Genomic DNA, 57,671 nt, shown 5'->3' on the forward strand with positions numbered 1-57,671 from the left:
ATTCAAGGCTATCGTTGAGGGATTCGCCCTCAAAAATACCACCCCAAATCAACAAGTTATGGGGTTACCATAGGTTGCTCACAACCCGATATGCTTAGGTGCCTAATGCTCGTATTCGGTCGAAATTTCGTCTTGTTTTTTATCGCTTTCAAAATCGTAGCGATAAATGGGCGAAATTTCGGCCCCAGGCAGAATCTCCACCGTTGGGTTGATAAGCCCCGTATGTAGGTCAAATACCCATCCATGGAGTTGGGGATAGTTCCTTTGGTGCCAAGAGCGCTGCACAATGGTCGTTTTGGCTAAATTATTGACCTGCTCAATTACATTCAGTTCTACCAATCGGTCAAAGCGTTTTTGTTCCTCTGCAATGCCAATGAGTTCGGTTTCGTGCTTTTCATACACTTCTTTGATGTTGCGCAACCACTTGTTAATCAGTCCGTAATCTTTGTTAGTCATTGAAGCTTTTACCCCACCACAGCCGTAGTGGCCCACCACCAAAATATGTTTTACCTTGAGTACTTCGACGGCATACTGCAACACACTGAGCATGTTGATGTCGGTATGAAGGACCAAATTGGCCACGTTTCGGTGAACAAACAATTCGCCAGGGGCAGTACCTGTCACTTCGTTGGCGGGCACGCGGCTGTCGGCACAGCCAATCCACAAAAACTCAGGCTTTTGATCAGCGGCCAGCTCCTCAAAATAGTGTTCGTCGAGCATGAGTTTTTCAGCCGCCCACGCTTTATTTGCTAATAAGAGTTTTTTGTATGCTTGCATCGAGTTTCCGTTTTGTTATTTTCCGACGTGTAATTCCTTTAAAGTCCACCTGAATGCCGCGCAGTGGCGCATCTTTTTTGAATTCTTTGAGGGTAGTATAAATGTCATGGTCAATAAAATGTGCCCTTGCTCCGTCAATAAAGACCGTGTCTCCTGCTTGCAGTGCCGCCAATTCTTCTTTTAACCTGGCTTTATTGAGAAACGAAATGTCTTTTCTAAACCAAATCAGCACGGTTTCTTTGTCGCGGACCACACTCATGGCCGATTGATTGTTGGTATAGATTACATACGCGATTCCGACAATCCATCCTAAGGCTATTCCTACCAACAAATCGGTCAAAATAATCCCCAGTATAGTCACAATAAATGGGACAAATTGGTCTTGCCCTTCGAGGTACATTTTGCGAAAGATGTCAATTCTCGCCAGTTTATAACCGACCAATATGAGCAGTGCTGCCAGACTAGCCAAGGGAATATGGTTGAGGATTTCGGGAAAAATCACCATCGCTAACAGCAACAAAATACCCTGGATAAAGGCAGAAAGGCGCGTTTGGCTATCGCTATATACGTTCAATGAGGTACGAACTACGACCACTGTCATCGGTAGGCCGCCAAGCAATCCTGAAAGAAGATTGCCAATCCCTTGGGCTTTGAGCTCTTGGTTGGGCGACGAAATCCGCCGTTGTTTGTCCAACTTGTCGGCGGCTTCTAGTCCAAACAACGACTCGACGCTCGCAATGATCGCCAAAGTAAAAGCGGTTAAATATACCGCAGGCTTGGTTAGTGCGTCGAGGGATGGAAAATGAAGGGCCGATTTGAGGTCGGACAAGGTATGAAAACTGGGCATTCGCACCATGTGATCGTTAGATTCGCCTAGGTAAAAGGCGGGTGCCAACCATCTAAATGCTTGATTAATAACAACTCCCACCACAACCACGACCAAGGCCGTCGGAACGGTTTTGAAGAATTTGATACCTTGCTCGGCTTTTTTATCCCACCAAAGTATCAGAAGCAAACACACCGCGCTGATGATGCCTGCGCCCCAAGTTGGATGTAACACCGCTTGGACAATTTCACTAAAGGTGTTTCGCTGGTCGTTTTGGAAAAATTCAAATTCGCCTTCGTAGTCGGCGTCCCAGCCAAGGGCGTGGGGGATTTGCTTGAGAACGATGACAATTCCGATGGCAACGAGCATTCCGCTGATGACACTCGATGGCACAAAACCACTTAGACGCCCCGCCTTGAACCAGCCCAGCAACCATTGGAGGAGACCCGCCAAGACGACCGCCGTCAGAAAATGGGAGTAGTCACCTAAGCCGTGGATGGCATCAAACACAATGACAACCAACCCAGCGGCGGGGCCACTAATGGCGATTTCAGACCCTGAAAGCAAGGCTACCACCAACCCACCGATTACGCCCGAAACTAAGCCAGAAAAAAGCGGCGCTCCCGATGCCAAGGCAATGCCTAAACACAGCGGGAGCGCCACTAAAAATACCGAAAAACCTGCTGAAAAATCTTTGTTGAGGTACTTAAAGGTCATTACGGTTCGATTTTATGAGTTGTACAAAAATAGCGAAACGCTTTTACACCTTTCACCCAACGGGGGATTTTCACTAAGCCAAGGTCAAATCACGCAGGTTTGCTACCGTAAAATCGGGGTTTTGGGTATCACGGATGTACATCACATCGTCATAAAACTCTACTTCACCCGTTTCGATATTGTACATAGCACCTACCACACCAATTTCTCCGTTTTCTACCATTTGTTCTAAAATGAAGCTTCGCTCAATGATATTTTTTACATTCCGCTTTACGTTGATTTGAGCTACGTTTTCGACAAATTCTTTATTCTTGGACGTGCGGTCTGATTTTGTCTCTTTTTCTTGGTAAACCGAGGGCTGAAGCTTTGCCAAAAGCTCCGTTAAGTTGCCCATTTCTACGTGGTCGCAAGCTCCTTTGACGGCGCCGCATTTGGTATGTCCAAGTACAACAATGAGCTTGGAACCCGCAATTTTACAGGCAAACTCCATGCTTCCCAAAATGTCAGTATTGACGATGTTCCCTGCAATACGAATGGAGAAAATATCACCTAAACCTTGGTCAAAAATCAATTCGGATGACGTACGGCTATCAATACAGCTCAAAATCGTGGCAAATGGCCATTGTCCTTCGCGCGTATCGTTTACCTGTTCCAACAAATCACGTTGCACTTTCAGGTTTTTGATAAAGCGCAAATTTCCTTCTTGCAGTATTTCTAGCGCCTTTCTTGGCGTTAAGTTAGCTTGGGTTTCTTTTGTGTGTGCTTTCATTTGCTTGGGTTAAAATATTGGATTGAGATGATGCCTTAAACTAATGTCCTGCTACTCCTTGGAACTCAGGGATTCCTTTTAGTTCAAGCTGAATGCCCTTCAAAAGGGCGGTTTCTTTAAAATTGTGGATAATCTCAAGAACATCAATGTCGATAAAACGTGATTTGCTGCCGTCGATGACCACTTTGGCATCATTGGGCAATTTATCGAGGGTAAGTGTAATCGCTCCTTTGTTGATAAAAGTCACATCTTCTACCAACTGAATCGTAATCTGCCGTTTGTCGGGCGTTCCTGCTTCGTTGAAATGATACGCTTGTTTGTAGTTGTTGCGCAAAATAAAAAAGATAGAAACGGCCATCCCGATGCCGATACCTTTGAGCAAATCGGTCAATAAAATGGCAATAACTGTAACGACGAAAGGCAAAAATTGGCTCCAACCAAGCTTGTACATGGATTTAAATAACGAAATTTTGGCTAGTTTGTATCCTACGACCAACAACACCGCCGCCAAACACGCCAACGGGATTTTGTTTAACAAGCCCGCAAAAGCAACCACACTTATCAATAAAAACAGGCCATGTATGAAAGCCGAAAGTTTGGTTCTTCCACCCGCATTGACATTGGCGGAGCTTCGCACAATCACGGCCGTCAATGGCAATCCACCCAATAAACCTGCGACCACATTTCCTGCTCCTTGGGCAATAAGTTCTTGATTCGTAGGTGTGTTACGCTTAAAAGGGTCGAGCTTGTCGGTGGCTTCAACACTTAGTAGCGACTCCAAACTTGCCACTATCCCAATCGTGAAAGCGGTAATAATCACCTGTGGATTTGAAATGGCTTGAAAGTTGGGGAAGGTAAAATGCCCAATAAACGCTTCCACTGAACCCGATACAGGCAGGCTCACCAAGTGGTCGTTTTTTAGGGCGAGCAAGGGAGAAAATACCTCAAAATAGCTGTTGATAAGTACCCCCGCAATAACGGCCACAAGTGCCGCAGGAACTAACCGAACAATCGCGTATTTTTTTAGAAAAGGCTTGTCCCAAAAAATGATAATCAGCAGCGATATGGTTGAGATAATCACTGCGCCTGGATGTAAAAAGTTAATGGCGTTTAGAAGCTCCGAGAATGTATTCTCACCATCGACTTGGACAAATGAGAAATCTCCTTCGCTGTCTTTGTCATACCCAAATGCGTGCGGAATTTGTTTGAAAACCAAAATCAAACCAATCGCTGCGAGCATTCCTTTAATGACACTTGATGGGAAATAATGGCCGATGATGCCCGCTTTCATTACCCCCAATACAATTTGAATTACTCCAGCAAGCACAACTGCCAGTAAGAAGGCTTCAAATGAGCCAATTTGCTGGATAGCGTTGAGGACGATGACGGTTAAACCCGCGGCTGGCCCGCTCACGCTTAGTGCCGAACCACTGAGCAGCGACACGACCAAGCCTCCTACAATCCCCGTAATAATTCCTGAAAAAAGTGGCGCTCCCGACGCAAGTGCAATCCCAAGGCACAGCGGTAATGCGACCAAAAATACCACCAAACCCGCAGGTAGGTCGTACTTTATATCTTTAAATAAACCCTTCATTTTCTTTTACTTACATTTAACCTGATTAACCCACAGCTCATGTAGTATTTTTTCTCGCCCCATGAGCGAAAGCAAGAAATAAAAAAATTAAACAGAAGGGAAAAACTCGGGAGGGGGGAGGCTAATGGCAGCTACGTGTTCGGAGAAATGAACCAAATATAAAAAACTGCTGGATGCTTTTGAAGGTAATGAAATGGAAAAGCCTACGACGGAAGGAGTCCAAAATTCGTCGTTCCATTCGGCATTTTCTTCAATATTTTCTTTGGCTGTTTCTTTACAGCCTTCTTCGTCAGATGATTCAGGGCAAGAGGTTTCTTGCTGTTCTTGTTGCTCAGTAAGGTTGTTTTTTTTGGGAGAATTAACCAAAGGTTTGACCACTGCCATGAAACAAATCATGACACTAAAAAAGGCCAACACAAGGGTTCTATAGTAATTCACAGCGCCTTTGAATGGTTGAATACTCCCGAAATTTATACTAATTTAATTATAAATAAAATGATATTCACAAATTATGCTCTTCACAAAGCAGTATCTGGTGGACAATTTAGCCGTTTTTTAATTCGTTCTCAATACTTGATTTGGCCAATTCAACAATCTCATCTATTGTTTTTCCTTTGGGTTCGATGGGCTCAAGCACCGTCCACGAGAGACTTTCAAAGCTACTAAGCGGAAAAATGCCTTTTGGGTTCAATTTTCCCGTGTTTTTTATGGCGATGGGTACAACGAGTGCGTTGGGTGCTTTCTTTACCAGAATAGCTACGCCTCCTGTGGCAAAGGCTTTTAGCACGCCAGTTCTTGAGCGAGTACCCTCTGGAAAAATAGCCGCCGAAAATTTCGTTTCTTCAATCAACTTGGCCAATCGCGCTATTTCCATAATGGCTTGCTTACCATCTTGACGGTCGATGAGGGCTGCGCCGCTTTTCTGAAGGTTATACGAAATACTAGGGATGCCTTTTGCCAACTCCTTTTTTGACACAAACAGGGGGAAGTTCTGGCGTAAATACCAAATCATTCCGACGATGTCGAACATACTTTGGTGATTGGCAATAAAAATAACGGGGCGGTCGGTGGGTAACGTAGCTTTTGCCTTAAACCCCAAACGCGTTCCTAAAATATAAAGCCCATGCAACAAAAAACCATTCAGTACGTGTACCGATTTTTGGTGAGCACGTCGCCCAAACAAATGAAAACATACCATCTGAATGGGGTGGAAAATCACTAGAACTAACCCAAAATACAACAGGTAAAGGCTACCTAAAACGTAATCGATTATTTTTTTCATGCCACGCTAACGGGGATTTTGAGCGCCAAAATTACGCAAACATTTGCCCGTTTTAGCAACCCAAGGCCAACATCTCACCAACTTTCCTAAAATTCTTGCTACCTTCGGGAAATTTTCTCAGACACTTATTTCATAATCTTAGTTTTATGCAACTTCCCTCCACTCGGATAGAGGTAATGAAGTTTATCGGTCAAAAGATTGATTCCATCTACGACGAATTTCTGAAGCCTGTCGAGACTTTGTGGCAGCCTGCGGATTTTTTGCCTGATTCGACCAAAGAGAGCTTTTTTACCGAAGTAAAGCTTCTTCAAGAGGCTGCTCGCGAATTATCGTACGATTATATTGCTGTATTGGTAGGTGATACCATCACCGAAGAGGCATTGCCCACGTATGAGTCGTGGTTGATGACCGTTGAAGGAATTAACCAGCAAGAGCCTGAACAAAGCTGGACAAAATGGGTACGGGCTTGGACCGCCGAAGAAAATCGCCACGGGGATCTTCTCAACAAATATTTGTACTTGTCGGGGCGAGTCAATATGCGCGCCATGGAGGTTTCTACGCAGTATTTGATTTCGGATGGCTTCGATATTGAAACAGGAACGGATCCTTACCGTAACTTCATTTATACTTCGTTTCAAGAACTAGCGACCAACATATCGCACCGACGCACGGCTACGTTGGCCAAACAATGCGGTAATCATTTGCTTTCTAAAATGTGTGGCGTAATTGCCGCCGATGAGATGCGACATGCCAAGGCATACAAGTCGTTTGTAAACCGCATTTTTGAAGTCGATTCTTCAGAAATGATGTTGGCGTTTGAAGACATGATGCGCAAAAAAATTGTGATGCCTGCGCACTTCTTGCGTGAAACGGGGGTCAAACTTAGCGAGACATTTAGCCATTATTCGGACGCCGCCCAGCGGTTGGGTGTTTATACAACCCACGATTACATCGAAATTATGGAATCGCTTTTGGATGAATGGAAAATCGACAAAGTGCCTGATCTTAATGATGCTGGCGAACGCGCACGCGACTACCTTATGGCACTTCCTGCGCGGCTTCGACGCGTGGCTGACCGCACAAAAGTACCTGAGTTAGCGTATAATTTTAGCTGGATTTCGGCCTAAACATGGTTAATTGTTAACCGTTAGCTGTTAATTGTGCTAAATCTCAGTAACTTAGAGCTAACTACACGGTTGACAAATAACAGATAACAAATAACGGTGCGCAAGCACTCGTAAACCAATGAAAAAGGGAGGTAAAACCTCCCTTTTTCACGCTAAAATATACTAACTTAACTAAACTTATTGTTTATTAAACATTAAGCCATTTCTACAAGCGTTTTGCGCAAATGCTTGGGCAAACGACGCGCTGCCAATGGATGCTCCGATAAACTTTCGTGCAAATCCAATCCTTTGAGCGACAACACTCCTCCTGCGGCCTCAAACTCTCTTCTAAAATTATTCAGGTTGTCGGCTACTGTGTGGTCAACGTACGCTGCCTTTGAGAAGTCAATAATCAATGAACTTCCTTGCGGTACTTTCGCTAATTGTGCTTTGAGTTTGAGATAATTGGCAAACACCGCTGCATTTTTGACGCTAAGGTGATACACGCCTAACTCTTGCTCTGTTAATTCAAAACGAGACTTAATTATATCTTTAATCTGTACTCCAAAAGCCAACTGAATAATAAATTTGGTCAAAATACCCGCCGCAATACCCACTAACAAGTCGGTAGCGATGGTGGCGATGATGGTAATCAAGAAAATGGTTAATTGCTCTTTACCAATGTGATAGACGTGTGCAAATTCTTTGGGAGAAGCCAAACGGAAGCCTACAAAAATCAACATTGCGGCCAAAGAAGCAACGGGTACCATTTTGATTACGGGAACGAGCATTACTACAAACAACAACAAGAAAATGCCGTGGAAGAAGTTGGCCCAGCGACTTTTGGCGCCGTTGTTGATATTGGCCGAACTACGGGCTACTTCCGAAATCATAGGCAAACCACCCAAAAGACCTGATATTGTGTTACCGATACCTACCGCTGTAAGGTCTCTGCTTAAATCTGATTTCCGTTTTTCAGGGTCAATCAAGTCAATGGCACGGCCCGTCAAAAGTGATTCTAATGAACCAATCAATACAAACATCAAAAGGTATTTCAAAAAGATAGGAAGTAGCTCGCTGTTGGTAAGTACCGAAAAGTCGGCGTTGAGGTTAATCGAGAAATCACCAGGGTTTACCAACGGTTTTAGGTTTTTGTAAGAAGGTTCTGTCAAGTGAAAATATTGACCTAACAATACCCCTACAATCAGTACTACCAATGCTGGTGGGACTTTTTTGAGGGCCTTGATTTGAAGATAAGGCCAACCAAACAAAATCAACAAGCTGATACCGCCAATGATGGCGATGTGGTATTCCATGTGCATGAGGCTATGAGGGACCATTTCGAGCAACTCAAGCGGCTCTTTACCTTTCATTTCTGAAGGGGCAATGCCTACGGCCAAGTGCAACTGCTTCGACATGATAATGATACCAATAGCGGCGAGCATTCCGTGGACGGCCGAAAGAGGGAAAAAATCGGCGAGCTTGGCTACTTTCAATAACCCCAACACGATTTGGATTAACCCTGCTACAACCACTACACCCAGTGCTAGTTTCCAGCCTACTTCGTTGTCTCCTTTTCCTAGTTCCTCAACAGCACCTGCAACAATGACAATCAGACCTGCGGCGGGGCCTTTGATGGTCAATTCTGAACCCGCAAAAAACGCCACCACAATCCCTCCAACAACGGCGGTCATTACGCCCATGATTGGTGGGAAATTACTGGCACCTGCGATACCCAAACACAATGGAAGGGCAATCAAAGACACCAAAAAACCTGACAATAAATCTTTTGCCCAATGCGCTTGAAGACTGTCAAAAATGTTATTCTTCGATTTCATAAGTCTTGTTTATTAACTTGAGAAATAATAGTGAAAAGGAGACGATTAACTGTTGGCAAAAGTCTTACAGTCGAATTAAAGGGGAGTTAAGGCGGTATTAAAAACGCGTTAAAACCGTTTTTTAGGAAGAACGATAGGCTGTTTCGTGGTAATGTTTGGTGTGTGGGCCAAGGAAGACACGCCCGTAAATGCGTACAATCGCAATCCCTTCAAAGACGAAACCAATGGAACATAAAAATGCAAGCACAATCTGGTCTTCGTGGATGTGACTAAACACCAAGTCTTCGCCAATAAACGTGGGCGTAATAGGAAAACCCATGAGCCCCATCGCGGCCAGCAAAAACACCAAAGTCAGCTTGGGATGCTCATATACGTGCCCCGCAAATTGGTTTAAATCCACCTTGGGTTCGAGCAGCTTGAGCCGCCGCAAGCAAGCATAACCGACCGCGCCCGCAATCACGACACCACTGAGGTAGAAAAGTACTTCTTCAAGCGTAAAGTGCTCATTGAATGAAATGGCTAAGGCTACCCAAAAGTGGTTCATAATCAGCAATAACCAGCTCATTTGTGGGCTTTTGCGCTCCGAATAAGATTTTAATACCATCAACAACCCAATGGAGGCAAACAAAATCGGGAAGTACACGTGGCTTTGGGCCGAAAGTTTGTCTTGAAAATTATAGGCAATAAGTGCCAATAAAAAGGTAGGCACAAACAGCATAAGCAAACGATTGTGGGTCAAAAAGTCTAGTTTACGACCTACGCGGCGGAGTGGTTTCCACACAATGTGGTTCATAAACGAGTCGAGATTCCATTCTTTGAGGCTTAACAAATACACGGTATATTCCAACTTTTTAGGAAGAGAGTCTTCAAACGTATGTTGGCGTGGCACGTAATTGTAAAACTGTTCGCGAATCAAATAACTTACTACCGAAGGGGAGACCAACAGCTGATAGGTGCGTAAAAAGGCGTTTCCAGCAAAGTGAATGAGGGCAATTACTTCAAGCCCCGCCGCAATTTCAACGAAAATCAGCCCAATTTGGGCAATAGAGGCGTAAGCTATTTGGCTCTTGACCGACGATTGTACCCGAGCAATGGGCGTAGCAATGGCACTGGTGATGATTCCCAAAAGTGCAATCAAAATCCGAACGGAAGTTTGTTCTTCCCAAAAGGGGAAAGTGCGTAACAACAAAAATGCGCCAAAATGAACCGACAACGAACCGTAAAAAATAGCACTAGAGGGGGTGGGGCCTTCCATGGCACGGGGCAACCAAGCAGAAAAGGGCAATTGGGCAGATTTGGCCGCTGCTGCCAACAAGATCATCAACGAAATAAAAATGCCTACCCAACTGTGGTTTTGGAGGTGTTCGTGTACCAATTCGTGGTTGCTTAATTTGAGAAATGTAATGTTCTCGTGCCACAAATGGTGACTTGCCCACATCGCTAAAATAAGCCCTAAATCGCCAATACGATAGACAGAAAACACTTTAATGGCGTTTTTAACGGGCAGATAACGGTCGCGATAGAAGGCAATTAATAGAAAGGAAGAAATCCCTAAAATTTCCCAGCCGACAAACAGCGTCTCGAAGTTGCCCGAGAAAATGACGACGTTGTACCCTAAATAAAAAAAGAGGATGGTATTGAAAAAGCGTTTGTAACCTGCTTCGCGGTGGAGATACGCACGGCTATAAATGGTCACTAAAAATGATAAAAATGCACCTACCAACAGATAAACGGCGGTGATACCGTCAAAATAAAAGGTAATAAAAAACTCATAGCCTGGCGAACTAAAGAGCGAAAAGTCTTTGACTTCAATCGTTGGGGTGTGTTGAAAGAGCCAGTAGGCACAAAAAACAACGGCGGTTAGCAGCTGAAGCCCCACCGTGAAGATAGCCGAACGCGAAATGACGACTTCGTTTTTGGGAGGCAGTAACAAACTAACTAGAAAACCTAAAAGCGGAATTAGTATGAAAAAATGAAGGATGGATGTCATGAAAATAATGGTTTATCGACTACTGAAGAAGGTAAATGGGGAGGTTTTCCTCGTGGGCTTCGACCAAGGATGGGACATTTTGTACCACTTCTATGGCTTGTTTGATAGGGTGATATTCGACAAATTCGCCGTTCTTGAAAAGATAGAAGGCTTGAGTTGTAGGTTCTACCACTATTAAATGAATCCACTGGTTCATGAACCATTCATAGGTAGCGGCCGATTTCTGGATAGAGCGCAGTACTACCGATGGAAAATGCTCCACAATCACCATGAGCCGAACTGGATCATGGACTTCAATCATTTGGCTCGGAAGTCCTGGGCGTAAGTCACCGTCGATACCGTTGGCGACCCCAAACAGCCCCATTACGTTGTGGGCAAGTTTGGTTCCTGCACCTAGTTTTTGGTTGTCAACCCGTGAAAAATAATACTCCAAATTGATACCTCCTGCTACGGGAGCCACCGCGTTGAGAATGGTCGTTAGGTAATTACCTTCTGGGTCAACGCGGTAGTCGAACGAATTCATGAACGAACGACGGTCGAGAAACAAGTGCTTAGAAATATCACGACGCCCAACAATACAAAGGGCATTGGTGGCGTGGTTGAGCTCGGGACGTGGTTCAAACAAAGAAACCGAGCGACGGCGGATTTTTTCGTGTACTTTTTCAACGGGCAAGTGAGAATCAATCGACTCAAAACGACGCGAGCGTTCTTTGGCGTTGAAATCCAAGGCTTTGTTAAAATTCGCTTCGTTTTGTTGGTGCAAAGCTGCATTGGTTGCCGAAAGCGACGTGGTATCGTAAAAAGCAATTTCGTCGCGGGTGGTATCGTGCAGTGCTCCTAAAAACTGAGTCGTTTCGGGAATATCAATGCCCCTTTCTCGCAGCAACAAACGCACTTTAGGGTGGTTGGCCATGTAGCTAATAACGCGTGCATTGACCGACCCTGGCCGTCCCGAACACGCGCCGCAGTCGTATCCTGCATAGTGCGTATTGTTGACGCTCGTGGAGCCGTGTCCTACGGCATACACCAGCGGAGCAAACTGCTCGACCAAGCCAATGCTACGTAGCAGGTTTTCGACCCGAGTGGCCATTTCCTCAATCGTAAACCCAATTTGCAACCCATTTTCTTTTTCGTCAGGGTTGGTATTTTCAATGGTTAACTCCGAAAATTCGTCCATGTGTTTGAACGAAGAACTGGTAGCGGGGCTCAAAGAAGGTTTAAAAATCGTAAGCGCCAAACGTAGTGCCGACCAAAAGCCCAACGTTTGTGAAATCAGCCAACCTCGCAAAAGCGTATGTGAATGTTTGGTAAAATGGAGGTCGCGTTCGCGCTTTTCCTTTTCGTTGGTTAGCTCTTTTATCAAATAAGTGGGCGTAACTGGCGCGGGGCACTGTTTGGTAATCGAATTGGCGTGTTTGGGTTTGTAATAAAACTCAACGCCAAAAAAGCCAGGGGTGCCAAACGTCTGACAATGAGGGTCGTGTTGCTCTACATAACGGCGAATAGAGCACTCCCGGTCATCCATACAAAACATTGCCTGAAACGTTTTAGACGCAGGAACGCTGGTGGGCGAAGTGCCCTGCTTCATTCCTGCCAGCACTTGGTCGTAAAAACTCCACTCAAACGCCTCTTGCCAAATCTCAATCACTTCGTGAAATTCAGTGTAGGGAACTTTGGCAAAAATCGGGGTTGGGGGAGTTTCTAAGCGAGATGCTAAGGGTGCCCAGTTGCCCTGATACTTGTCGTCGAGTGCGTCTATTTCTAGTAGTAACTCAAAGATAATCAATTCCCTAAGGCTGATTTTTTTGCGGTCAAGCAACAGTTGGGGCTGATCTTCCAAGACCGACACGATTCCCGACCATCCTTGGTGGGCAAACTGTAGGTCGTAGAGGTATTGTTTGTACAATGATTCATCACCGATAAGCAACTTCAACAAATCGCTGATTTGGCAGTTTTCGTTGAAGAGCAATTTTTTCGCCCGTTCTGCTTTAAAAAAACTGGCGAACGTATTCCGTTCCATTTCGCGTATCGACGAAAGGAACCCTTTGTGTGCCACTGGAAACCCCCAGATCGAAATACCTTGGTCTAAATAACTACAAACCACCCGAAAGAAAAGCGGGTGTACCAGCAAGTCTAAGTCGATTCGGTACTGTTTTTTCCAGTTGTCGCGGAGTAACCCAATTCTTCCCGAAATGGTGGGGTCGTAGTTGCCTGTGAGGGCTTTGCGTTTCCAAACACCTACTTCTTCTTTTCCTTTTCGTTCTGCAATAACCCGTTCAAGGACTTCCTCGCTAATGCGATTTTGCATGTACCGTTCACGGTATTCGTCCAGCGTCAGCGTTACTTTATATCCAAAAAATGCCGACGCATTTCTCAATGCTTGATAAAAATTCTGGTGCTGAAATGCGTGAAGTGTATTGTGGTGGATAAAATCTTTGAGCGGAGCTTGGGCTGGCAAAAAGTGTTTTAGTTCGTGAAGGACTTCATGCTCATCGAAGAGGGGATGATGCGTTTTGGCTTTCATACAAAGGGAGGTAGCGTTTATGTCTCACAAAGCTCCCTTTATTCGATTAAAAGCAGGTTAATTGCCTATTAAAACAAGATTAAAAAGGCAGTGTAACAATAAAATGAGTGCCGACACCCAGTTGCGAACGCACCCGAATATCGCCTTTGTGTAGTTTGATGATGCGTTCAGTCAAGGCAAGACCCACGCCGTGCCCTTTGATGGATTGGGTAGCTTCGGCGCGGTAAAAGGGCTCAAAAATATGGGGGAGGTCTTTTTCTGCTATTCCCACTCCGCGATCAACAAAGACAATCCGTATCGCTTTTTCTTGAATATAAAGCGTTACGTTTACCCGATTATCTTGGGAATATTTACAACCATTTCCCATCAAATTCATAAACGCAGTTTGCAGTAAAGACGCATCTCCTTCAATTTCTAAGGCTTCTTCGTCTTCGGGAAACTGGTCAAACTCAATGTGAACGTTGTAGTTGGGCATGTGGGTCAGTAATATTTCGCGCGCTTGCCAAAGGAGCTCATCCACCCGCAGGGGATGCACAAAAAACTGAGAAGAGTCGTCGTTGAGGCGGGCGAGTTCTAACAAACCGTTGACCAAATCCCGCATTTTTTTTACTTCTTCAATCGTTTCTTTGATGGTCTCGCGGTAGGCTTCTGCCGTTCGTTCCTGCATGAGCGACACGCCCAATTGGCCCATCATAATTGCCAAAGGGGTTCGTAATTCGTGGGAAGCGTGCGAGACAAAACTACGCTGGGAAGTGAAAGCAATTTCTAAGCGGCTTAGGAGTTCGTTGAAAGTAATGGCCAATTGTGCCAACTCATCTTTTTCTCGACCAATCGTAAGCCGCTCATGGATGTTGCGGGCCGAGATATTTTTTACTTGTTCTATAATTTCGGAAACGGGCCGAAGGGCATCGCCTGCAAACAACCATCCAGAAAATAGTACCACAAACAAACTAATGGCCCAACCCGTTACGAGGATACTTCGGAGTCGTTCTAGTTTGCTAAATCCGTATAAGTCAACGGCATAGGCGATAACGACGAGTACCTCTTTGCGTCGGTCAATGTAGCGTATTCCAATGATTTCTTTTTCGCCATCTTGCTCCCTAAACGACTTGCCATCTCGGATGCTTTGCAGTACTGCGGGGCTTACTGGAAAGGGCTCTTTGCCGCTGTCATAAATAATTCTATTCTGGACGTCGTAAATAGTCACCTCTTCTTTGTGCATGGCCGTAAGGTTATTACGGTCGATGGCATGGAGCAAAGGTTCGGTGATTCCACTGACATCTTCCAACAGGCGAACTGTTGTTTTTGCTTTTTCTTGGAGTCGTTTGTTAAATTCTTGTTCTCGAAATTGGTCGTACAAATAATACACCGACAACGAAAACACAAGCATAATGGAGGCTACCAATATGGCAAAAAGAAGGGTCAGCCTCAGACGGATGTTCATGATTCTTTTGGTTCTTTCATGATATAACCCATTCCTACCACGGTATGAATAAGTTTTGCAGGGAAATTTTTATCTACTTTTTTGCGGAGGAAATTCACATACACGTCTATTGTATTGGTGCCCGTATCGAAATGAATATCCCAAACTTTCTCCGCAATGTCCACTCGCGAAACCACCCTTCCTCGGTTACGCATCAAGTATTCCAACAGGCCAAATTCCTTGGCCGTCAATTCAATGCGGCTTCCTGCTCGGCGGGCTATTCGCTCATTGAGGTCTAATTCCAAATCAGCAATTCGCAGCACGTTTTGCGTTTGCTTATGGTCGCTGGTACGTTTCTGAAGTGCCCTCAGCCGAATAATAAGTTCTTGAAATTCAAATGGTTTTACCAAATAATCATCAGCTCCTGAATCAAACCCACTTATTTTGTCTTTGAGCGTGCCAAGTGCCGTGAGCATCAAAATGGGGGTCGTTACGTTTTCTTTGCGCAACAAAGACGCGAGCTCAAACCCGTTTATTTTGGGTAAGTTGACGTCGAGCACAATCACATCATAATGATTTGACAAGGCAAAACTGCTGCCTACTTGTCCATCATACGCTACTTCTACTTCCCAAGACTGTTCCTCAAGACCTTTCTTGATAAACCCTGCGAGCTTAGGCTCATCTTCAACGACTAAAACTTTCATAGACAATGTATTGCGTGGAATTACTCACTTGATTGATGCTCAATGTTAAAGATAAGTATTTTGTTATTGAAATATCCTCAATGATTTTAACTAGGATTTAATTCGTATTCTTCGGTAATAAAACGCCACTCGTCGGCAACTTAGTGTTTTTTATCTATTGTACCCCGTTGATACAAAGAATGAAAAGTACATTTGATGGTATAAGTTCAACTTTCTATAAAAATAATTACAAGACTAGCCTTTTTCAATGAAGCAACTTTCCTACCTATCCCGTCTCTCTGCTGTGGGGTTGATTGCGAGTGCCGTTGTCATCACTGCACAAGCCCAACAGCCTACTCCTCCCGACGAAAATCGTTTCACCAAAAGCGTACTGACCGAAAAGCTCGACGAGCCAATGGAAATAACGTTTCTGCCCGACAAGCGGATTTTGTTTGTGGAGCGAAAAGGGAATTTAAAAGCGTATGACCCTAAAACAAAGGAAGTGAGTGTCTTGGCTACGATTCCTGTCAATACCAAATATACCAATCGACAAGGACAAGTACGTGAGGCAGAAGAAGGGTTAATGGGGCTGGTTGCCGACCCAAATTATGCCAAAAACAACTGGATTTACATGTATTATGCTGATCCTAGTGAGAAAAAACACGTGTTGGCGCGCTGGGAATTGAAAGGTAATGAACTGGTGGAGGCTTCTAAAAAGATAGTGTTGGAAGTACCTACGCAGCGCGAAGAATGCTGCCATACGGGTGGGGGAATGGTGTTTGACAAAGCTGGGAATTTATACTTAACGACAGGAAATAACACAAGCAATAGCAATTCTGATGGCTATGCGCCCATTGATGAACGCCCCAACCAAAGTACTTGGGATGACCAACGAGGCGCGGCTAGTACCAACGACCTTCGCGGAAAAATCCTAAGAATTAAACCGCAAGCCGACGGAAAATATACGATTCCAGAAGGTAATTTGTTTCCCAAAGGTACACCTCAGGCCCGTCCCGAGATTTATACAATGGGACACCGCAACCCTTGGCGTCCAACGCTCGATAGTAAAACGGGCTTTTTGTATTGGGGAGAAGTAGGCCCCGATGCCTCCAAAGACTCGGAACGTGGGCCGCGTGGTTACGATGAACTCAACCAAGCCAAAGGGCCAGGATTCTTCGGCTGGCCTTATTTTATTGGAGATAACAAAGTATATGGTGATTGGGATTTTGAAACTAATAAACTGAAAGCCGATTCAAAATTTGATCCAGCCAAACCCATCAACGACTCGCCCAACAACACGGGTTTGCGTGAGTTGCCACCCGCCCAAAAAGCATTTATTTGGTATCCTTATGCCAACTCGCCCGAATTTCCGCTGGTAGGTAGCTCGGGACGAAGCGCCACGGGTGGGCCTGTATTTCGCAAGGCTGATTTCAAAAATGCGCCCCGTCCTTTCCCCGATTATTACGAAGGAAAATGGCTCGCGGTTGACTTCATGCGCGGCTGGATTATGGCGATTACGATGGACGAAAAAGGCGACTATAAATCAATGGAGCGTTTTATGCCTAGCGAAAACTTCAGCAGCGCCATCGACATGGACTTTAGCCCCGACGGAGATTTGTACGTACTCGAATACGGAAGTGCTTGGTTTAGAGGAAATGACAACGCACGGCTAGTAAAAGTACAGTACAACGCAGGAAACCGTACGCCCGTTGTTCAGGCAACTGCCGACCGCAAAGCAGGCGCGGTACCATTCAAAGTAGCGTTCTCATCTGAAGGCACCAAAGATGCCGACAATGATAAACTCAACTACGAATGGAAAATTACTTCAAAAGCGGGCGTATTGAAAACCCTAACTGAAGCCAATCCTACTGTTACGTTTGATAAACCAGGTACGTACAAAGCGACCTTGACGGTGACGGATGCAAAAGGAGCAAAAAATACCCGTTCGATTGAAATCAAAGCTGGAAACGAAGCCCCAGAAGTGGTGTTTGAAGTAACAAAAGGCAATAAGTCGTTTTTCTTTCCCAACGAACCCATCGAATACCAAGTAAAGGTTAATGATAAAGAGGATGGTAGCTTGGAAAACGGAAAGATTTCCCCCAATCAAGTAGCGGTGAATCTGGATTATATGCCAGACACTTTTGACCCCGTGGAAATAGCAGCCAACTACCATACCACCGACGCGTCGGTTCGATTTAACACAGGTTACAAACTGATGAACGCCAGCGATTGTAAGTCGTGCCATATTGTGGATAAAAAATCGGTGGGGCCGAGCTACCGTGACATTGCCCAAAAATACAAAGGCGATGCGGCTGCCGTAGAGAAGTTGGCCCAGAAAGTTATATCGGGTGGGGGAGGCGTATGGGGAGATCACGCCATGAGTGCGCACCCACAAATTTCGCCCAATGATGCCACAACGATGGTGAATTATATCATGAGTTTAGGCGAAAAACCGCTACAAGCCCCATCGTTTACGACCAAAGGAGCGCACACGCCAGCCGTTCCCAAAGGAGAAAATGGCCGTGGAAGCTATGTATTACGGGCTGCTTACACCGATAGGGGCACAAAGCTGCTTTCACCGTTGATGTCAGAAGACATTGTTCATTTACGCAATTCGTCGCTCGACCCTGCCAAGGCAGACAAAACCAAAGGTTCTGAACTTTTAATTACGCCCAATAAGTCGTTTAACCTCATTGGGACGGATTCGTACATTGCCTACAACCACCTCGACCTGACGGGTATCAAGCAAATCGAAGTTTTGGCCCAAGCAACGACTCGCGTTGGGGCAGTAGGCGGAACGATAGAAGTGCGTTTGGGCTCACCTACGGGGAAGCTGATTGGAAAATCTACGCCAGTTGTGGTAAAAGACCCAGTGACGGGGCCACCACCTGCCGCCACCAACAATGCCACGACTGCGGCGGGCGGAGCCAATGCCCAACGCCGCCAAGCACAAGGAGCAGGCGGTTTTGATATGAGTGCCATGATTCGTCGAGGTGCTCAACAGGCTGTGGCCAAAATTGAGCCCACTGAAGGGTTTCAAGATGTGTATTTTGTCTTCAAAAATCCTGACGCGATGCCCCATCAAATGCTGATGTCGGTCATTATGATTCAATTTCAAAACGCAATACCTAACCAATAACCCCTCATCGTTAAGCATTTCTCACGCTACCTATGAATTTTGTTTGTCAAGCGCTTCGGCATTGAATCGGTACACAAAAGGAGGTTTATGGGCTTTGCCTGTAAACTTCTTTTTGACCCGTTCCAAAATTCCCAAGTTCAGCATCTTACGCTGAAAATTTGCCCGCAACAACTTCTTATCAAGCACGGTTTCGTACAACGACTGTAACTCGTTCATGGTAAATGTCTCCGAAAGCAAGTTGAATCCCACCAACTTATGGTCGATGGTGAGTCGTAACGTTTCGAGGGCTTTGGCAACAATACGATTATGGTCTAAAATCAAGGGGGGAGTATCGTGTACATCGTACCAGTCGCCCACGTCCGAAAAAATATCGGGGGTGGGTTTTACTTTAGAAAAGTCCACCAAGGCATAATAGCCAATCGTAATAAACCGCTGCAATAACCAGTGCTCTTTCGTTAAATCAAATCCGTGGGAGGCCATGGTCGCTTTGTGGACATCCCAGTTGCCGCGCTTGGGCTCACCAAACGTGTAAAATTGCTCCAAATAAATATCTTTTACCCCTGTACGTTCCCACAAAATTCGTTTGGCGGCCTCGGCGGTGCTTTCATTTTTAAACACAAACCCGCCAGGTAAGGCATGGGCTTTGGTTTTTTTAAATTCGAGTAAAAGCACTTTTAGCTGTTGTTCGTGAAACCCAAAAATGACGCAGTCAACCGACACACTTGGGAGGTATTCGGGACCTTGGTCTAAAAAATCTTTTATGTTTTCGCTAGGAAGCATACGCGTAAATTTTGCACAAAAAAAAGAAAAAATTTGGAATATCGACGTCAACCCAATAAGTTTGTATCATAATGATATATACCTGTAAGCTGAATTCTTTACAATAACGTTTCAAAACTCTAAATCAAACAACGACGCTCATTTTTCTTTCTTAGAATAATCCATTTTAGAAACAAAAAATACGTTCCTCTGGGTATCAATCACTAAAATTAAGAAAAATAAAGGCACTAATTATCAATAGGATACTTAGTACAAATGTGTGTGATTTAGCCAAAAACAAAGATTTTTATTTTTTTGTAAGTATATAGCCATTTATAAACTCTTTTTAGTTGGATTAGCAGAATTGTTCGTTTGTTAGTACCTATTAGTTGGCCGTAAGGCTTTTCTCCACACAATCGTTATCTATTTACTGAGTACGTTTCTAGAAGCAACCCAAAAGGTAGCTTTTGGGTGTTGCACAATTTCCCACGCATTATTGTCAATTTTTGAAACATAAACTGTGTACGTATGTAGCGTATTTTTATGTTTTTTTGTGCCTAGAAAATTTGTATTTTTTTTATATTTTTTGTTCACTTTTTAACCTATCAGTTTTTTCTTATGAGAACAAAGTTCTACTCACTGTTGACGTGTGTGGTGGCATGGATGTTCCTACTCCTCCTTGCACCCGACCCAGCACACGCCCAAGAACGTAAAGTATCGGGGAAAGTAATGGCTTCTGATGGCCCTATTCCAGGCGCCACGGTGTTGTTGAAAGGTAGTAACGTGGGAACGTCAGCAGATGCCGACGGCGCTTTTACTATCAGTGTCAAAGGTGCCAATCCTGTATTAGTTATTTCGGCGATTGGTTACAAATCGCAGGAAGTTCCAGTTGGAAACCAAACAATGATTAATGCCAAGCTTGAGGATGAAGCGAATGCTTTGACTGAAGTGGTTGTCACTGGTTATACTGTAGATAAGCGCCGTGAGTCAACGGGGGCTATTTCTACCGTAAAAACTAAAGACCTTACAACGGTGCCATCTTCAAGTGTTGAGCAACAATTACAAGGTCGGGTAGCAGGTTTGACGGTTGTAACTACCAGCCAACCAGGATCAGGAAGCCAGATTCGGGTTCGCGGTTTTGGTGCATTTGGTGGTAACGAACCGCTTATCATTGTTGACGGATATCCAGTAGGTAACGTAAACTTCTTGAACCCAGAAGACATTGAATCAACGACAGTATTGAAAGATGCGTCGGCAGCGTCAATCTATGGAGCAAGAGCGGCCAATGGTGTGATTGTATATACGACTAAGAGAGGTAAAAAATCAGCTAAAAAACTGAGCGTTACTTACGATGGTGTGTATGGTCTTACTGACCCAGGTAAAGGACAAAAAATGATGAACCCACAAGACCAAGCAGATTGGACTTGGACGGCGCTTAAAAACTCTGGTTCGCCTCTTTCTCACCCTCAGTATGGTTCAGGCCCAACGCCAGTATTGCCCGATTATCTTAAAGTAGGTAATAGAAGTGGGGTAATTGGAACGGTTGATTTGGCCGCAGAAAAGTTAAAATATAACATTACTGGACCAACTATCGGTGATTTTTACCAAGTTATCAAAGCGAATAAGGCAGGAACAGACTGGTATAAAGCATTGACCCAAACAGGAACAATCAGCAGACATAGCTTAGGTTTTGAAGGTGGAGGAGATGCTTCGCGTTTCTATGTAGGTCTGTCAATGCAAGACCAACAAGGTATTTTGCCAAGCCAGCGTGCAAAGCGTTATGCGATGCGTGTGAATACAGAGTTTGATATTTTCAAAAATGTACGAATTGGTGAAAATATCCAACTTACTTTCCTTCAAATCTTAGGCCGTCAGGGAGATAATGAAGGATTGCAGTCGTCACAAGCAGAAAACGATATCTTAGGAGCGTTCAGATCGCCTACAATTATCCCTGTTTATGACGAATTTGGCGGATATGCGGGTACAACTGCCCTAGGTTTCGGACAAGGTTCAAACCCTGTTGCTAACCAAGAGGCTAATAAGCTCAACAAAAACTACAATGCTTTGGCATCTGGTAACTTCTACATCGAAGTTGATCCTATCAAAGATTTGACGTTGCGTTCATCAATCGGTGGAAACTTTGTTAATTTCTACGGCTGGGGATATGGTCGTCCAATTTATGAAACCCTTGAAAACAAAGGTGTGAACTGGTCGTACAACGAAAGTGGTGGATTTAGATTAGGTTGGACTTTCACGAACACAATTTCTTACAAGAAGAAATTCGGTATCCATAATTTGGATTTATTGGTTGGACAAGAAGCACTTAACACGGGCTTTGGAAAAGATTTACGCGCTGATGGTCGTAACCCATTCTCTGGTGATGTAAACTACATTACAATCTCTACGTTGGATATTAGAAACCCAGCAACCAGTGTTAAAGACAATGGGATTACATTTAACTCCTATTTTGGTAGAGCGATTTACAACTTGAAAGATAAATACATCATTACAGGGGTACTTCGCCGTGACGGTTCTTCTCGATTTGGTGCGAACACCCGATATGGGGTATTCCCAGCGGTATCTGCCGCATGGAGACTTTCGGATGAGCCATTCATGAAACAATTCTCTTGGGTTACTGATTTGAAAATTCGTGGGGGATATGGTTTGATGGGTAACTCAAATAACGTTGCTCCTACTAACCAATATGATTTGTATGCACAAAGTGTAGCGAACTCATCGTACGACATCAACGGTACAAACGGTGGCGTAGTAGGAGGTTTCAGACAATCACGCATCGGAAACCCTGATGCAAGATGGGAAACAAGTATTACCAAAAACGTGGGTATTGATGGCTCATTCCTTAACGGGAAATTGGATGTAATCTTTGATTTGTGGCAAAAAGATACCAAAGATTTGTTGTATCAATTGCCAATTACGCAGACAGTGGGTGGTGCTACACCTCCTTCGGTTAACGTAGGTACAATGGTGAATAAGGGTATTGATATTCAGTTGATTACTCGCGGTAAATTTGGAGGTAAAGTAGGCTACGAATTTGATGTTACTGGTAGCTTCCTTGATAACAAAATTACTGAAATCGGTGGCGGTCTTACTTATTTGCAAGACGTAAACCCTGGTTTTAGAGGTGTAAACCCTATTCGTAACCAATTGGGCTACTCGCTTTCTTCTTTCTACGGATATAAAGTACAGGGATTATTCCAAAGCCAAGAAGAAATCAAAAATGCTCCAACGCAAGACGGATCTGGCGTAGGTCGTTTCAGATATGTTGATGTAAACGGAGACGGAAAAATAAGCGCAGACGACCGTACGTATTTGGGTAGCCCAGTGCCTAAGTTTACGGGTGGGGTGAACTTCCGTCTTACCTACAAAAACTTTGAAGTATTGTCGTACTTCTACACATCAATCGGAAACAAAATCTTTAATATCTCAAAAAGATTTACCGATTTCTATCCGTTGTTCGCAGGTTCTGCCATCTCAGAGCGCGTAAAACAATCTTGGACTCCACAGAATACTGGTGCTACCATTCCAATCTTTGAAGCAAACGATGGTTTCAGTACAGGTTCTCAATCTAGTGACTTTTACGTAGAAGACGGTTCTTATTTAAGATTCCAGAACCTTTCGTTTGCCTATAACTTCCCAATGGAATTGGCAAATAAACTAAGATTGAGCAGACTTCGTGTTCATGCCGCTGTCAACAACCTATTTACAATTACCAAATATGGCGGATTAGATCCTCAAGTAGCTGGTGCTGCGGATACTAACTTTGGGGTGGATTTAGGAAACTTCCCAATGACTCGTCAATTCACTTTCGGTATAAATGTTGGATTTTAACATATGAACAAAATGAAAAAAATAATCTTTTCACTTACAAGCATTATTCTTTTGTTAGCTGGATATGCCTGTAAAGATAGCTTTCTAGAAGTACCTCCAACGGGCTCACTTGCTAAAGCCCAGCTTACCAGCAAAGCTGGTTTGGACGGAAGTTTAATTTCTGCGTACGCTCAATTGAGTGCTTTGGGGCAAACTCACTCAGGGCCTTCAAACTGGCTGATTGGAAGTATTAGAGGGGGAGATGCCAACAAAGGTACTGACCCAGGGGATGGTTCTGAAATGAACCCTATCCAAACATTCCAATACAACTCGACGGATCCTGTAGCCGCCAACGTGTATCAAAGTTATTTTGAAGGTGTTTCGAGAGCTAATGCCGTTTTGGCTTTGTTGAAAGAAGCACAGCCAAGTGTAAAAGCGGAAGATATCAAATTGATCACTGCGGAAGCACGTTTCTTGAGAGGCCACTTCTATTTCCAATTGAAAAGAAACTTCAACTTAGTACCTTATGTTGATGAAACTAAAAATCTTTCAAACGGAATCGACAAAGTGAAAAACGATGTTGAGCTATGGCCAAAAATTGAGGATGATTTCAAAACGGCTTACAACGATTTGCCAGAAACATCATCTGCTGTTGGACGTGCCAACAAATGGGCAGCGGCTTCTTACTTGGCCAAAGTATATTTGTATCAAAAGAAATATGCCGAAGCCAAAGCGTTGTTTGATTTGATTATTGCGAACGGTAAAACAACAGGTGGCAAAAAATATGCGTTGCTTCCTAAATATTCAGATCTTTATCGTGTAGCAAATGACAACAATGCGGAGTCGGTGTTTGCAGTTCAAGCAACTGTTAAATCAGGAAATGGAAACAACGCCAACGCTGATTTGCAATTGAACTTTATCCAAGGCTCTGATCCAGGTACTTGCTGTGGATTCTTCCAACCGTCGTTTGAATTCGTAAACTCGTTCCGTACAGATGCAAAAGGACTTCCACTTTTGGATGGTACTTACAATGCTCCTGCCAATGCGGTTAAAACGGATATGGGTATTAAATCTGACGTGGCTTTCACGCCAGATGCAGGGCCACTTGATCCACGACTAGACCACACAGTAGGCCGTAGAGGTATTCCATTCTTGGATTGGGGCCCACACACAGGCTTTAGCATGATTCGTAACCAACCAAACGGTGGTCCGTACTCTCCTAAAAAATACTTGTTTACCAAAGCTGAAAAAGCAGCAGGTTTAACTGAAACAGGAGGTTGGGGACACCAAACTTACAATGCCTACAACGTTACTATTATCCGTTTTGCTGACGTGCTTTTAATGGCAGCAGAAGCAGAAATCGAAGTAGGTTCGTTGGCTAAAGCACTCGAATATACCAATATGGTAAGAGGTAGAGCAATGAACGCGTCTGACTACGTAATGATTGATGGCAAACCTGCCGCTAATTATAAAATTGCGTTGTACGATGCTTTCCCAACAAAAGAATATGCTAGATCAGCCGTTCGTTTTGAAAGAAGAATTGAATTAGGAATGGAAGGATACCGTTTCTATGATTTGGTTCGTTGGGGCGAGGATGTAGCTGCCATCAATAAGTATCTCCAATACGATCAGGTATTGTTGCCTGGTGCATTAGGTGGTGCTAAATATGAAGCTAAATATGCGTTGTTCCCTATACCTCAAGGCCAAATGGACTTGTTGAATAGCAAAGAACAAATCTTAAAACAAAACCCTGGCTACTAATCCTCGGTTATTTCTTGCAACTCAAAATCGGCAAGTCATTCGACTTGCCGATTTTGTTTAAATAGAACAAGTCGTAATCTTGTATTTTTATCCAATCATTCACCTATAATTTTGAGCGTATGGTTGCCGCACGCCTTGCTGTTATTAGTTTATTTGCCCTCTTTTTATTGAGCTCCTGCAAAGATCAACCCCTCTTTTCGAGACTAGAAGTCAGCGATACAGGCATCGACTTCTCGAACCGCATCGTCGAAAATGATACCTTGAATATCCTTGACTTTGAGTATGTCTATAACGGCGGAGGCGTCGGGATTGCAGACATGAACGGTGATAGCTTACCCGACATTATTTTTTCGGGAAATCAAGTCGATAGCCGTATTTATCTCAATAAAGGCAATATGAAGTTTGAGGATGTTAGTAAAAAAGCAGCATTTTCAAATCGAGGACGCTGGTGTTCGGGAGCGAGTTTGGTTGACATCAATGCCGATGGACGCATGGATATTTACCTCACCGCTACCACCAAAGGCGTAGAAGATCAACGGGCCAATCTGCTCTTTGTGAACCAAGGAAACGACAGTGAAGGCGTGCCTACATTCAAAGAAATGGCGCATGAATATGGCATCGACGACCGTGGGCATTCGATGAACGCCGCTTTCTTTGACTATGACAATGATGGAGACTTAGATTTGTACGTTTTGACGAATACCATTGAAAGTAACCCCAATCAGTTTCACGAAAAACGCCGCGATGGTTCGTCACCAACTACTGACCGTCTTTACCGCTGCGATTGGAGCGAAGGAACTAACCACCCTGTTTATACCAACGTATCGAAGGAAGCGGGCATTCAAATCGAAGGATATGGCCTGGGTATCAACATTTGTGATTTTAACCGTGATGGCTTCAAGGATATTTATATTACAAACGATTATCTAACCGACGACTTGCTTTACATTAATAACGGCAACGGTACTTTTACCGACAAAGCAGCCGACTATTTTAAACATACCAGCAACTCAGCCATGGGTAATGACGTGGCTGACATCAACAATGACGGCCTCGTTGACATTGTGGCGGTGGATATGTTGCCCAAAGACAATGCCCGTAAAAAACGCCTGATGGGGCCTAATAGTTACCAAACGTACCTCAACAATGACCTGTTTGGTTTTACGCATCAATATGTTCGCAATACACTTCAACTTAATTTGGGAAATAAACCCAATAGCAATGATCCCGCTTTTGCCGAAATAAGTATGCTTTCTAACGTAGCCGAAACGGATTGGAGTTGGACGCCTATGCTTGCCGATTTTGATCACGACGGCTTTCGTGACTTGATTATTACGAACGGTTTTCCGAGAGATGTGACTGATCGTGATTTTGGTCAGTTTAGAGCGGAAAGCAGTTCTATTGCTCCGAAAAGCTACTTATTAGGAGAAATTCCCATCGTTAAAATTCCTAATTACGCTTTCAAAAACAACGGTGATCTTACCTTCAAAGATGTTTCAGAAGCGTGGGGACTAAACCAAGCGTCGTTTAGTAACGGTGCTGCTTATGCCGACCTCGACCGTGACGGTGATTTAGACCTTGTGAGCAACAATATCAATGATTCTGCTTTTGTCTATCGCAATAATTTGGTGGAATCTAAGCCCGAAAAAGCCCATTATTTGCGGGTCGTGTTTAAAGGGGAGGGGCATAACCTCAGCGGGCTTGGCGCTAAAATGACGCTTTATTACCACGGAAATCATACCCAAGTCTATGAACATTCGCCTTACCGTGGGTATTTGTCAACTGTAGAGCCAGTAGCACATTTTGGTTTGGGAGAAAACCGATTGATTGATTCTGCGACGGTGGTGTGGCCTAATGGAAAACAACAAGTGTTGAAAAATCTCCAAGCCGACCAAACCCTGATTGTATCACAGTCAAACGCAACTCAAAACTATGTGGTGCCTGCCCAGAATCGGGCGTATTATTTTACGGATTTAAACGATTCTTTGCAGCTTGACTGGAAACACGAAGAGGTAGAATACATTGATTTTAACGTTCAAAAACTACTTCCTCACAAGCTTTCTCAGTATCCACCAGCAGTTTCGGCGGGTGATATTAACGGGGATGGCCTGGACGATTTCTTCGTGGGAGGCTCACGCCAGCACAAAGGACGTTTCTTCTTACAAAATCCTTCGGGTCGTTTTACATTGGCCGACCTGTTGCCCGACAAAGAAGGGGCCGACAAAACATCGGAAGACTTGGGTACGTTGCTTTTTGATGCCGATGGCGACGGTGATAACGATTTGTACATTGCAAGTGGTGGAAATGAATTACGCCCCAATGATGTGGGGTATCAGGACCGCCTCTACATCAACGACGGCAAAGGGCATTTTTCGCTTGCGCAAGGTGCGCTACCTGCATTACTAACCAGCAAATCGTGCGTACGTGCCGCCGACTATGACCGTGATGGTGATTTGGATATGTTTGTGGCGGGGCGGGTCATTCCTGATCAGTATCCAGCCCCAGCTAGCAGTTATATTTTGCGCAACGATACCAAAGCAGGGGTAGTGAAGTTTACCGACGTTACGGCCCAAATTGCGCCTGCGCTGCTAAACCTTGGCCTTGCTTGCGATGTACTTTGGACCGATGCCGACAACGACGGTTGGCTTGATTTGTTGATTGCGGGAGAATGGATGCCGTTGACTTTGCTCAAGAACAAAAAAGGTAAATTCGACATTTCGCCCTCCGAACTCGACACTAAAAAAGGTTTTTGGGGAAGCTTAGTAGGCGCTGATTTCGACCACGATGGCGATACCGACTACATTGCAGGAAACCTCGGACTGAATACCCTCAACAAAGCCTCTGACACCCATCCGTTGAGTATATTGGCGGGCGATTTTAACCAAGATGGCAGCTATGATGCCATTCCATTTGTGTATTTCCCAAATCCACAAAACCAGCTTGTCCGTGTGCCTTTTCATGGGCGCGAAGACCTTATCAAGCAGTTTATTCAAACAAGAATGCGTTTTCAGAAATACGCTGATTTTGTTAATGCAACGTTTGATAATATACTGACGGAAGAAGAACGCAAAAAAGCACTTCAATTGGACGTTACCTATTGCCAATCTGTCTATATCGAAAATACAGGAAATGGAACGTTCAAAACCAAGCCTCTACCCATATTAGCCCAAATTGCCCCAATCAACGGGATGATTGTCGAAGATTTTGATACCGATGGTTTCTTGGATGTCTTGCTAGTGGCCAACGATTTTGGAAATGAGACCAGTTCGGGGCGATATGATGCTTCCAATGGGTTGTTGCTCAAAGGCAACGGCAAAGGCGATTTTGTGCCAGTGCTCCAAACTCAAACGGGTTTTTATGTACCGGGCAATGCCAAAGGACTGGCGCAGTTGACCAACAAAGCGGGTCGTCGCATCGTAATTGCGACTCAAAACCGTGGTACTCTACGGAGCTTTGGCCAAAACGGTGCTTCTCTCAAATGGGTAGCATTACAGCCCCACGATGCGTACGCGCTTATTCGTGACAAAAAAGGAACGGTACGTCGCCAAGAACTTTATTATGGCGCTTCGTTTTTATCGCAGTCGGCGCGTAAGTTGGCACTAACGACTCAGGATGCTTCCGTTGAGATAGTTGATTTTCAAGGGAAGAAGAGGAAGGCTTTGTAAAAGCGTTTAAACGAAAAGGCCAGCCAAATTTGTTTTGGCTGGCCTTTTCGTTTAAATAGTAAGCTTGCCTACGCTTTCGGCGTCATAAACTTGGCTTTGACAAACTGCCAAACCATTGGCAACACCGAGAGGCCAATGATTCCAAAAATAACCAACTCAAAGTTTTTCTTTACTATCGGTAGGTTACCGAAGAAAAACCCTAGCATTGTCAACGTCGGTACCCACAAAAGCGCCCCTACCACGCAGAAAAGAATGTAACGTGAGTAGGTCATGCTTCCTGCTCCTGCCACAAACGGCGCAATCGTACGGACAATCGGAATAAAACGCGCCATAATCACGGTTTTGCCTCCGTGTTTTTGGTAAAAAGCTTCGGTTTGTTCCAAGTATTCGCGTTTAAAAAACAGAATCCGTTCTCGTTTTTTAATGGTCGAGCCCAAAAACTTACCCACAAAATAATTGACGTTGTCGCCCATCAGCGCCGCCACAATTAACAACGGAATGACAATCCAAGGATTAAGTGCGCCTGTAGAAGCCGCCAACGCTCCCGTCGCAAAAAGCAACGAGTCGCCTGGAAGTAACGGCATTACCACCAAACCAGTTTCAGTAAATACGATCAAAAACAGAATCAAGTACGTCAGCGTACCGTATTCAGTAATAATGTCAGCAAGGTGCTTGTCGAGGTGCAGAAAAAAATCTACTACTTGTGCGAGAAATTCCATTTTTATGGTTTTTGGTTACATTTTTTTAATAGTCCATGGTTAATAGTCCACAGTCGATGGTTGGTAGTTCATAGTCGGTGGTTAGTAGTCCATGGTTTTGAATAGTACTATCGTCTATCGACCGTGGACTATCGACTATGGACTACTAACTACCCAAGTGAATTTCGGAGCGCTTGGGTCATTTTAATAATTTGTTCTACATCCGAATAAAGTTTTTTGAAGTCAGTGTCATTAATGATATTTCGTCGTTTCCCAATATACAAACATGAGACTACTTCAATACTTGAACGTATAGCATACCCCAAAAAGCGGCCAAACTCTGCATTAGATTGTCCCGTTGAACCTTCTGCGATATTGAGGGATATAGAGTCTGCGGCGCGTTTTATTTGAGCTGTGAGAATAAATGCCTCCTCTTTTGGAAAAGTAAGCGTAAGCTCATGAACAGTTCCACTTAATTCAATTGCTTTCTGCCATACTACTAACTGCTCAAACTTAAAGGCCATTTTAGCTTTTTTTGTTTATGGTTGATTGGTAGTCCACAGTCGATAGTCCATCGTTTTGAACTGTACTAAAATCTGTCGTCTATCGACCATGGACTATCGACTATCAACCATGGACTATCAACCTATTTCGACAACTTCCAACGTTTGCGGGTTTTGTCGTTGAGATAATTAGCAAATGTATCCCCACGTAGCCCCAAGCGAATGGTTTCGAGCGGAATAATCTCGTTAGGAGCGATGTTCCCAAGGTTGACATTCGCACCTATCAATTTGACAAACCACACCTGTTGGGCTTTCTGCGGTGCTTCCCAGATGATGTCTTTGTTGGGGACTTGGGTCAAAATTTCTTCTACTAACCCTTGACGAACTTCCCCGCTTGAACGGAAAAGACCTACGTTGCCCGATTCGCGCGCTTCTCCAATCACTTTCCAAGCGCCTGCTTCCAACTCCGCTTTCATGAGCTGAATCCACTTGTAAGGTGGAATAATCTTGGTTTCGTCTTTTGAACCTACTTCCGACAATACCTTTACTTGCTCGGCCAAAACGCGAATAAAATCACACTTAATTTCGGCAGGCATTTCAATCGACCCGTCTGATACTTCGGCGTATTCCAACTGGTATTCGTCGATAAGACGGCGATAGTCTTCAAATTGATTTCGTACGACAAACGCCTCAAACAGCGTCCCTCCAAAGTAAACGGGAATACCTGCACTTTTATAGACGGCGATTTTATCTTTGAGATTGGGCGTAACAAAAGATGTAGCCCATCCGAGTTTAACAATATCAATATGAGGAGCCGAAATGTCGAGCATATCTTCGACTTGACGAATGCTCAACCCTTTGTCCATGACCATTGTTAATCCGTACTGACGTGGTTTGGAAGTGCGGTCGGGGACTTGCGATAGTTTGAAATTCATATCGTTTGGTTAGGTATGTCTTTGAAAGTAAACCGCAAAATTAGCGATTCCAACCACAACCTACTAAAGTGCCTAAGAAAATAACCTGACTTTCATCAATCTTTAACAAAAAACCCGCAGAATACTCTGCGGGTAAAAGCGTGGGGTTTGGAAGTCAATATAGGTCAGTACAGCGCTGGAAATTGCTGTGGATTTGCTTCGTGAATGAGGCTATACGCTGCCTCTACAATGTCTTCAACATTGGGTTTTGAGTAATAATCACCGTCGGAACTATAGGCAGGGCGGTGAGGTTTGGCCGATACACATCTTGGTGCCGAATCAAGCCATTGGTAGGCATTTTGTCCGTCCAACACTTGTTGCATCATGTAAGCGGATGCTCCTCCTGGCATATCTTCATCGGCAAATATCACGCGATTGGTTTTCTTGATAGAATCCACAATCGAATGATGAATATCAAAAGGCAAAAGTGTTTGAATATCAATTAGTTCTACGCTTATGTCGAGCTGAGAAAGCTGCTCGGCCGCCTCTTGTACAATGCGACACATCGAGCCGTAGGTGACAATGGTGAGGTCGGTACCTTCTCGCAATACTTCGGGCTCGCCGAGCGGCACGCAAAACTTCCCTAAATTAGAAGGAAGGTATTCTTTGAGGCGATAGCCGTTGAGAGGCTCAACAACGAGGGCGGGGTCATCGCCGCGCAGTAGCGTATTGTACATTCCTGCGGCTTGTGTCAAATCGCGCGGTACGCAAACGTGTAAACCGCGCAAACTGTGAATCACCGAACCCATCGGCGACCCTGAGTGCCAAATGCCTTCTAAGCGGTGGCCGCGTGTACGAATAATAAGCGGTGCTTTTTGCCCACCTTTGGTACGATAATGCAGCGAAGCAAGGTCGTCGGTGAGGGTTGCTAACGTATAAAAAATATAATCGAAGTACTGGATTTCAACAATAGGCTTTAGACCTCGAATGGCCAATCCAATGCCTTGGCCAATAATGCTTGTCTCTCGAATGCCCGTATCCGTAATGCGTAGTTCGCCGTATTTTTCTTGAAGTCCCGCAAAACCTTGGTTTACGTCGCCGATTTTTCCTACGTCTTCACCCATCGCAACGATGCGCGGGTCTTGTTCAAATAAGGCATCAAAGTTGGCGCGAATAATTTGGTAGCCATCTAGTAGGGGAGCGTCTTGGAGGTATTGTGCGGCTACGGGCGTTACTTTCAGGGGAGATTCGGGCGATTCGCTGTATAAGTGCGAGCTAAAGCGGTCGTGGTTAACTTCTGCATTTTTGGCTAACCATTCTACCAGGGCGTTTCGAGTAGCTGAAGGTTCAAAGCGTAAAAAACGAAGTGCTTTGCGTATGGCTGATGTATTGTAGCGGTGCAAAGGAACAATTTCTCGTTTTAACTCGTCGCTTATTTTGAGCAAATCGGAGGTAAATCGACTTTCGTGGGCGGCAGTTTGTAGCAATGCTAATACTTCATTTTGTTCATGGAGGATTGCTTCACTATATACTTTCCACGCATTGTTTCGTTCTTGACGAATGAGTTTTTTGGCATGTTCGTCAATCTCCTCTAATTCCTCAGGAGACGCGTAGCCATTGGTCAAAATCCACTCTTTAAACTTCAGATTGCAGTCACATTCTTGTTCCCATTGGAGGCGCTTGGCTGATTTGTAACGGGTATGCGAGCCTGAGGTAGAATGGCCTTGCGGCTGAGTGACTTCTTCTACGTGGACCAATACTGGAATGTGGTGGGTCCGACACAGCTCTGCGGCTTTTTGGTAGGTTTCAATCAGTCCTACATAATCCCAAGCTTTGACCGTAAAGATTTCAATACCGTTGGTTCCTTCTTCTCTTTGCAGCCCACCGAGTGCTTTGGAAATACTGGCTTTCGTGGTTTGATATTCGACAGGCACCGAAATTCCAAAGCCATCGTCCCATACCGACATTAAAAGGGGCACTTGTAATACCCCTGCGGCATTCATTGTTTCCCAAAACATCCCTTGCGAAGTAGAGGCATCACCGATGGTTGCAAACGTTATTTCATCGCCATTGTGCGAGAAATCCGTCATTCCATGCAAATTTTCGTTGCCACGGTAGAGTTTAGAGGCGTATGCTAACCCTACTGAGCGCGGAATTTGTCCAGCCGTAGGAGCAAGGTCATTGATATGATTATAGGTAGTTGTTTGGGGTTTCCACAAACCATTTTCGTCCAAATAGCGCGTGGTGTAGTGGTTATTCATCGAACGGCCTGCGGTGTGCGGCTCAAATTCGACGTCGGCATGGCCATAAAGTTGGGAAAAAAACTGCTGCCACGTGAGTCCTCCAAGGGCTGCCACGACGGTTTGGTCGCGATAATAGCCCGAACGAAAGTCACCTTTTCGGAATGCCTTGGCCATGGCTATTTGGGCCAATTCTTTTCCATCACCAAAAATTCCGAATTTCGCTCGACCTCCCATCACATCTTTTCTTCCCAACAAGCTTGCTTGACGACTCTCACATACCAAACGATAGTCGTCCAGAATATTTTGGCGCGTTAGCGCAATAAGGTCGGTGGCGAGTTCGTTTTCTATCACGTTTCTTGATGAGTGTTTTTTGTTAGGTTTCGTTGTTTTGGCAAGTAAATATACAGGAAAACAACTGATGTTTCAAAATACAACTTTTTTGAGTTTCTTTGTTCTAAAATTTTGAGCAAAAATAACATTTGGCAAAACTTTTGCTCCTACAATTTTTGTTAGATTAGCAACCAACTTTCACAAAACTTAATTTTACACACAACATGAAAAAGGTTTTTTCACTATTCGTAGCAATTTTAGCATTTAGCGCAGTTAGCTTCGCTCAAAAAGGAGTAATCAAATTCGCTAAGAACGAAAATGATTTCGGTAAAATCGAGCAAGGAAAGCCAGTAACTTACGTATTTGAGTTCACAAACACAGGTACTGACCCAATCGTATTGGGTAATGTGGCGGCTTCTTGCGGATGCACAACTCCTGAGTGGACGCGTGAGCCAGTGATGCCAAACAAAAAAGGAACAGTAAAAGCTACGTTTAACGCTGGCGTGATGGGACCTTTCAACAAGACCGTGACTGTACCAAGCAACGCTGAAAACGGAACCGTTTATTTGACACTCAAAGGTGAAGTGATTGCTAACAAAACAGCTACACCTGCGAAAAGTGGTAAATAATCGCCCTTGAAAGTGTTTTTCAAACGATAAACTTTCATTCCTAAAAAGGCTTTGGCTTTGGTGCCGAAGCCTTTTTATTTATATTCACCCCGCTCGTTAACCCACTTTAGAATGATTAGAACCATTGCATTTCTCGCCTTAGTGGTTGTTTTTTCATGTAACAACACCAGCGATAACCAACACCAAGCATCTCATCTTCACCACACATTAGTAGATTGTGTTTCGGACAAATCGCTTTCTCCTGAAAAACTTGCCGAAGTAAAAAAACGTATCAAGGCCGATGAAAAAGCGGCTCGTTTGGATTCACTTTTTCAGCGAAAATTCAAATTAGAGCGGTTTAATGGCAATGTCCTCATTGCACAACAGGGCGTCGTTTTGTACCGAAATTCCAACGGGTACGCCCAAGTTGAAAAAAAAGACACCCTTCGTCCTGATTCGAAGTTTCAGTTGGCGTCACTTTCAAAAACATTCACGGCGGTAGCTATTCTCAAACTGTATGAAGCAGGTAAGCTTAGTTTGGAAGACTCCGTCAAGAAATTTATTCCGCAGTTTCCGTACTCGGGTATTCAGGTCAAAAGTTTGCTTTCGCACCGTAGCGGCTTGCCCAATTATGCTTATGTACTCACCGACAGCGTACGTAAACGTAATTCTTATCCGACCAACGATGACATCGTGCGCTGGTACTGCGCCGTGAAACCAAGACCTTATAATACGCCCAATACGTATTTTAGCTACAGCAACACCAATTACGCTTTGCTGGCCACGATTGTGGAAAGAGTATCGGGGAAAACGTTTGAGGCGTTTCTTCAAGATTCGATTTTTAAGCCCCTAGGAATGAAAAATACGTGGCTGATTACAACCCAAAACGATTCCCTGAATCAGTTGCGCACCGCAGGCTATCAGCACAATCGCCGTTTGCCAAAAGATAATTTTGACGATGTGGTGGGTGACAAAGGGGTGTATTCTACCATGGATGATATTTTTCGCTGGTATGCAGGTTTGAGCGGAGGCTGCGTGTTGCGTCCCGAAACGCTGAAGGAAGCTTTCACGCCTCGTAGTTTTGAGAAAAGAGGCATCAGAAACTACGGCTATGGCTTTCGGATGCACGTGGACGAAGCCACCAAACAAGCCAAGTACGTGTATCATACGGGTTGGTGGAAAGGCTACAATACCTTGATGTGGTTTAGTCCCAAAGACAAATTTGTCATCATCCTTTTGAGCAACCGCTACAACCGCAGTATCTATCAAATCAAGCCTATTTTGCAGATTTTAGAAGGAAAAGGCGAAGTGGACGCTGAAATCGAGGAAGGGATGTTTTGATTAACTTTCAAAAAAAACAAGTAACTTGTATCCATCAACGCGATAAAAGGAATAAGAATAATGGAAACGGTAGCCGAAAAAAAGTTTAGCGTGGAGGAGTACTTTGCTTTGGAAGAAAAATCCGAAATCCGCCACGAATTTTATTACGGAGAAATCATTGAGATGCCAGGAGAAACAACCATCGCCAATCTAATAGCAGGCAATATTTATGTATTGTTGCGTATTTTGTTTAAAAAAACACCTTTTATGGTATTTGACCATGACATCAAACTAATGGTTCATAAAAAGAGCTACCGTTACCCTGACTTGGTAGTAATTCACCAAAAAGGCGACCATAAAAAGTACGTAACGGATCCTGTATTAATTGTAGAAGTACTCTCTGAAAGTACCGAAGACATCGACAGAGATAAAAAACGCTTAGAGTATTTTGGGTTAACTTCGCTACACTATTATCTTTTGATTCACCAAGACGAACCTATCGTGGAGATTTATACCCGCAGTGGTAAAAGTTGGCAATTTGACTTTTACACGGATATAAACGAAAACGTTTCTCTCCCTTTTTTTGACACCCAACTCTCCCTACAAGATATTTTTGAAGGCGTGAGTTTTGAGAAAAAGGGAGAGTAGGCAGTTCCTGAAAACTGCCTATTCTAAATAATGTACTGATTACTCGTCAATCAAGCGCTTCGTGATTGGCTGGTAGCTGTCGATGCGGCGGTCGCGGAGGTAAGGCCATGTAGTGCGATAATACTCCGTTTTGTCCAAATCGAGTTCGATTACCTTCGTCTCTTCTTGGTCGTGAGAAGCCAAGTACATCAGGCTTCCGAAGGGATTGGAAACAAACGACCCTCCCCAAAACTGCTGGTCGGCTTCGCGCCCTACGCGATTGACCGACACCACATACACGCCGTTCGCAACGGAGTGGCTTCGCTGAATGGTTTGCCAGGCGTTGTATTGTTCTTGGCTAATGGCAGGGTCTTGTTCGTTGACATCCCAGCCAATGGCCGTTGGGTAAAACAAAATTTCCGCCCCCATCAAGCTCGTGATACGGGCTGCTTCGGGGTACCATTGGTCCCAACAAATAAGCACGCCCAATTTCCCAAATTTGGTTTGAAACACTTTATAGCCCAAATCGCCTGGGGTAAAATAGAACTTCTCGTAGTAGCCTGGGTCGTCGGGAATGTGCATTTTTCGGTATTTTCCCAAATAACTTCCGTCGGCGTCCAAAACGGCGGTGGTGTTGTGGTATAGACCTGGCGCGCGTTTTTCAAACAAGGAAGCGATAATGACAATACCGAGTTCCTTGGCTAACTCGCTAAGAACGTCGGTGGTAGGTCCTGGGATGGCTTCGCCAAGGCTAAAATTAGCGTGGTCTTCTACGTCACAGAAATAGAGCGACTTAAACAATTCTTGAAGGCAAACAATTTGAGCACCTTGCGCAGCGGCCTCGCGGGTTTTGGCGATGGCTTTTGCTAAATTATCGTTGACATCGGCGGTGCAGCTCATTTGCACCAAACCTACTTTTACGTTTCGCATTTGAAAATGATTTTAGACCGCAAAAATAACGGGTAGCTAGGTATCTACAACCTGAAACGGATTTTTGTCAATTTTTTATAAGTCTTCAAAAGTCTGTACTTTCGGACAAAAATCAACAAACTCTTCATTATGCGTTTTTTTACTAACCTAACAAGCGCTTTTCTACACTGCGCTCTTGTCATAAGCGTATCGTTTGGCAGTATTGCCCAAACCAAAGAAAAAGTGGTCGCTTCTGACCTCACTCGCATCAAACAACTGGGCAACGTCGCGATTTCGCCCGATGGAAAACGTATCGTGTACAACGTAAATACCATTGAACCCAACGCCGATGGCAGCGATTATGACTACAAATTGCACATTTGGCTGGCGGATGCAGATGGGAAAACAGCCCCTCGTGCCCTCACGCGTGGCAGCGAAAGTGCCGTGGACCCTGTTTGGAGCCCCGATGGCAAAAGCATTGCTTTTACCCGCAGTGTAAAGGGGAAATCTCAAATTTTTATGATGCCTTTGGACGGAGGGGAAGCGTGGCAGTTGACTGACTACAAGCACGGCGCAGGTGGGCCGCAGTTTTCGCCCGATGGTTCTAAAATTTTATTCTCGACCTCGGTAAGCTTTGCAACTTTGATGACAGATTCGATTTTGAACCCGTCAAAAGGTGGACCTGCATGGAGTTTGGAAAAAGCAGGTTTTTTGAAAAACGAACAACTCAAAAAAAACACCGCCAAACCTAATCCTGATGGCACCATTGAGGAAATCAGAGCGTACCTTGACAAGGATGTGGAAGATAAAAAAGCGAAAGTTATCAACCGTCTGAATTTCCAAGGCGAAGCTTCGGCGGGGCAGGAGTTGAGCTTTTCGCATCTGTTGGTGATTGACGCAAAAGAAGGAGCAAAGCCATTGCCGTTGACAAAAGGGTTTTATTCTTACGGATCAGGTGCATGGTCGGGCGATGGAAAACAAATTTGGTTTACCACGCGTACCGATACGCTCGTTCACCCTGACCGCGACCTAGCCAACCGAATTTGTGTAATGAATGCCGATGGAAGCGGTGTTCGTACTGTTTTGACGGACAAAGCGCGTAGTTTTGGACAGCCTACGCCTTCGCCCGATGGACAGTGGTTGGCGTTTACAACGTCGCAAGCAGCCATAAAATCAGGTGCGCTTGACCAATCGCATTTAGGCTTTTTGAACTTAAAAAATGCGGGTGCTACCTACAGTATTAATCCCTTTGACCGTTCGCCAGGTAATTTGAAATGGGTGACGTTGACATTCCCCAAAAACAAAAAAGAAGTAGGTAAAGTCGAGTATGTTTACTTTACAGCTTCGTCAAACGGAGGTGCACCGTTGTATCGTGCGGTACCTACAGTAGATAAAGTAGAGCAACTTTCTGACTATGACACAGGAGTAACCGATTTTGACGTACAGCCCAATCAAGTAGTTTTTGCCAAAACCGAAGTTACGAATCCATCCGAGTTGTATCGTGCGGATGTGTTGATGAAAAACGCTCAAAAATTGTCGTCGCACAACGATTGGGTAGCCAAAAAAGCCTTGAGTATTCCTACTAAACACACGTTTACGAACTCGAAAGGTCAGACAGTGGAGTACTGGATTATGAAGCCAACGGTGGTGGAAGCGGGTAAAAAATATCCGTTATTGCTCAACATGCACGGCGGCCCAACCGCCATGTGGGGGCCAGGCGAAGGCTCTATGTGGCATGAGTTCCAGTATTTCTGCGCCCAAGGTTACGGAGTGGTTTATGCCAATCCACGCGGTTCAGGAGGCTACGGCGTAGAGTTTATGCGCGCGAACTACCGTGATTGGGGAACAGGCCCTGCCGAAGACGTATTGCGTGCTTGTTCGGAAGCGGCCAAAGAATCATGGGCTGACACGTCGCGCCAAGTGATTACGGGTGGGTCGTATGCGGGTTATTTGACGGCGTGGATTATTGCGCACGACCACCGTTTTAAGGCGGCTTTTGCGCAGCGCGGTGTGTATGATTTGACGACTTTTATGGGCGAAGGAAACGCGTGGCGTTTGGTGCCTAATTATTTTGGTGGCTATCCGTGGGAGGCTGAAACGAAGGCGTCGATGGATGCGAATTCACCTTATACGTTTGTGGATAAAATTAAAACTCCTTTTCTGATTAAACACGGTGAAAACGACTTGCGCACGGGCGTGATTCAAAGTGAAATGATGTACAAGTCGTTGAAAATCATGGGAAAAGAGGTGGAGTACGTACGTATGCCAGGCGGAACGCACGAATTGAGCCGCAGCGGAAATCCTCGTCAGCGTATCGACCGTATGTTGCGGATTTATGAGTTTTTTGAGCGGTACGTTGGGAAGAAGTAAAAATACTTCCACGATTGCCTTTTGAAGAGTAAAATAAAAACCCATTGAAGTGTGATGATTTTGGTGTCAACTTCAATGGGTACGTATAAATTAGTACAAACCCTTTTAAACTAATTAAATGAACAATCGTCGCTCGTTTATCAAGCAATTAGGGGCTGTGGCAGGGGCTGCAGCGCTTGCTCCTGAAGTGTTGGCCTTTGAGCCCCAGAAAAAACTATGGTTTGAGATTTCATTGGCCGAGTGGTCGTTGCACAAAGCTATTTTCAACGAGAAAAAACTGACTAACTTAGACTTTCCCGTGGTCGCTCGTAAAGAGTTCGGGATTGGGATTGTGGAGTACGTCAATCAGATGTTTAAAGACAAAGCCAAAGACACGGCTTACCTCAACGAGCTTTTGATGCGTTGTAAGGACAACGACATCAAAAACCACCTCATTATGATTGACGGCGAAGGTGGCCTAGCCGAAACGGATGATGCAACGCGTAATAAGGCCGTTGACAACCACAAAAAATGGGTAGAATGTGCCAAATACTTGGGTTGTAAGACCATTCGAGTAAACTCATTTGGCCGTGGTACAGCCGAGGAAGTAGCCAAAGCTGCCGTTGACGGATTGGGTAAATTGGGTGAATTTGCCGCTCCTGTGGGCATCAACGTAATCGTAGAAAACCACGGAGGTTTTTCATCCGATGGTAAGTGGTTGTCGGGAGTGATGAAGCAAGTAAACATGAAAAATGTAGGTACCCTTCCTGATTTTGGCAATTTCTGCATCAAGCGCAGTACAGGTGGCGAGTGGGGTGGAAGCTGCACCGAAGAATACGACCGTTATTTGGGGGTAAAAGAGTTGATGCCATTTGCCAAAGGGGTAAGTGCCAAAACCAACGATTTTGATGCCAATGGCAACGAAGCGAAAATGGATTACGCCAAACTTCTCAAAATTGTGAAAGACGCAGGTTTCCGTGGCATTGTAGGTATCGAATACGAAGGAAATGTAACGTCAGAATACGACGGTATCAAAGCTACTAAGAAACTTTTGGAGCGTGTAGGCGCAAGTGTTTAGAAGGCGAGGAGGGTTTCTCAAAACCCGACTGTCTTGTGTGCGTCGGGGTGCCTATACCCCGACGTATAGTCCTAAAATGCGGAATCAAAATTCGGGTTGTGAGCAACCATCTGCACATTTGACATTCTCTACTCTGCACTCGACACTCTTTTAATGCCCAATTAAGCGGGTGGCAGGGATATTTAGCCCTTTACTCAAACGTTTAATCATTGAAAGAGTTAATTCTCTTTTTTTATTTAATACCTTAGAAACCATAGCTTTATCTCCAATAAATGGAATCAGGTCTATTTGTTTGAGTCCATTTTGAGCCATCTTATTTTTTAAATAGGCTACGGGATCCGAAGCACTCATAGGGTAGTGGATAGCTTCGTACGATTCAATAAGAGTTACCAATAACTCCAATTCGTCGCCTTTTTCGGTTTGAGGTTGTGGCTCAGTTTGAAGTAAATGATAAACACGCTCAAGTGCCTCCTCGTACTGCTCTTCTGTCTTTATCGGTTTTATCATGGTTGAGACTTTCGTTTAAATTCAATTTTTTTTGCATCAATTCTATCATAGGCTGCGTGCGTTCCTACCCACAATATAATAAAAACTCGGGTTGTGAGCAACCCTCAGCACGTTCGACATTCTTCATTCACCCCTCGACACTCAATAAGTATCTTTTTCGGGCTCGCCTTTTTTATTTAACATCAAGCCTGCCATCATAATGAGGGCAGTGAGAATAATGATTTGAATAATCAGAGATTTGTTGATTAGGGGAATCATTTGGGTGGCAGGAATGCTTAAAAAAAGAAGAATGGTGATCAAACCACGTGGCGCGACAAACACCAAAGGCGAAAGTGGAATGCCGTATATTTTTAGGGCAGCAGCTCGGGCGACAAAAATCCCCGCAACGATACCAACCGCCCACACAAACGTATTGGGGTTAAAAATTTCGGCACTTTCCATCAGGTAACCAAACAATAAAAAGAATAAAACCCGAATCACAAACGTCGCTTCGATGACAATCTCCTTGAATTTCGCCACTTCACGGTCAAGCACGTTGGGTTTAAGCTTCTCTACCCAGCCAAATCGCTTGATTTCGTCTAAATTTCCCAGAAACAATCCAAAAATAAGAATAAAAATCAGGGCAGGAAGGTGATAAACTTTCGACACATTATAAATCAAAATAATGAGCAGAATAATGGGCGCAAACTTGATGTGGTGGTCGATTTTGCTCAATAAGTAGGACAGTGCTCCCGTAGCCACAAACGAAATGAGAATAATGGCCAGCAACTGACCAACAAATTGTGTAAGTGAGCTAAAGCCGAAGGTTTCGTTGAAGGCCACAAAATTAAAAAATACCACACCCAAAATGTCAGAAAGACTACTTTCATAAATGACAAATTCTTTTTGGGTATTCGGTAAATTTTTGACGCTCGGAATGGCAATGGCGCTACTGATGACGCACAACGGAAGTACGTTTAATAGGGTATCCTTAAAAGATGTTCCCCCCCAATAGACAAAAGCGGCAGTCGTTCCGATGGCTAAGACTACCATAGGAAGCAGTGCTACCATGAACGATTCTTTGACAGACCCAAGTTTTGAACCATTGAGTTGTAATTCCAGTGAACCTTCTAAGACAATGAGGATTAGTCCAATAGTCCCTAAAATGGGTAGTACAGGTGTGAGATTTGGAATAAAAAGCCCCGTTGACATCGAAAGCTGACGAACTCCCCACCCCATGAGGAGCAATAAAATAACGGATGGTATTTTGGTTTTTGAAGAGGTAATATCAAATATATAAGCAGCTAAGATTAAAAGACAAATGGTGATGATAATCGCGGTTGTCATTGGTGTAATTTGGTTAGGAGAACAAGCAATAATAACTAAACCTCTGAAAAAAACAAAGGGTTAGGACTTTTACAGCCCTAACCCTTTGAGTGATAAATCAAAGATTATAAATTGAATCCAAACGAATAAACGTCTTCTGGATAATCGAGGTACAAACCTTCCATCTGAACGCGACCACCATTTTTTCCTGCCAATGCTGCTTTAAGTTCTTTGACTGAATGTACAGGTTTGTCGTTGACTTTCGTAATCACAAAACCTTCTTCTACACCTACTCGGGCAAGCTTTCCGCCTTGCATGGCCGTTACTTTTACCCCTCCACTGATGTTGGCACGTTGAAGACGTTGTACTTCGCGTGAGTTGAGGTCTCCAAACTGGGCACCAAGCGAACCAAGGGCTGCATCTGCTTCATCGGTTTTGATGATTTCTTTTCCACCTTCGCGGTTACGGAGAATCACACTGTAATCCTTCACCGAACCATTGCGGTTGACGGTCAAGTTGACGGCTTCGCCTGGGCGCTTACGGGCCACAAGTTCGCGGAATTTAGGATCAGAGTCCACCTCAATGCCATCGACTTTGGTGATAACGTCACCTACTTTTAAGCCAGCGTCTTTGGCGGCACTACTGCCATCGCCAAATCCTTTGACATAAATTCCCGTTGCTACTCTAACGTCGTACTGGTCAGCTTTTTTGCTGTCGAGTTCTTCTGGGATGATACCAATGTATCCACGTTGAACCCCACCGAACTTAATAATATCGCTTGACACTTTCTTCACCAAACTAGCAGGTACGGCAAACGCATAGCCTGCGTAGCTTCCCGTTGGGCTGGCAATCGCCGTGTTGATACCCACCAATTCACCTTTCAGGTTAACCAAAGCACCTCCTGAGTTCCCCGGGTTGACTACTGCATCGGTTTGAATAAACGACTCAAGCGGTGTATCGCCTCCTTGACGGTTGGCTGATTGGCGTTGGTTCAATATGCCAATTCCACGACCTTTGGCACTGACAATCCCCGCTGTCACGGTCGATTCTAAGTTGAAAGGGTTTCCTACGGCTACTACCCATTCTCCCACTTTGATGGCGTCGGAGTTCCCAAACGCGAGCGAAGGTAGGTCTTTGGCAGGGATTTGAATCACCGCAATGTCCGTAGAAGGGTCAGTGCCAATTACTTTGGCTTTGTAGGTGCGTTTGTTCGACATGACTACTTCTAGTTCTTCGGCACCTTCTACCACGTGGTTGTTGGTGACAATAAAACCGTCGGCGCTAACGATGACCCCCGAGCCTGATGACTCTTGCTTTTGAGGCCCGCCACGGCGAAAACCGAAGTCTTCCCCAAAGAAATCGAACAAATCCATGCCTCTTTGCTGGGCTTGGCGCATGGCTGATGCTTTGATGTGAACTACGGCTGGGGTTGATATTTCGGCCGCATAGGTAAAATCAACGGCTGCACCCGCAGGAGGAGCCGAGGTGAAGCGCGCCAATGGGCTGTCGGCTTCTTTGAAAATAACGTCTTTGGTATCGTCAAGACCTCCAATAAGCTTGTAACCTCCGATGGTCGCTGCACTTGAAATAAGTCCAACCAATGCCAATGATTTCCAATTCTGATTCATGACTTTTATGAGCTTTTGGTTATGGTTTTTTTGAGTGATTGCTTGTAAAAAAAGTACCGAGATAACGCGTTTTAAAAGCATTCCGTGCCCCAATTTCTAACTTTTAACAATATTTAACAAGACATTGTTTGGAGAACACTTTCTTCTATAAAATAATAATGCGAGCGCTCCAATTCTGCCAAAATGTCATTTCGCTGGGGCAGCTTTTCAACATTTTTCCCCAAAGAGGCTGACGAATTTTCTGCTATATTTGCAACTTAATTAATTACGTAAACCTTGTAGGTTTTCAAAACCTATAAGGTTTAAACGATGAAACAACGAATAAATGGCGCGAATCATTGCGATTGATTACGGGACAAAACGGACGGGTATTGCCGTAACAGACCCATTGCAAATCATTGCGACGGCGCTTGATACGGTTCGTTCGCACGAATTAATCGACTTTTTGAAGCGTTATACTGCCGCAGAAGCCGTGGAGTCGTTTGTGGTAGGAATGCCCCGAAAATTGGACAATACCGATACCAACAACACGCCGCACGTGAAGGGCTTTATCAAACAACTCAAAAAAGCTTTTCCCGAAACACCCGTTTACGAACACGACGAGCGTTTTACCAGCAGTATGGCACTCCAAACGATGATTTCGATGGGAACCAAAAAAAGTGACCGTCAGGATAAATCCAACATCGACAAAATGAGCGCGACCATCATTTTACAATCGTATTTAACCACGAAAAAATAATTTCCATGATATTTCCCATCGTAGCATACGGCGATCCCGTTTTGCGTAAAGTGGCTCGACCCATTGAAAAAGACGAAATCAACTTGGCCGAATTTGTAGCAAATATGTACGAAACCATGTACGAATCGTCGGGCATTGGGTTGGCAGCGCCACAAGTAGGACAAAGTATTCGTGTGTTTGTGGTAGATGGTACTATTCTCAACGAAGACGAAGAAGAAGAGGACAAAGACCCAAGTTTGGAAGGATTCAAAAAAGTGTTTATCAATCCCCAAATTTTGGAAGAAACGGGCGACGAATGGGCGTTTGAAGAAGGATGTTTGAGTATTCCAGGCATTCGGGCGGATGTATATCGTCCCGAAAAACTCAAAATAAAATACCGTGACTCTGAGTGGAACGAACAAATCGAAGAATACGACGGCATGGCGGCGCGTATCATTCAACACGAATACGACCACCTAGAGGGTAAATTGTTTACGGATTACTTGCCGATGCTCAAGCGCCAAATGCTCAAAAAACGCTTAGCTGACATTACCAAAGGCGCAGTGAAGGTAGATTACCGAATGCGCTTCCCGAAATAATTGTTTGTTGTAATCGGTCGGGTTGTGAGCAACCCTCCACACGGGTGGGTCAGGTTGCTCACAACCTGACCGTAGCGCACAAGCAAGTGACTTCTGATTTTTTCTTACTATTCGTTCCTTAAACTGCATCGCCATGGACCTTCGCAAAAAAGCTAAAAACGTACTTTTTATCGACATCGAAACGGTTTCGTCGAAAGCTTCATTTGACCAGCTTGACGAACGAATGCAGGAGCAGTGGGAACGTAAAGCCGCCAATATTCGCAACGACGACCACGTGGCTCCGTTCGACTTGTTTTACCGTCGGGCGGCGATTTATGCGGAGTTTGGAAAAATCATTTGCATCGGCGTTGGGGCGCTTTATTGGAATACCACCGACGAACAGCCGCGCTTTAAAGTAAAATCCCTCGCGGGCGACGACGAGCGGGCGTTGTTGTTAGAATTTAAAGAGTTACTCGAAAAATACCCCCAAAACCAGCTTATTCTTTGTGCTCATAACGGTAAGGAATTTGACTTTCCCTACATCTGCCGACGGATGTTGGTCAACGGTATTTCGCTGCCCGAATCGCTCCAACTTTCGGGCAAAAAACCGTGGGAAATCCTTCACCAAGATACGCTCGACATGTGGCGTTATGGCGACTACAAAAGTTTTGCACAGTTGGACTTGTTGGCGGCGCTGTTTGGAATTCCGAGTAGTAAATCGGATATCAGCGGCGAAGACGTAACGCGGGTGTATTATGCTGAAAAAGACCTCGATCGCATTCGGCGCTACTGCAAAGAAGACGTGGTCGTACTCGCTCAACTGTGGCTGCGTCTCAACCAATTTGAGACCGTGAAGCCCGAGAATATTGTGCGGGCGGAGTAATAGAGTTGAAATACAAAAAAGGAGGCACTCCCGTTGGAAGCGCCTCCTTTTTTATGTCGAGTTAGACCTACTTCAACGGCGTTGATAAATTGATAAAATAGATGCGATTCATATCTACTTTTCCTGTAGCAGGCAGAATCTTTGTGGTAAAGCTATTTTGCCCGTTGTCCACCACCCCAAAATCATCGTCGTTAGAAACCGCGATGAGCGTATTGCTAAGAATGGCAATACCTTCGGCTTTATCGTGAGGGTAAACGGGTGATATTTGCGTCAATAAATCAAAGACCAATGATTTGGTTACAGGGACAATACCCGCAGATTGGCGCAGATTGAAAGCCGCAGATGCCCGCTGATGTAAGCTTTTTTCAGCGCCAATCTGCGGAGGAATTCTTCAGTGGCCTTCTGCGGGCGAGACGATGCAATCCACCTTAACAATAAAATAACACAGATGGTGACTTTGTCAAAATTTTCTGTGGAGATGTCGCCATAGTTTGTTTTCTTTGAGCTGCCTTTTCAAACAAAGACCAAATCCCAATGAAAAAAATCTACCTGTTGGCGGGGGCCATGGCGCTCGCTGCTTCCTCTTCATTGTACGCCCAACGTACCCTCATCCACTGCGGAAAACTTATCGACGGCTTGGCTGATGCAGCCCAAGACCAAATGACGATTGTGGTGGAGAAAAACCGAATCACAGCCGTGGAAAAAGGCTATACCAAAGGCCAAGGCACCGATAAAGTGATTGACTTAAAAAACAAAACGGTTTTGCCTGGCTTGACCGACATGCACGTGCACATCGAAAGCGAAACTAGCCGAGACCAGTTTGCCAAACGCGTCAGCTACACGCCCGCTGACATTGCGTTTGAAGCCCAAAAGTACGCCTACATCAACCTCATGGCGGGCTTCACGGCCGTGCGCGATTTGGGTGGAAGCGGCGTCAATATTTCACTGCGCAATGCCATCAACAAAGGCTTGGTCGTTGGGCCGCGCATTTTTACGGCAGGCCAAACCCTCGCAACTACAGGTGGCCACGGGGACCCTACCAACGGTTTAGGCAACCACTTTACCGCTCCCGAAAAAATGACCGATGGCGTCGTGGACTCGCCCGAAGCTGGCCGCAAAGCCGTGCGCCAACGCTACAAAGATGGGGCCGATTGCATCAAAATCACCGCCACGGGTGGGGTGTTGAGCATTGCCAAGAGTGGAAAAGCACCTCAGTTTACCGACGATGAAGTGTCGGCCATCGTTTCTACGGCCAAAGATTATGGATTTCACGTGGCTGCGCACGCCCACGGTGCCGAAGGGATGAAGCGGGCATTGCGCGCGGGCGTGACAACCATCGAACACGGAACGTACATGGACGATGAGGCCATTGAGATTTTCAAAAAAACGGGCGCCTATTACGTACCTACCATCATTGCTGGGCGTTCGGCGGCCGATTCGGCCAAAATCATTGGGTATTTCCACCCGTTTGTTCGCGCTAAAGCGTTGGAAATCGGGCCATTGATTCAGAAAACGTTTGAAAAAGCCTACAAAGCAGGCGTAAAAATTGCTTTTGGAACCGATGCGGGTGTGTTTGCGCACGGAAAAAACGCCAAAGAGTTTGAATATATGACCGAAGTGGGAATGCCGCCGATGGAGGCCATCAAGTCGGCGACTATCGTACCCGCGCAGATTTTGGGCGAAGAAGCCAACATGGGCAGCATTAGCAAAGGAAAATACGCCGATATTATTGCGACCGATGAAAACCCGCTCCAAAACATCAAAACGCTTCAAAATGTCACGTTTGTGATGAAAGACGGCGCGGTGGTGAAACAGTAATTTTTTAACTTTTTTGCGTATATTCAAAAACCGTTGATGGGGTTTGCGAGTTTAGTTACTACATTCATCACGGAAGAACAATTTATACGTTGAAAAAAGTAATCGTCATAGGAGCAGGCTTTGCGGGGCTTTCGGCTGCCACTAGCCTTGCCAATAAAGGGTTTGAGGTAACTATTTTAGAGAAAAACTCCGTGCCTGGTGGACGGGCACGGGTTTTTCGTGAAAAAGGCTTTACGTTTGACATGGGCCCCAGCTGGTACTGGATGCCCGACGTGTTTGAAACGTATTTTGGGAAATTTGGCAAAAAGCCTTCTGATTACTACCAACTTGTGCGGCTAGACCCCTCGTATGCCGTTATTTTTGATGCCACTTCGGCCGTCGATATTCCTGCGGGAATCGATAAATTAAAACAACTTTTTGAGCAAATAGAGCCTGGCAGCGGGCAGCGTTTGGAGGCGTTTTTGGAACAAGCCGCGTACAAATACGACGTGGGCATGAACAAATTTGTTTGGAAGCCAAGTCGAAGTATTTGGGAGTTTGTAAGCCTCAAACTGCTCTATGATTTGGGACGAATGGACGTGCTTCAGACTTTTGCTGGGCATATCCGTAAGTATTTTTCGGATCCAAAGTTGCTGCAATTGATGGAATTTCCCATTCTATTTTTGGGAGCAACCCCCGAAAATACCCCAGCCATGTACAGCCTGATGAACTACGCCGAAATTTCGATGGGGACGTGGTATCCGATGGGGGGAATGCACGAAATTGTGAAAGGAATGGTGGCGTTGGCGGAAGAAAAAGGCGTAAAAATCTTGCTCAACAAAAACGTGACCCGCATCGACGTAGTGGGTGGAGTAGCCAAACAAGTCGTGACTGAGACGGGTACGTTCGACGCCGACGTGGTGGTGGCAGGAGCTGATTATCATCATGTTGATACAAAACTGCTGGGTCAGTACCGCAATTATTCGGATACGTATTGGGATAAACGTACCCTTGCGCCATCGTCGTTGCTATACTATTTAGGGGTCAACAAACGTATCCCAAAACTACAGCACCACAACTTGTTTTTTGACGAAGATTTCAAGCAGCACGCCCACGAAATATATACCAAACCACAGTGGCCCAGTAAGCCGTTGTTTTACGCATCGGCACCGTCCAAAACCGACCCGTCTGTTGCGCCTGAGGGCTGCGAAAATTTGTTTTTGTTGATTCCCGTAGCGCCTGATTTAAAGGATGATTCGGAAGAAATTCGCGAACAGTATTTCAATGTTGTGATGGAACGCTTGGAGACATACGTTGGGGAAGACATTCGGTCGCACGTGGTCTATAAACGTACCTATGCCCATCGCGATTTTATGTCGGATTACAATGCGTTTAAGGGGAATGCCTATGGTTTGGCAAATACACTGATGCAAACGGCATTTTTAAAACCAACACTCAAAAACAAAAAGGTGGCTAATTTGTTTTATACAGGACAACTCACCGTGCCTGGGCCAGGCGTACCGCCGTCGCTGATTTCGGGTCTAGTGGTCGCTGATGAAGTTGAGAAAGCATAAAGAAACCAAACCATTCTCCATGATACAGTTATTTAATCAGACAGCCTTGGAATGTAGCAAGCTTATCACGGAGCGCTACAGTACTTCTTTTACATTGGGTATCAAGACATTAGATGTAAAATTTCACTTGCCCATCTACGCCATTTATGGTTTTGTTCGCTTCGCCGACGAAATTGTGGATACGTTCCATGACCACGATAAAAAGTTTTTGTTGGACAAATTTCGTTATGACACGTATGAAGCAATCGAGCAGCGTATCAGCCTCAATCCCGTGCTTCACGCGTTTCAGTTGGTGGTGAATGAGTACCAAATCGAACGTGATTTGATTGATGCGTTTTTGCACAGCATGGAAATGGATTTGGCTCCCTTGGAATACAATAGAAATTTATATGACGAATACATTTATGGCTCGGCAGAAGTGGTTGGATTGATGTGTTTGCGGGTATTTTGCGAAGGCGACAGCAAGATGTTTGACCACCTCAAGGAAGGAGCAAGGAGATTGGGCGCGGCGTTTCAGAAAGTGAATTTCTTGCGCGATTTGAAAAGCGATTTTGTTGATCGTGGGCGGATATATTTCCCAGAAGTTGATTTTCGTTTGTTTTCCAAAGAAGCCAAACGAAAAATCGAAGCTGACATTCAGGCCGATTTTGACGCGGCCAACATTGCCATCCAACAGCTGCCAAAAAGTGCCCGAATGGGGGTTTATTTGGCCTATGTGTATTATTTGACGTTGTTCAATAAAATCAAAGAAACGTCGGCATCTCGCATTCAAGAAGAGCGCATTCGGGTGCCAGATTTTCAAAAAATGGCACTTTTGGCCAAAACATACCTCCAATTTAGGCTCTCCTAAATTCAATACCCTGCTCTAAGCATTATGGCGGCTTCCAGCTTACTTTCTCGTAAGTTGGAAGCCGCTTTTTTATTCTTTATCCAATAACTTAAGCCAACTGTTTAGGCGGAGTTTGTAGGTGACACCTATCTCAATGGCCTTGTCGTCGATGTAAAGATTTTTCTTATCAAAGCTTGTTATCTTCTGAATATTGACAATGTAGGATTTGTGCACCCGAGTGAAAATTTTGGCGGGTAGCTGGTGCTCAAGACGGGTAATTACATCGTTGATTACCAGTACTTTGCCGTTTGGTTTGCAGATTTTTGAGTACATGCCATAGGCTTCAATAAACAAGATTTCATCAAAAAGAATAGCGTGTATTTTTCGCCCAATTTTTACCATGATTTTATCCGCTAACGTCAAATTACTGGCGTGGCTCATTACTTGTAGAGCTCGATAACAAGCTTTTTGAAAGCGCAGCGGAATCAGCGGTGAGACCAAGTAGTCGAGTGCCCCCACATCAAAGGCTGCTAAGGCCATCTCTTTAGAATGACTCACGACAATAACGGGGGGAAGGTTTGTTTGGAGTTGAAACAAATCAAACCCAGGTATGTCGGTGAAATCAGCCCCCCAAAAAAGGATATTGGCATCTTGGGTATTTAGAATGCCCAACAGTTGAGTGCCTGATTGACACACAATGGGAGGTTGCATAAAAGGAAGTTTCATAACTAACTCCTTCACTTGATTCGCAAGGTTTATATCAGCAATTGCAATAACAGGGGTCAGACTATTCATAACGAACGGAAAAGTAAATTTATGTAAATACGCAAGCCCATTAATCAGTAAATGGATGATTAAAGCCGTTGGTTTTTGTATAACAAAAAGCGTGCTAGTTATTAGTATATGTTTGTAGTTATTGGTATTTAAAATGATTGTTGATATGCCAAAATGGAGTATTGGTATATTAGATATTGGCATTTCGTGTAGTTTTTTGGGTAGGAAAGGGTGAAGAAAAAAAATATACAAAGTATCGTTCAATTCATCAGTATATTTTTTGAATTAACCTATGCCAAAGTGTGAATTGGCTATGTAAAAAAAAAGCGCATTTTTTTTGCAGGTTGCTTGGCCTCAAAATTGATGCTAGATAACTAAAAATAACACTGATTTGCTAGGCCCTTTTTGGAGGTTCACAAGCAGGTTTTTCAAAGAAAAAAATGACAATGTAGCAGAGAAGTACAATAAAAATATCAAAAACAGGAGGGAAAGAATCCTTAGTACCGACCAAAGTAATCAAGCCTTCTTTCTCCTCCTTCGTTGGTTGAACCCCAAAAACAGGTTAACACCATGCAAAGATACTGCAAAAATGGTGATAGGGAACTTTTTGTCCCAAAATCATCACTATCAGACGATTATTCGTCATTTTCAAGGCTCAGGGAAGCTGCGAAACAAGGTGTTTTATTTTCTAGACTCTTCCTCAGAACGGTTGCTCGTGGTGTGAGCACTACCTGTTTATCGTTTATATCTTCTATCAAAAATACCCCTTTTCCGATGAAACAATTTGTACGACTGTTGGCAGCCGTTGGTTTGCTATTGGTGTCGGTTGCGACCTATGCCCAAAAAGGCTCTTTTGCCGTGCGTTTGAGCCTCAAATCGTTTGATTGCCTTACCAAAAAAATGGTAGTGCAAGTCCAAGTTAAGGCCAATAACGCCGATAGTACATTCCTAATGGGAGATGCAAATTATCGTTTTCGGTATAGTACCCAACAATTGGCCAACCCCACGATTGTAAGCGAAGAAAATTTCTCAGGAAATGCACCCGCCAGTCAAATTGCCTACCAATCTCAGAACTTAGAAGGAAGTACGGCGGGGGCTACCAATGGTATAGTTTCTCTAAATACCATTTTTGCAGGCAGGGCAGGAGCAAGGCAAGTAACAACCGACTGGACAACGGTGAGTTGCTTGTCGTTTGATGTCCTTGCCATAACGGGTTGCTACACACTTGCGTGGCAGAAAGATACAGATTTCCCAAGAACGGGTATGAACGAGGTAATTGTAACCGCTGCTACCCCTTTTGCTTATACAACTAAAAATGTGGCCTCGGCCAAAGTTTTTGAAAACCTAACCGTGTGTGCTGATCAGTTTTGTCAGGCAAGTAAGGCCAAATACGGCGTACGGTTATCGGTAAAAAGCTTTGATTGTGAAACCAAGAAGGTCGTGTTGCGGGTGGAAGTACGCGCTGCGGATGCCGAAAGTGCTTTCTTGATGGGAGATGCCAATTACCGCTTCAATTACAGCGCAACCCTTTTAACAAACCCACAAATTGTTTCGCAAGAAGCTTTTTCATCTGTTGCTCCCGCATCTGACAACCGCTACACGGCCCAGAATTTGACAGGAAGTACCGAAAATGCGACCAGCGGAGTGGTGTCGCTCAATGTAAAGTATAGTCCCACAGGAACGCCAACGGCGCGCCAAGTGACCCAAGCATGGACGACCGTCTCGTGTATTTCGATGGATTATAAAGGGGCGTTGACAAACCCTTGTTTTGATTTAAACTGGCAAACCAGTACCGATTTCCCTAAAACAGGGATGAACGAGGTGAACATTAGCGGCAATCAATACACACTTACGGATGTGGCGACAGGAGTGGAATATACGAAAGCAACGCTTTGCCCTGCGCAGCGTTGTGCAGGAAAAGTTGCGGATTTGTCATTGAGCAAAAAACGTATTTCGGCTGCTCAAGCAACTGTAGGTAGTACGGCCATATTTAAACTAACTGTCAAAAACGATGGGCCAGACTCAGCGACAAACGTTGTGGTAACAGACTCGCTTCCAGTGGCTTTGAAGTGGCTTAGTTCTTCGCCAGCACTCACGCCAGCAGGTCAGGTGGTGACGTGGAGCATTGCAAGCATCGCGCCAGGTGACAGCGTAGAGCTAACAATCAATACGCAAGTTTTGGCAGAAGGCGTACATTTCAACCGGGCGGAAGTGACGGCCTCAGACCAAGACGATCCCGATTCGACGCCAAACAATAACTCACTACTCGAAGACGATATAGCCCATGCTTGTGTGAGTGTACCAATCAAACTTTGCTCAAATCAAGAAATTACGGTGACCGTGCCAAGCTTCTTCACCAACGTTCGATGGTTTAAGGGAACGACGCAAGTGGGTACAGGAAATTCCATCAATTTATCGGAGGCAGGAGCATACAGCATCAGTGCCGATGCAGGAAGCTGCCCTGCGGAAGGGTGCTGTCCTATCATCATCGAAGCAATTGATTGTTGTCCACCGAATTTGTGCATACCGCTGGTGGTCAAGAAAACCAAGAGTGCAGGCAAGCCTATTTAAGGCTTGCTTTTTCCCGTTTTGAAATCTCTATTATATCCCCTTATCAAATCTCTTATTAATTATGAAAACGTTTATGCTAGGAACAACTAGCCGAAGCCATTTTTTTTGGCTTTGGGTAAAGCTCGCCGTCGCACTGGTATTTCTCTACCAAGAGACCCGAGCGCAAATTGCAAACGCACCTTGTAATGACCAAACAGAGCTGGTCAACGGTACATTTACAAACATCGCGGCAACGGGAACTACCTTCGGGGGTTGCGTGCCGATTGTTTCGTTTGTAAGCAATGAGGATAGAGTGGTGAACAGTACCTTGACCGACAATGCGTCTATTGCATTGTCGGGTATTGGTTGTGGTGGTAGGATTATTGTTAAAGATAACGATGCTGCCGACGAATACCCTGCGGGGACATTTGCAGGGTTTGAAGTGGGTACGGCGGGGCTTATCGGAGCGTCAATCGCTTCTACAGTAACGATTTATACCTATAACAATGGGTCACTTCGTGAGACATTTAATGCGGTTACCGATGTGGTAGGTATCAACTCTAGTCTATTAACGGGTAATGGCCATGCTATTTTAGGTTTTGTCACTACTCAACCGTTTGATGAAGTACGAATTGAGTACGAATCGCTTTTGGGGGTTTTGTTTAATGCAAGTGTTTATAACGTTATTATTCAAAAGTTTTGTGCTGGTCCAACATTGGATTGTAACACTCAAACTTCGATGAATAACCCGACGCATCCAACTTTAATAAGTGGTGCCAATACGGGTATCTCAGGTCTCGCATGTGTTGGTTGTTCGGTAACGGATGCTTCGAATGCGATAAGTGCAAGCACGACAGATTACGCGACCATTACGATGGCGGTGTCGGCGGGTAGTGTGGGGGCATTAGCAGTCAAAGATCAATTGACAGATTACCCAGCGGGAACATTTGCAGGGTTTAACATTTCAAACCCGGCTTTGATTGGGGTGGATTTATTGTCAGGGATTACGATAAAAACATATTTGAACGGGACGTTGCAACAGACGTCTGGTTCAGGAACGTTGTTGTCCTTGAACTCCATCTTATTAACAGGTGCAGGGCAGCAGCTGGTAGGTATGGTGACGACGGCTCCTTTTGATGAGGTGAAGATTGAAATCAGTAACTTATTGGGTGTTTTAAGTGTAACAAGGGTGTATGATGCTGTTTTTCAGAACTTTTGTGCAGGTGCAGCGTTGGATTGTAACACCCAAACTTCGATGAATACACCTGCCTTTCCTACGGCTATAAGTGGTGTCAATACAGGTATTTCAGGTGTGGCGTGTCTAGGTTGTTCGGTGACTGATGCGGCCAATGCAGTGAGCTCAAGCACGACGGATTATGCGACTATCACAATGGCGGTATCAGCGGGTAGTGTGGGTTCATTGTCGGTTAAAGACCAGTTGACAGATTATCCAGCAGGAACATTTGCAGGGTTCAACATTTCAAACCCAGGTTTGATTGGGGCGAATTTATTGTCAGGCATTACGATAAAGACATATTTGAACGGGGCGTTGCAAGAGACGTCGAGCACAGGGACGTTGCTGTCGTTAAATTCGGCGTTGTTGACAGGTACAGGTGAGCAGTTGGTGGGGATGGTTACGACAGCGGCCTTTGATGAGGTGAAGATTGAGATTAGCAATTTATTGGGTGTTTTAAGCGTAACAAGGGTCTATGGGGCGGTGTTCCAGCGTTATTGTGCAGGACTTGCGTTGGCGTGTAACACCCAAACCCCGATGAATAACCCCGATTACCCGACCTCAGTAAGTGGAGCCAATACGGGTATCTCAGGTATTGCATGTCTAGGTTGTTCGGTGACTGACGCTGCCAATGCGATAAGCGCAAGCACGACGGATTATGCGACCATCACGATGGCGGTATCAGCGGGTAGTGTGGGTTCATTGTCGGTTAAAGACCAATTGACAGATTATCCAGCGGGAACATTTGCAGGGTTCAACATTTCAAACCCAGGTTTGATTGGGGCGAATTTATTGTCAGGCATTACGATAAAGACGTACTTGGGTGGGGCGTTGCAAGAGACGTCGAGCACAGGTACGTTGTTGTCGTTAAATTCGGCGTTGTTGACAGGCACAGGTGAGCAGTTGGTAGGTATTGTTACAACAGCAGCCTTTGATGAGGTGAAGATTGAGATTAGCAATTTATTGGGTGTTTTGAGCGTAACAAGAGTCTATGGTGCGGTATTCCAGCGTTATTGTGCTGGTCCTGCATTGGTTTGTAACACTCAAACCCCGATGAATAATCCCGTTTTCCCGACCTCAGTAAGTGGTGTCAATACGGGTATCTCAGGTGTGGCCTGTCTAGGTTGTTCGGTCACTGATGCGGCCAATGCGATAAGCGCAAGCACGGCGGATTATGCGACTATCACAATGGCAGTGTCGGCGGGTAGTGTAGGTTCATTGGCGGTTAAAGACCAGTTGACAGATTATCCAGCAGGAACATTTGCAGGGTTTAATATCTCAAACCCAGGTTTGATTGGGGCGAATTTGTTGTCAGGGATTACGATAAAGACGTATTTAGATGGGGCGTTGCAAGAGACATCGAGCACAGGGACGTTGTTGTCGTTAAATTCGGCGTTGTTGACAGGCACAGGTGAACAGTTGGTAGGTATTGTTACAACTGCAGCCTTTGATGAGGTGAAGATTGAGATTAGTAACTTACTAGGTGTTTTGAGCGTAACAAGAGTCTATGGTGCGGTATTCCAGCGTTATTGTGCTGGTCCTGCATTGGTTTGTAACACTCAAACCCCGATGAATAATCCCGTTTTCCCGACCTCAGTAAGTGGAGCCAATACGGGTATCTCAGGTGTGGCGTGTCTAGGTTGTTCGGTGACTGATGCGGCTAATGCGATAAGCGCAAGCACGACGGATTATGCGACCATCACAATGGCGGTGTCGGCGGGTAGTGTGGGTTCATTGGCGGTTAAAGACCAATTGACAGATTATCCAGCAGGAACATTTGCAGGGTTTAATATCTCAAACCCAGGTTTGATTGGGGCGAATTTGTTGTCAGGGATTACGATAAAGACATACTTGAACGGGACGTTGCAAGAGACGTCGAGCACAGGTACGTTGTTGTCGTTAAATTCGGCGTTGTTGACAGGCACAGGTGAGCAGTTGGTAGGTATTGTTACAACAGCGGCCTTTGATGAGGTGAAGATTGAGATTAGTAACTTGCTAGGTGTTTTGAGCGTAACAAGAGTCTATGGTGCGGTGTTCCAAAGTTATTGCGCTGGACCTGCATTGGTTTGTAACACCCAAACACCGATGAACAATCCAGTTTTCCCAACCTCAATAAGCGGTGCGAATACTGGTATTTCTGGCATCGCGTGCTTAGGTTGTTCGGTGACTGACGCCGCCAATGCGGTGAGCTCGAATACCACGGATTATGCAACTATCACCATGGCGGTGTCGGCGGGAAGTGTAGGTTCATTGGCAGTTAAAGACCAGTTGACAGATTATCCAGCAGGAACATTTGCAGGGTTTAACATTTCAAACCCAGGTTTGATTGGGGCGAATTTGTTGTCAGGCATCACGATAAAGACATACTTGAACGGGACGTTGCAAGAGACGTCGAGCACAGGTACGTTGTTGTCGTTAAATTCGGCGTTGTTGACAGGCACAGGTGAGCAGTTGGTAGGTATTGTTACAACAGCGGCCTTTGATGAGGTGAAGATTGAGATTAGTAACTTGCTAGGTGTTTTGAGCGTAACAAGAGTCTATGGCGCGGTATTCCAAAGTTATTGCGCAGGCCCTGCATTGGTTTGTAACACTCAAACTTCGATGAACAATCCCGTTTATCCGACTTCAATAAGTGGAGCTAATACAGGCATCTCAGGTATTGCATGTCTAGGTTGTTCGGTGACTGACGCTGCGAATGCGATAAGCGCAAGCACGACGGATTACGCGACCATCACAATGGCAGTGTCGGCGGGTAGTGTAGGTTCATTGGCGGTTAAAGACCAATTGACAGATTATCCAGCAGGAACATTTGCAGGGTTTAACATTTCAAACCCAGGTTTGATTGGGGCGAATTTATTGTCAGGGATTACGATAAAGACATACTTGAACGGGACGTTGCAAGAGACGTCGAGCATAGGTACGTTGTTGTCGTTAAATTCGGCGTTGTTGACAGGTACAGGTGAGCAGTTGGTAGGTATTGTTACAACAGCAGCCTTTGATGAAGTGAAGATTGAGATTAGTAACTTACTAGGTG

Annotated in this window: 40 protein-coding genes (1 of these 40 running past the window's edge); 18 read left to right on the forward strand and 22 right to left on the reverse strand. The window is 44.8% G+C overall.

The window, feature by feature from the left end; translation table 11 throughout:
- Window positions 1-102: 102 nt before the first annotated feature.
- From AC23N5_RS07195 to AC23N5_RS07220, 6 genes are all read right to left on the reverse strand, one after another.
- A complete protein-coding gene (locus AC23N5_RS07195; RefSeq protein WP_487755026.1) occupies window positions 103-777 on the reverse strand; it encodes a carbonic anhydrase in 675 nt (224 codons plus the stop codon).
- Window positions 743-2,320, reverse strand: a complete 1,578-nt coding sequence (locus AC23N5_RS07200) for a SulP family inorganic anion transporter (RefSeq protein ID WP_487755027.1) — start codon at window positions 2,318-2,320, stop codon at window positions 743-745. The genes AC23N5_RS07195 and AC23N5_RS07200 overlap by 35 nt, the downstream gene beginning before the upstream one ends.
- Window positions 2,321-2,393: 73 nt before the next feature.
- Window positions 2,394-3,089, reverse strand: coding sequence for a carbonic anhydrase family protein (locus AC23N5_RS07205; RefSeq protein WP_183971905.1), 696 nt, complete (start codon window positions 3,087-3,089; stop codon window positions 2,394-2,396).
- A 40-nt stretch (window positions 3,090-3,129) separates the two neighbouring features.
- A complete protein-coding gene (locus AC23N5_RS07210) occupies window positions 3,130-4,683 on the reverse strand; it encodes a SulP family inorganic anion transporter (RefSeq protein ID WP_487755028.1) in 1,554 nt (517 codons plus the stop codon).
- An 87-nt stretch (window positions 4,684-4,770) separates the two neighbouring features.
- Entirely contained in the window at window positions 4,771-5,121 is a 351-nt protein-coding gene (locus AC23N5_RS07215) for a hypothetical protein (RefSeq protein ID WP_183971903.1), read from the reverse strand.
- A 106-nt stretch (window positions 5,122-5,227) separates the two neighbouring features.
- Complete coding sequence (locus tag AC23N5_RS07220) at window positions 5,228-5,965, reverse strand: lysophospholipid acyltransferase family protein (RefSeq protein ID WP_487755029.1); 738 nt, start codon at window positions 5,963-5,965, stop codon at window positions 5,228-5,230.
- A 146-nt stretch (window positions 5,966-6,111) separates the two neighbouring features.
- Between AC23N5_RS07220 and AC23N5_RS07225 the strand changes: the two genes are divergently transcribed.
- Window positions 6,112-7,092 carry an acyl-ACP desaturase gene (locus tag AC23N5_RS07225; RefSeq protein ID WP_183971901.1) on the forward strand — a complete coding sequence of 327 codons (981 nt, stop codon included), beginning with the start codon at window positions 6,112-6,114 and terminating at the stop codon, window positions 7,090-7,092.
- 194 nt (window positions 7,093-7,286) lie between these two features.
- Here the strand turns inward: AC23N5_RS07225 and AC23N5_RS07230 are convergent, their stop codons facing one another.
- The 5 genes from AC23N5_RS07230 to AC23N5_RS07250 all read right to left on the reverse strand — a co-directional run bounded on the left by AC23N5_RS07230 (window position 7,287) and on the right by AC23N5_RS07250 (window position 15,550).
- A complete protein-coding gene (locus AC23N5_RS07230; protein WP_487755030.1) occupies window positions 7,287-8,909 on the reverse strand; it encodes a SulP family inorganic anion transporter in 1,623 nt (540 codons plus the stop codon).
- 121 nt (window positions 8,910-9,030) lie between these two features.
- Entirely contained in the window at window positions 9,031-10,899 is a 1,869-nt protein-coding gene (locus tag AC23N5_RS07235) for a proton-conducting transporter transmembrane domain-containing protein (protein WP_183971899.1), read from the reverse strand.
- Window positions 10,900-10,918: 19 nt separating this feature from the next.
- A complete protein-coding gene (locus tag AC23N5_RS07240) occupies window positions 10,919-13,423 on the reverse strand; it encodes a YbcC family protein (protein WP_487755031.1) in 2,505 nt (834 codons plus the stop codon).
- Window positions 13,424-13,502: 79 nt separating this feature from the next.
- On the reverse strand, window positions 13,503-14,867 hold the full coding sequence (locus AC23N5_RS07245; RefSeq protein ID WP_487755032.1) for a sensor histidine kinase: 1,365 nt from the start codon (window positions 14,865-14,867) through the stop codon (window positions 13,503-13,505).
- Window positions 14,864-15,550, reverse strand: a complete 687-nt coding sequence (locus tag AC23N5_RS07250) for a response regulator (RefSeq protein ID WP_487755033.1) — start codon at window positions 15,548-15,550, stop codon at window positions 14,864-14,866. Before AC23N5_RS07250 ends, AC23N5_RS07245 begins: the two co-directional genes overlap by 4 nt.
- A 247-nt stretch (window positions 15,551-15,797) precedes the next feature.
- Here AC23N5_RS07250 and AC23N5_RS07255 point away from each other — a divergent pair, with 247 nt between their 5' ends.
- Window positions 15,798-18,668, forward strand: a complete 2,871-nt coding sequence (locus tag AC23N5_RS07255; RefSeq protein ID WP_487755034.1) for a PQQ-dependent sugar dehydrogenase — start codon at window positions 15,798-15,800, stop codon at window positions 18,666-18,668.
- 30 nt (window positions 18,669-18,698) lie between these two features.
- Here the strand turns inward: AC23N5_RS07255 and AC23N5_RS07260 are convergent, their stop codons facing one another.
- The gene (locus AC23N5_RS07260) at window positions 18,699-19,448 is read right to left on the reverse strand and encodes an NUDIX hydrolase (protein ID WP_487755035.1); all 750 of its coding nucleotides are present in this window, start codon (window positions 19,446-19,448) and stop codon (window positions 18,699-18,701) included.
- A 597-nt stretch (window positions 19,449-20,045) separates the two neighbouring features.
- On the opposite strand from AC23N5_RS07260, the gene AC23N5_RS07265 reads away from it, so the two are divergent.
- The 3 genes from AC23N5_RS07265 (at window position 20,046) to AC23N5_RS07275 (ending at window position 28,681) form a co-directional block, all read left to right on the forward strand.
- A complete protein-coding gene (locus AC23N5_RS07265; RefSeq protein ID WP_487755036.1) occupies window positions 20,046-23,276 on the forward strand; it encodes a SusC/RagA family TonB-linked outer membrane protein in 3,231 nt (1,076 codons plus the stop codon).
- A 12-nt stretch (window positions 23,277-23,288) separates the two neighbouring features.
- Window positions 23,289-25,016 carry a RagB/SusD family nutrient uptake outer membrane protein gene (locus AC23N5_RS07270; protein ID WP_487755037.1) on the forward strand — a complete coding sequence of 576 codons (1,728 nt, stop codon included), beginning with the start codon at window positions 23,289-23,291 and terminating at the stop codon, window positions 25,014-25,016.
- Window positions 25,017-25,135: 119 nt separating this feature from the next.
- Window positions 25,136-28,681, forward strand: coding sequence for a VCBS repeat-containing protein (locus AC23N5_RS07275; protein ID WP_487755038.1), 3,546 nt, complete (start codon window positions 25,136-25,138; stop codon window positions 28,679-28,681).
- A gap of 68 nt (window positions 28,682-28,749) precedes the next feature.
- On the opposite strand, the gene AC23N5_RS07280 is transcribed toward AC23N5_RS07275, so the two are convergent.
- The 4 genes from AC23N5_RS07280 to AC23N5_RS07295 all read right to left on the reverse strand — a co-directional run bounded on the left by AC23N5_RS07280 (window position 28,750) and on the right by AC23N5_RS07295 (window position 33,390).
- Entirely contained in the window at window positions 28,750-29,400 is a 651-nt protein-coding gene (locus tag AC23N5_RS07280; RefSeq protein WP_183971890.1) for a DedA family protein, read from the reverse strand.
- Window positions 29,401-29,549: 149 nt separating this feature from the next.
- Entirely contained in the window at window positions 29,550-29,903 is a 354-nt protein-coding gene (locus AC23N5_RS07285) for a four helix bundle protein (protein WP_487755039.1), read from the reverse strand.
- 122 nt (window positions 29,904-30,025) lie between these two features.
- Window positions 30,026-30,817, reverse strand: a complete 792-nt coding sequence (locus AC23N5_RS07290) for a phosphosulfolactate synthase (RefSeq protein ID WP_028524387.1) — start codon at window positions 30,815-30,817, stop codon at window positions 30,026-30,028.
- A gap of 164 nt (window positions 30,818-30,981) precedes the next feature.
- Entirely contained in the window at window positions 30,982-33,390 is a 2,409-nt protein-coding gene (locus AC23N5_RS07295) for an alpha-ketoacid dehydrogenase subunit alpha/beta (protein WP_183971888.1), read from the reverse strand.
- A 203-nt stretch (window positions 33,391-33,593) separates the two neighbouring features.
- Here AC23N5_RS07295 and AC23N5_RS07300 point away from each other — a divergent pair, with 203 nt between their 5' ends.
- The 3 genes from AC23N5_RS07300 (at window position 33,594) to AC23N5_RS07310 (ending at window position 35,945) form a co-directional block, all read left to right on the forward strand.
- On the forward strand, window positions 33,594-33,998 hold the full coding sequence (locus tag AC23N5_RS07300; protein WP_122932073.1) for a DUF1573 domain-containing protein: 405 nt from the start codon (window positions 33,594-33,596) through the stop codon (window positions 33,996-33,998).
- 111 nt (window positions 33,999-34,109) lie between these two features.
- Window positions 34,110-35,318, forward strand: coding sequence for a serine hydrolase domain-containing protein (locus AC23N5_RS07305; RefSeq protein ID WP_487755040.1), 1,209 nt, complete (start codon window positions 34,110-34,112; stop codon window positions 35,316-35,318).
- Between the two features lie 60 nt (window positions 35,319-35,378).
- Window positions 35,379-35,945 carry a Uma2 family endonuclease gene (locus tag AC23N5_RS07310; protein WP_487755041.1) on the forward strand — a complete coding sequence of 189 codons (567 nt, stop codon included), beginning with the start codon at window positions 35,379-35,381 and terminating at the stop codon, window positions 35,943-35,945.
- Window positions 35,946-35,984: 39 nt separating this feature from the next.
- Here the strand turns inward: AC23N5_RS07310 and AC23N5_RS07315 are convergent, their stop codons facing one another.
- A complete protein-coding gene (locus AC23N5_RS07315; RefSeq protein WP_028524391.1) occupies window positions 35,985-36,854 on the reverse strand; it encodes a carbon-nitrogen hydrolase in 870 nt (289 codons plus the stop codon).
- A gap of 129 nt (window positions 36,855-36,983) precedes the next feature.
- On the opposite strand from AC23N5_RS07315, the gene AC23N5_RS07320 reads away from it, so the two are divergent.
- Together AC23N5_RS07320 and AC23N5_RS07325 are read left to right on the forward strand one after the other, a co-directional pair.
- Window positions 36,984-39,203: a S9 family peptidase gene (locus AC23N5_RS07320; protein ID WP_487755042.1), complete on the forward strand. Its 2,220-nt coding sequence runs from the start codon at window positions 36,984-36,986 to the stop codon at window positions 39,201-39,203.
- 118 nt (window positions 39,204-39,321) lie between these two features.
- Window positions 39,322-40,260 (forward strand): sugar phosphate isomerase/epimerase family protein, encoded by a 939-nt coding sequence (locus AC23N5_RS07325; protein WP_028524393.1) that lies wholly within the window; start codon window positions 39,322-39,324, stop codon window positions 40,258-40,260.
- 150 nt (window positions 40,261-40,410) lie between these two features.
- Here AC23N5_RS07325 and AC23N5_RS07330 read toward each other — a convergent pair whose 3' ends face one another.
- The 3 genes from AC23N5_RS07330 to AC23N5_RS07340 form a co-directional block, all read right to left on the reverse strand.
- Entirely contained in the window at window positions 40,411-40,767 is a 357-nt protein-coding gene (locus AC23N5_RS07330) for a helix-turn-helix domain-containing protein (protein WP_183971882.1), read from the reverse strand.
- 141 nt (window positions 40,768-40,908) lie between these two features.
- Window positions 40,909-42,093 (reverse strand): cation:proton antiporter, encoded by a 1,185-nt coding sequence (locus tag AC23N5_RS07335; protein WP_487755043.1) that lies wholly within the window; start codon window positions 42,091-42,093, stop codon window positions 40,909-40,911.
- A gap of 104 nt (window positions 42,094-42,197) precedes the next feature.
- On the reverse strand, window positions 42,198-43,700 hold the full coding sequence (locus tag AC23N5_RS07340; RefSeq protein WP_487755044.1) for a trypsin-like peptidase domain-containing protein: 1,503 nt from the start codon (window positions 43,698-43,700) through the stop codon (window positions 42,198-42,200).
- 325 nt (window positions 43,701-44,025) lie between these two features.
- On the opposite strand from AC23N5_RS07340, the gene ruvX reads away from it, so the two are divergent.
- From ruvX to AC23N5_RS07355, 3 genes are all read left to right on the forward strand, one after another.
- Window positions 44,026-44,439 carry a Holliday junction resolvase RuvX gene (gene ruvX, locus AC23N5_RS07345; RefSeq protein WP_028524396.1) on the forward strand — a complete coding sequence of 138 codons (414 nt, stop codon included), beginning with the start codon at window positions 44,026-44,028 and terminating at the stop codon, window positions 44,437-44,439.
- Window positions 44,440-44,444: 5 nt separating this feature from the next.
- Window positions 44,445-45,017 (forward strand): peptide deformylase, encoded by a 573-nt coding sequence (gene def / locus AC23N5_RS07350; RefSeq protein WP_183971879.1) that lies wholly within the window; start codon window positions 44,445-44,447, stop codon window positions 45,015-45,017.
- A 133-nt stretch (window positions 45,018-45,150) separates the two neighbouring features.
- Entirely contained in the window at window positions 45,151-45,879 is a 729-nt protein-coding gene (locus AC23N5_RS07355) for a ribonuclease H-like domain-containing protein (RefSeq protein ID WP_487755045.1), read from the forward strand.
- Window positions 45,880-45,946: 67 nt separating this feature from the next.
- Here AC23N5_RS07355 and AC23N5_RS07360 read toward each other — a convergent pair whose 3' ends face one another.
- A complete protein-coding gene (locus AC23N5_RS07360) occupies window positions 45,947-46,153 on the reverse strand; it encodes a hypothetical protein (protein WP_487755046.1) in 207 nt (68 codons plus the stop codon).
- Between the two features lie 260 nt (window positions 46,154-46,413).
- On the opposite strand from AC23N5_RS07360, the gene AC23N5_RS07365 reads away from it, so the two are divergent.
- The 3 genes from AC23N5_RS07365 to AC23N5_RS07375 all read left to right on the forward strand — a co-directional run bounded on the left by AC23N5_RS07365 (window position 46,414) and on the right by AC23N5_RS07375 (window position 50,100).
- Window positions 46,414-47,697, forward strand: a complete 1,284-nt coding sequence (locus AC23N5_RS07365; protein ID WP_028524399.1) for a metal-dependent hydrolase family protein — start codon at window positions 46,414-46,416, stop codon at window positions 47,695-47,697.
- An 89-nt stretch (window positions 47,698-47,786) separates the two neighbouring features.
- A complete protein-coding gene (locus tag AC23N5_RS07370; protein WP_487755047.1) occupies window positions 47,787-49,250 on the forward strand; it encodes a phytoene desaturase family protein in 1,464 nt (487 codons plus the stop codon).
- Window positions 49,251-49,269: 19 nt separating this feature from the next.
- Entirely contained in the window at window positions 49,270-50,100 is an 831-nt protein-coding gene (locus tag AC23N5_RS07375) for a phytoene/squalene synthase family protein (protein ID WP_183971872.1), read from the forward strand.
- Window positions 50,101-50,169: 69 nt separating this feature from the next.
- On the opposite strand, the gene AC23N5_RS07380 is transcribed toward AC23N5_RS07375, so the two are convergent.
- Window positions 50,170-50,790: a LytR/AlgR family response regulator transcription factor gene (locus AC23N5_RS07380; protein ID WP_487755048.1), complete on the reverse strand. Its 621-nt coding sequence runs from the start codon at window positions 50,788-50,790 to the stop codon at window positions 50,170-50,172.
- A gap of 837 nt (window positions 50,791-51,627) precedes the next feature.
- Here AC23N5_RS07380 and AC23N5_RS07385 point away from each other — a divergent pair.
- Both AC23N5_RS07385 and AC23N5_RS07390 read left to right on the forward strand, forming a co-directional pair.
- Window positions 51,628-53,424: a DUF11 domain-containing protein gene (locus tag AC23N5_RS07385; protein WP_487755049.1), complete on the forward strand. Its 1,797-nt coding sequence runs from the start codon at window positions 51,628-51,630 to the stop codon at window positions 53,422-53,424.
- Window positions 53,425-53,485: 61 nt separating this feature from the next.
- Window positions 53,486-57,671, forward strand: the 5' portion of a protein-coding gene (locus tag AC23N5_RS07390) for a beta strand repeat-containing protein (protein ID WP_487755050.1). The gene runs 1,814 nt beyond the window's last position; 4,186 of the gene's 6,000 nt are visible here — the first part of the coding sequence; it begins with the start codon at window positions 53,486-53,488; its stop codon lies off the right edge, out of view.

It is taken from the genome of Runella sp. R5_40 (assembly GCF_057652295.1).

What these genes read in the sequence shown, in the direction of transcription:
- AC23N5_RS07195 (WP_487755026.1), bottom strand. Translation starts at nt 777, where the DNA reads ATGCAAGCATACAAAAAACTCTTATTAGCAAATAAAGCGTGGGCGGCT.
- AC23N5_RS07200 (WP_487755027.1), bottom strand. Translation starts at nt 2,320, where the DNA reads ATGACCTTTAAGTACCTCAACAAAGATTTTTCAGCAGGTTTTTCGGTA.
- AC23N5_RS07205 (WP_183971905.1), bottom strand. Translation starts at nt 3,089, where the DNA reads ATGAAAGCACACACAAAAGAAACCCAAGCTAACTTAACGCCAAGAAAG.
- AC23N5_RS07210 (WP_487755028.1), bottom strand. Translation starts at nt 4,683, where the DNA reads ATGAAGGGTTTATTTAAAGATATAAAGTACGACCTACCTGCGGGTTTG.
- AC23N5_RS07220 (WP_487755029.1), bottom strand. Translation starts at nt 5,965, where the DNA reads ATGAAAAAAATAATCGATTACGTTTTAGGTAGCCTTTACCTGTTGTAT.
- AC23N5_RS07225 (WP_183971901.1), top strand. Translation starts at nt 6,112, where the DNA reads ATGCAACTTCCCTCCACTCGGATAGAGGTAATGAAGTTTATCGGTCAA.
- AC23N5_RS07230 (WP_487755030.1), bottom strand. Translation starts at nt 8,909, where the DNA reads ATGAAATCGAAGAATAACATTTTTGACAGTCTTCAAGCGCATTGGGCA.
- AC23N5_RS07235 (WP_183971899.1), bottom strand. Translation starts at nt 10,899, where the DNA reads ATGACATCCATCCTTCATTTTTTCATACTAATTCCGCTTTTAGGTTTT.
- AC23N5_RS07240 (WP_487755031.1), bottom strand. Translation starts at nt 13,423, where the DNA reads ATGAAAGCCAAAACGCATCATCCCCTCTTCGATGAGCATGAAGTCCTT.
- AC23N5_RS07245 (WP_487755032.1), bottom strand. Translation starts at nt 14,867, where the DNA reads ATGAACATCCGTCTGAGGCTGACCCTTCTTTTTGCCATATTGGTAGCC.
- AC23N5_RS07250 (WP_487755033.1), bottom strand. Translation starts at nt 15,550, where the DNA reads ATGAAAGTTTTAGTCGTTGAAGATGAGCCTAAGCTCGCAGGGTTTATC.
- AC23N5_RS07255 (WP_487755034.1), top strand. Translation starts at nt 15,798, where the DNA reads ATGAAGCAACTTTCCTACCTATCCCGTCTCTCTGCTGTGGGGTTGATT.
- AC23N5_RS07260 (WP_487755035.1), bottom strand. Translation starts at nt 19,448, where the DNA reads ATGCTTCCTAGCGAAAACATAAAAGATTTTTTAGACCAAGGTCCCGAA.
- AC23N5_RS07265 (WP_487755036.1), top strand. Translation starts at nt 20,046, where the DNA reads ATGAGAACAAAGTTCTACTCACTGTTGACGTGTGTGGTGGCATGGATG.
- AC23N5_RS07270 (WP_487755037.1), top strand. Translation starts at nt 23,289, where the DNA reads ATGAAAAAAATAATCTTTTCACTTACAAGCATTATTCTTTTGTTAGCT.
- AC23N5_RS07275 (WP_487755038.1), top strand. Translation starts at nt 25,136, where the DNA reads ATGGTTGCCGCACGCCTTGCTGTTATTAGTTTATTTGCCCTCTTTTTA.
- AC23N5_RS07280 (WP_183971890.1), bottom strand. Translation starts at nt 29,400, where the DNA reads ATGGAATTTCTCGCACAAGTAGTAGATTTTTTTCTGCACCTCGACAAG.
- AC23N5_RS07285 (WP_487755039.1), bottom strand. Translation starts at nt 29,903, where the DNA reads ATGGCCTTTAAGTTTGAGCAGTTAGTAGTATGGCAGAAAGCAATTGAA.
- AC23N5_RS07290 (WP_028524387.1), bottom strand. Translation starts at nt 30,817, where the DNA reads ATGAATTTCAAACTATCGCAAGTCCCCGACCGCACTTCCAAACCACGT.
- AC23N5_RS07300 (WP_122932073.1), top strand. Translation starts at nt 33,594, where the DNA reads ATGAAAAAGGTTTTTTCACTATTCGTAGCAATTTTAGCATTTAGCGCA.
- AC23N5_RS07305 (WP_487755040.1), top strand. Translation starts at nt 34,110, where the DNA reads ATGATTAGAACCATTGCATTTCTCGCCTTAGTGGTTGTTTTTTCATGT.
- AC23N5_RS07310 (WP_487755041.1), top strand. Translation starts at nt 35,379, where the DNA reads ATGGAAACGGTAGCCGAAAAAAAGTTTAGCGTGGAGGAGTACTTTGCT.
- AC23N5_RS07315 (WP_028524391.1), bottom strand. Translation starts at nt 36,854, where the DNA reads ATGCGAAACGTAAAAGTAGGTTTGGTGCAAATGAGCTGCACCGCCGAT.
- AC23N5_RS07320 (WP_487755042.1), top strand. Translation starts at nt 36,984, where the DNA reads ATGCGTTTTTTTACTAACCTAACAAGCGCTTTTCTACACTGCGCTCTT.
- AC23N5_RS07325 (WP_028524393.1), top strand. Translation starts at nt 39,322, where the DNA reads ATGAACAATCGTCGCTCGTTTATCAAGCAATTAGGGGCTGTGGCAGGG.
- AC23N5_RS07330 (WP_183971882.1), bottom strand. Translation starts at nt 40,767, where the DNA reads ATGATAAAACCGATAAAGACAGAAGAGCAGTACGAGGAGGCACTTGAG.
- AC23N5_RS07335 (WP_487755043.1), bottom strand. Translation starts at nt 42,093, where the DNA reads ATGACAACCGCGATTATCATCACCATTTGTCTTTTAATCTTAGCTGCT.
- AC23N5_RS07340 (WP_487755044.1), bottom strand. Translation starts at nt 43,700, where the DNA reads ATGAATCAGAATTGGAAATCATTGGCATTGGTTGGACTTATTTCAAGT.
- ruvX (WP_028524396.1), top strand. Translation starts at nt 44,026, where the DNA reads ATGGCGCGAATCATTGCGATTGATTACGGGACAAAACGGACGGGTATT.
- def (WP_183971879.1), top strand. Translation starts at nt 44,445, where the DNA reads ATGATATTTCCCATCGTAGCATACGGCGATCCCGTTTTGCGTAAAGTG.
- AC23N5_RS07355 (WP_487755045.1), top strand. Translation starts at nt 45,151, where the DNA reads ATGGACCTTCGCAAAAAAGCTAAAAACGTACTTTTTATCGACATCGAA.
- AC23N5_RS07365 (WP_028524399.1), top strand. Translation starts at nt 46,414, where the DNA reads ATGAAAAAAATCTACCTGTTGGCGGGGGCCATGGCGCTCGCTGCTTCC.
- AC23N5_RS07375 (WP_183971872.1), top strand. Translation starts at nt 49,270, where the DNA reads ATGATACAGTTATTTAATCAGACAGCCTTGGAATGTAGCAAGCTTATC.
- AC23N5_RS07380 (WP_487755048.1), bottom strand. Translation starts at nt 50,790, where the DNA reads ATGCAACCTCCCATTGTGTGTCAATCAGGCACTCAACTGTTGGGCATT.
- AC23N5_RS07385 (WP_487755049.1), top strand. Translation starts at nt 51,628, where the DNA reads ATGAAACAATTTGTACGACTGTTGGCAGCCGTTGGTTTGCTATTGGTG.